At 65.0% G+C, this 45,696-nt stretch carries 47 protein-coding genes and 2 pseudogenes; 35 read left to right on the top strand and 14 right to left on the bottom strand.

Annotated features, from left to right (window positions below; genetic code table 11):
• Positions 1-504: gluconokinase (locus tag JOZ00_RS22530; RefSeq protein ID WP_293348260.1), on the top strand; the 504-nt coding region annotated here is incomplete at its 5' end.
• Here the strand turns inward: JOZ00_RS22530 and JOZ00_RS22525 are convergent.
• Complete coding sequence (locus JOZ00_RS22525) at positions 473-1,495, bottom strand: DoxX family membrane protein (protein ID WP_293348257.1); 1,023 nt, start codon at positions 1,493-1,495, stop codon at positions 473-475. The two genes, JOZ00_RS22530 and JOZ00_RS22525, sit on opposite strands and share 32 nt — an antisense overlap.
• A gap of 84 nt (positions 1,496-1,579) precedes the next feature.
• Here JOZ00_RS22525 and pncA point away from each other — a divergent pair, with 84 nt between their 5' ends.
• Positions 1,580-2,140: a pyrazinamidase PncA gene (gene pncA / locus JOZ00_RS22520; protein ID WP_293348254.1), complete on the top strand. Its 561-nt coding sequence runs from the start codon at positions 1,580-1,582 to the stop codon at positions 2,138-2,140.
• Positions 2,140-2,940: a ketosteroid isomerase family protein gene (locus tag JOZ00_RS22515; protein WP_293348251.1), complete on the top strand. Its 801-nt coding sequence runs from the start codon at positions 2,140-2,142 to the stop codon at positions 2,938-2,940. The genes pncA and JOZ00_RS22515 overlap by 1 nt, the downstream gene beginning before the upstream one ends.
• Before the next feature lie 12 nt (positions 2,941-2,952).
• Here JOZ00_RS22515 and JOZ00_RS22510 read toward each other — a convergent pair whose 3' ends face one another.
• Positions 2,953-3,303 (bottom strand): DoxX family protein, encoded by a 351-nt coding sequence (locus JOZ00_RS22510; protein ID WP_293348248.1) that lies wholly within the window; start codon positions 3,301-3,303, stop codon positions 2,953-2,955.
• Between the two features lie 168 nt (positions 3,304-3,471).
• Here JOZ00_RS22510 and JOZ00_RS22505 point away from each other — a divergent pair, with 168 nt between their 5' ends.
• The 6 genes from JOZ00_RS22505 to JOZ00_RS22480 are packed head-to-tail and all read left to right on the top strand — an operon-like array spanning position 3,472 to position 9,507.
• Positions 3,472-4,383: a sigma-70 family RNA polymerase sigma factor gene (locus JOZ00_RS22505; protein WP_293348245.1), complete on the top strand. Its 912-nt coding sequence runs from the start codon at positions 3,472-3,474 to the stop codon at positions 4,381-4,383.
• Complete coding sequence (locus JOZ00_RS22500) at positions 4,373-5,695, top strand: sugar ABC transporter substrate-binding protein (protein WP_293348242.1); 1,323 nt, start codon at positions 4,373-4,375, stop codon at positions 5,693-5,695. Before JOZ00_RS22505 ends, JOZ00_RS22500 begins: the two co-directional genes overlap by 11 nt.
• On the top strand, positions 5,692-6,642 hold the full coding sequence (locus JOZ00_RS22495) for a sugar ABC transporter permease (protein WP_293348239.1): 951 nt from the start codon (positions 5,692-5,694) through the stop codon (positions 6,640-6,642). Before JOZ00_RS22500 ends, JOZ00_RS22495 begins: the two co-directional genes overlap by 4 nt.
• On the top strand, positions 6,629-7,471 hold the full coding sequence (locus tag JOZ00_RS22490) for a carbohydrate ABC transporter permease (protein ID WP_293348236.1): 843 nt from the start codon (positions 6,629-6,631) through the stop codon (positions 7,469-7,471). Before JOZ00_RS22495 ends, JOZ00_RS22490 begins: the two co-directional genes overlap by 14 nt.
• Before the next feature lie 3 nt (positions 7,472-7,474).
• Positions 7,475-8,545 carry a sn-glycerol-3-phosphate ABC transporter ATP-binding protein UgpC gene (gene ugpC / locus JOZ00_RS22485; RefSeq protein ID WP_293348233.1) on the top strand — a complete coding sequence of 357 codons (1,071 nt, stop codon included), beginning with the start codon at positions 7,475-7,477 and terminating at the stop codon, positions 8,543-8,545.
• Positions 8,542-9,507, top strand: coding sequence for a patatin-like phospholipase family protein (locus JOZ00_RS22480; RefSeq protein WP_293348230.1), 966 nt, complete (start codon positions 8,542-8,544; stop codon positions 9,505-9,507). Before ugpC ends, JOZ00_RS22480 begins: the two co-directional genes overlap by 4 nt.
• Before the next feature lie 6 nt (positions 9,508-9,513).
• On the opposite strand, the gene JOZ00_RS22475 is transcribed toward JOZ00_RS22480, so the two are convergent.
• Positions 9,514-9,789, bottom strand: coding sequence for a DUF3349 domain-containing protein (locus JOZ00_RS22475; protein ID WP_293348227.1), 276 nt, complete (start codon positions 9,787-9,789; stop codon positions 9,514-9,516).
• 254 nt (positions 9,790-10,043) lie between these two features.
• On the opposite strand from JOZ00_RS22475, the gene JOZ00_RS22470 reads away from it, so the two are divergent.
• The 12 genes from JOZ00_RS22470 (at position 10,044) to JOZ00_RS22415 (ending at position 22,529) form a co-directional block, all read left to right on the top strand.
• Positions 10,044-10,742 carry a rhomboid family intramembrane serine protease gene (locus tag JOZ00_RS22470; RefSeq protein ID WP_293348224.1) on the top strand — a complete coding sequence of 233 codons (699 nt, stop codon included), beginning with the start codon at positions 10,044-10,046 and terminating at the stop codon, positions 10,740-10,742.
• A complete protein-coding gene (gene glgX, locus JOZ00_RS22465; protein ID WP_293348221.1) occupies positions 10,739-12,829 on the top strand; it encodes a glycogen debranching protein GlgX in 2,091 nt (696 codons plus the stop codon). Before JOZ00_RS22470 ends, glgX begins: the two co-directional genes overlap by 4 nt.
• A gap of 79 nt (positions 12,830-12,908) precedes the next feature.
• Positions 12,909-13,742 carry a DUF3097 domain-containing protein gene (locus JOZ00_RS22460; RefSeq protein ID WP_293348218.1) on the top strand — a complete coding sequence of 278 codons (834 nt, stop codon included), beginning with the start codon at positions 12,909-12,911 and terminating at the stop codon, positions 13,740-13,742.
• Positions 13,743-13,821: 79 nt separating this feature from the next.
• On the top strand, positions 13,822-15,423 hold the full coding sequence (gene efeU / locus JOZ00_RS22455; protein WP_293348215.1) for an iron uptake transporter permease EfeU: 1,602 nt from the start codon (positions 13,822-13,824) through the stop codon (positions 15,421-15,423).
• 37 nt (positions 15,424-15,460) lie between these two features.
• Entirely contained in the window at positions 15,461-16,636 is a 1,176-nt protein-coding gene (gene efeO, locus JOZ00_RS22450; protein ID WP_293348269.1) for an iron uptake system protein EfeO, read from the top strand.
• 2 nt (positions 16,637-16,638) lie between these two features.
• A complete protein-coding gene (gene efeB / locus JOZ00_RS22445; protein ID WP_293348212.1) occupies positions 16,639-17,949 on the top strand; it encodes an iron uptake transporter deferrochelatase/peroxidase subunit in 1,311 nt (436 codons plus the stop codon).
• A gap of 166 nt (positions 17,950-18,115) precedes the next feature.
• On the top strand, positions 18,116-18,640 hold the full coding sequence (locus JOZ00_RS22440) for an OsmC family protein (protein WP_293348209.1): 525 nt from the start codon (positions 18,116-18,118) through the stop codon (positions 18,638-18,640).
• Positions 18,641-18,659: 19 nt separating this feature from the next.
• Positions 18,660-19,733 (top strand): acyl-CoA dehydrogenase family protein, encoded by a 1,074-nt coding sequence (locus tag JOZ00_RS22435; protein WP_293348206.1) that lies wholly within the window; start codon positions 18,660-18,662, stop codon positions 19,731-19,733.
• 10 nt (positions 19,734-19,743) lie between these two features.
• The gene (locus JOZ00_RS22430) at positions 19,744-20,367 is read left to right on the top strand and encodes an RNA polymerase sigma factor (RefSeq protein ID WP_293348202.1); all 624 of its coding nucleotides are present in this window, start codon (positions 19,744-19,746) and stop codon (positions 20,365-20,367) included.
• The gene (locus JOZ00_RS22425; RefSeq protein ID WP_293348199.1) at positions 20,364-20,633 is read left to right on the top strand and encodes a hypothetical protein; all 270 of its coding nucleotides are present in this window, start codon (positions 20,364-20,366) and stop codon (positions 20,631-20,633) included. The genes JOZ00_RS22430 and JOZ00_RS22425 overlap by 4 nt, the downstream gene beginning before the upstream one ends.
• Complete coding sequence (locus JOZ00_RS22420; protein ID WP_293348196.1) at positions 20,630-21,541, top strand: formate/nitrite transporter family protein; 912 nt, start codon at positions 20,630-20,632, stop codon at positions 21,539-21,541. The genes JOZ00_RS22425 and JOZ00_RS22420 overlap by 4 nt, the downstream gene beginning before the upstream one ends.
• Positions 21,542-21,647: 106 nt before the next feature.
• Complete coding sequence (locus tag JOZ00_RS22415; RefSeq protein ID WP_293348193.1) at positions 21,648-22,529, top strand: universal stress protein; 882 nt, start codon at positions 21,648-21,650, stop codon at positions 22,527-22,529.
• Between the two features lie 5 nt (positions 22,530-22,534).
• Here JOZ00_RS22415 and JOZ00_RS22410 read toward each other — a convergent pair whose 3' ends face one another.
• The 3 genes from JOZ00_RS22410 to JOZ00_RS22400 are packed head-to-tail and all read right to left on the bottom strand — an operon-like array spanning position 22,535 to position 26,117.
• Complete coding sequence (locus tag JOZ00_RS22410) at positions 22,535-24,055, bottom strand: bifunctional 3-(3-hydroxy-phenyl)propionate/3-hydroxycinnamic acid hydroxylase (RefSeq protein WP_293348190.1); 1,521 nt, start codon at positions 24,053-24,055, stop codon at positions 22,535-22,537.
• A complete protein-coding gene (locus tag JOZ00_RS22405; protein WP_293348187.1) occupies positions 24,052-24,990 on the bottom strand; it encodes a fumarylacetoacetate hydrolase family protein in 939 nt (312 codons plus the stop codon). Before JOZ00_RS22405 ends, JOZ00_RS22410 begins: the two co-directional genes overlap by 4 nt.
• Complete coding sequence (locus tag JOZ00_RS22400; protein WP_293348184.1) at positions 24,987-26,117, bottom strand: VOC family protein; 1,131 nt, start codon at positions 26,115-26,117, stop codon at positions 24,987-24,989. Before JOZ00_RS22400 ends, JOZ00_RS22405 begins: the two co-directional genes overlap by 4 nt.
• A 97-nt stretch (positions 26,118-26,214) precedes the next feature.
• On the opposite strand from JOZ00_RS22400, the gene JOZ00_RS22395 reads away from it, so the two are divergent.
• On the top strand, positions 26,215-26,871 hold the full coding sequence (locus JOZ00_RS22395) for a TetR/AcrR family transcriptional regulator (RefSeq protein ID WP_293348181.1): 657 nt from the start codon (positions 26,215-26,217) through the stop codon (positions 26,869-26,871).
• 124 nt (positions 26,872-26,995) lie between these two features.
• Here the strand turns inward: JOZ00_RS22395 and JOZ00_RS22390 are convergent, their stop codons facing one another.
• The gene (locus tag JOZ00_RS22390) at positions 26,996-27,847 is read right to left on the bottom strand and encodes a pyridoxamine 5'-phosphate oxidase family protein (RefSeq protein WP_293348178.1); all 852 of its coding nucleotides are present in this window, start codon (positions 27,845-27,847) and stop codon (positions 26,996-26,998) included.
• Between the two features lie 239 nt (positions 27,848-28,086).
• Between JOZ00_RS22390 and JOZ00_RS22385 the strand changes: the two genes are divergently transcribed.
• Positions 28,087-29,688 (top strand): hypothetical protein, encoded by a 1,602-nt coding sequence (locus tag JOZ00_RS22385; protein WP_293348266.1) that lies wholly within the window; start codon positions 28,087-28,089, stop codon positions 29,686-29,688.
• On the opposite strand, the gene JOZ00_RS22380 is transcribed toward JOZ00_RS22385, so the two are convergent.
• Complete coding sequence (locus tag JOZ00_RS22380; RefSeq protein WP_293348175.1) at positions 29,685-31,019, bottom strand: acyltransferase; 1,335 nt, start codon at positions 31,017-31,019, stop codon at positions 29,685-29,687. The genes JOZ00_RS22385 and JOZ00_RS22380 overlap by 4 nt on opposite strands.
• Positions 31,020-31,087: 68 nt before the next feature.
• On the opposite strand from JOZ00_RS22380, the gene JOZ00_RS22375 reads away from it, so the two are divergent.
• On the top strand, positions 31,088-32,059 hold the full coding sequence (locus JOZ00_RS22375; protein ID WP_293348172.1) for an aldo/keto reductase: 972 nt from the start codon (positions 31,088-31,090) through the stop codon (positions 32,057-32,059).
• Positions 32,059-33,039 (top strand): NAD-dependent epimerase/dehydratase family protein, encoded by a 981-nt coding sequence (locus tag JOZ00_RS22370; protein WP_293348263.1) that lies wholly within the window; start codon positions 32,059-32,061, stop codon positions 33,037-33,039. The genes JOZ00_RS22375 and JOZ00_RS22370 overlap by 1 nt, the downstream gene beginning before the upstream one ends.
• Here JOZ00_RS22370 and JOZ00_RS22365 read toward each other — a convergent pair.
• Positions 33,036-34,148: an NAD(P)-dependent oxidoreductase gene (locus JOZ00_RS22365; RefSeq protein WP_293348169.1), complete on the bottom strand. Its 1,113-nt coding sequence runs from the start codon at positions 34,146-34,148 to the stop codon at positions 33,036-33,038. The genes JOZ00_RS22370 and JOZ00_RS22365 overlap by 4 nt on opposite strands.
• Positions 34,149-34,155: 7 nt before the next feature.
• Positions 34,156-34,686: a nuclear transport factor 2 family protein gene (locus JOZ00_RS22360; protein WP_293348166.1), complete on the bottom strand. Its 531-nt coding sequence runs from the start codon at positions 34,684-34,686 to the stop codon at positions 34,156-34,158.
• A 106-nt stretch (positions 34,687-34,792) separates the two neighbouring features.
• Between JOZ00_RS22360 and JOZ00_RS22355 the strand changes: the two genes are divergently transcribed.
• The 3 genes from JOZ00_RS22355 to JOZ00_RS22345 all read left to right on the top strand — a co-directional run bounded on the left by JOZ00_RS22355 (position 34,793) and on the right by JOZ00_RS22345 (position 37,391).
• A complete protein-coding gene (locus JOZ00_RS22355) occupies positions 34,793-35,164 on the top strand; it encodes a DUF1801 domain-containing protein (RefSeq protein ID WP_293348163.1) in 372 nt (123 codons plus the stop codon).
• Between the two features lie 104 nt (positions 35,165-35,268).
• A complete protein-coding gene (locus JOZ00_RS22350) occupies positions 35,269-36,507 on the top strand; it encodes an acyl-CoA dehydrogenase family protein (protein ID WP_293348160.1) in 1,239 nt (412 codons plus the stop codon).
• A gap of 14 nt (positions 36,508-36,521) precedes the next feature.
• Positions 36,522-37,391 (top strand): hypothetical protein, encoded by an 870-nt coding sequence (locus JOZ00_RS22345; RefSeq protein WP_293348157.1) that lies wholly within the window; start codon positions 36,522-36,524, stop codon positions 37,389-37,391.
• A 50-nt stretch (positions 37,392-37,441) separates the two neighbouring features.
• On the opposite strand, the gene JOZ00_RS22340 is transcribed toward JOZ00_RS22345, so the two are convergent.
• On the bottom strand, positions 37,442-37,717 hold the full coding sequence (locus JOZ00_RS22340; protein ID WP_293348154.1) for a DUF4235 domain-containing protein: 276 nt from the start codon (positions 37,715-37,717) through the stop codon (positions 37,442-37,444).
• A gap of 197 nt (positions 37,718-37,914) precedes the next feature.
• On the opposite strand from JOZ00_RS22340, the gene JOZ00_RS22335 reads away from it, so the two are divergent.
• Entirely contained in the window at positions 37,915-38,376 is a 462-nt protein-coding gene (locus JOZ00_RS22335; protein WP_293348151.1) for an SRPBCC family protein, read from the top strand.
• Positions 38,377-38,451: 75 nt separating this feature from the next.
• Positions 38,452-39,732 (top strand): alpha/beta hydrolase-fold protein, encoded by a 1,281-nt coding sequence (locus JOZ00_RS22330; protein ID WP_293348148.1) that lies wholly within the window; start codon positions 38,452-38,454, stop codon positions 39,730-39,732.
• Between the two features lie 585 nt (positions 39,733-40,317).
• Here the strand turns inward: JOZ00_RS22330 and JOZ00_RS22325 are convergent.
• Positions 40,318-40,548 carry a hypothetical protein gene (locus JOZ00_RS22325; RefSeq protein WP_293348146.1) on the bottom strand — a complete coding sequence of 77 codons (231 nt, stop codon included), beginning with the start codon at positions 40,546-40,548 and terminating at the stop codon, positions 40,318-40,320.
• Positions 40,545-41,288 (bottom strand): hypothetical protein, encoded by a 744-nt coding sequence (locus tag JOZ00_RS22320; protein WP_293348143.1) that lies wholly within the window; start codon positions 41,286-41,288, stop codon positions 40,545-40,547. Before JOZ00_RS22320 ends, JOZ00_RS22325 begins: the two co-directional genes overlap by 4 nt.
• A gap of 222 nt (positions 41,289-41,510) precedes the next feature.
• Here JOZ00_RS22320 and JOZ00_RS22315 point away from each other — a divergent pair, with 222 nt between their 5' ends.
• From JOZ00_RS22315 to JOZ00_RS22295, 5 genes and pseudogenes are all read left to right on the top strand, one after another.
• Positions 41,511-42,221 (top strand): cutinase family protein, encoded by a 711-nt coding sequence (locus JOZ00_RS22315; RefSeq protein ID WP_293348140.1) that lies wholly within the window; start codon positions 41,511-41,513, stop codon positions 42,219-42,221.
• A 50-nt stretch (positions 42,222-42,271) separates the two neighbouring features.
• Positions 42,272-42,724 (top strand): FHA domain-containing protein, encoded by a 453-nt coding sequence (locus JOZ00_RS22310; protein ID WP_366022389.1) that lies wholly within the window; start codon positions 42,272-42,274, stop codon positions 42,722-42,724.
• Between the two features lie 212 nt (positions 42,725-42,936).
• On the top strand, positions 42,937-43,077 hold the full coding sequence (locus tag JOZ00_RS22305; protein ID WP_293348137.1) for a hypothetical protein: 141 nt from the start codon (positions 42,937-42,939) through the stop codon (positions 43,075-43,077).
• Positions 43,078-43,097: 20 nt separating this feature from the next.
• Positions 43,098-43,355, top strand: a pseudogene (locus JOZ00_RS22300) (nuclear transport factor 2 family protein); the annotation flags it as partial.
• Between the two features lie 69 nt (positions 43,356-43,424).
• Positions 43,425-44,206, top strand: a pseudogene (locus tag JOZ00_RS22295) (SDR family oxidoreductase).
• Here JOZ00_RS22295 and JOZ00_RS22290 read toward each other — a convergent pair.
• The coding region (locus JOZ00_RS22290; RefSeq protein WP_293348134.1) for an MMPL family transporter at positions 44,199-45,696 on the bottom strand (1,498 nt) is incomplete at its 5' end. The pseudogene JOZ00_RS22295 and the gene JOZ00_RS22290 overlap by 8 nt on opposite strands.

Genomic DNA, 45,696 nt, shown 5'->3' with positions numbered 1-45,696 from the left:
CCCGTGGTGGTGATGTGCGTCTCGGGGTCGGGCAAGTCGACCGTCGGGGCGGCGCTAGCGCGGCGCTTGCGGGTCCCGTTCGTGGACGCCGACAGCCTGCATCCGCCCGCCAACATCGCCAAAATGGCGGCACGCGAACCGCTTACCGATGACGATCGCTATCCCTGGCTGGAGAAGGTCGGTGAGTGGCTGGCCGCCCATGTCGACGGGGGAGTGGCGAGTTGTTCTGCGCTCAAGCGGAAATATCGCGACAGGTTGCGCGCACTCTGCCCCCGCGTGGAATTCCTGCACCTTGCCGGCTCGCCGGAACTCATCGGGAGCCGAGTCGCCGCCAGGACCGGACACTTCATGCCTGCCGAATTGCTGCGTTCACAATTCGACGCGCTGGAACCGCTCGGTGCCGATGAGGCCGGTATGACCGTCGACGTGGACCAAGGCGTCGACGCGATCGTCGACGCCTTCGTGGCGCGCTCTACCAGCCGACCTTGCGGCGGCCCGCCTTGACCTGATCCTCGGCGCGAGACCGCGCGGTGTCTGCCAGATCGCTGCCTCGCTCGCGGGCGATGTCGGCGAGTTTCTCACTGCGCTTGCGCGCCTTCTTGGCCAGCTTCTCGCTGCGCTTGCGGGCCTTCTTGGCCAGCGGTTCGGCCCAGTCGGCGGCGTCGTCGGCCAGCTCTTCGCTGCGCTTGCGTGCCTTCTCGGCGAGATATGCGGCCCGGTCGGCCGCTTCGTCGGCGAATTTTTCGCCGCGTTTGCGTGCCTCCTTGGCGAGCGGCTTGCTTCTGTCGGCAGCGGTGCTTGCGAATTCGCGACCCCGCTCGAGGGCGGCTTCCGCGTACGGCGCACTGCGTTCGGCTGCGGTGCTGGCGAATTCGCGACCCCGCTCGAGGGCGGCCTCGGCGTATGGCGCGCCGCGTTCGGCTGCGGTACTGGCCAACTCGCGGCCGCGCTCGGCACCGACTTGCAGGCCGTGCACGATCCGCTCGCCGAGCTCCGAGAAATCAGAGTCATCGGATCCCGGTAGCGCCGACGACACCCGATCCGAGAGCCGCTCGGCGGCGTGCCGGCCACGCCAGCCCAGCGAGGGTTTGCCCGCTGTGTCTGCGGACGCGATCAGCAACCCGCCTAGCAGGCTGAGGTCGGTGAGAAACTGTTGGCGTTTGTGCGCCTTCGCTTGCGGGTCGGTCTCGCTCCAGAACGCGTGCGCACCGAGGTTGGCCGGCAACACCGTGACCGCGAGCGCCGCGGAAGCGAAACGGGGCAGCTTGCCCGCGGCGAGCAGCAGCCCGCCACCAATTTGAACGGCAGCGTTGATTTGCGCGAATGTCTCGGGATCGCTCGGAATGTTGCTACTTACCGAATCGGGTAATGATTGCAAACCGTCTACCGCAGGGGCCGCGGCCTGCGCGGCCGACTTTGGATTGAGCAGCGAATTGACTCCCTGGCCGATGAACGCCACTGACAGCAACGGCCGCGCTATTCTCCGGATCACCATGGCCGGTGTATTACCCGGCTGCAAGTCGAGCAAACCGTCCCGCGGATATCCCCTGCTAGAACCCGCACGGATAGGGTGGAGCGCGTGGCAGCGTTGATCATCGTCGACGTGCAAAACGATTTCTGCGAGGGCGGCTCCGTGCCGGTGCCCGGGGGCGCCGCTTTGGCGCTTGCCGTCAACGATTATCTGGCGAGTGAGCCTGGCTATCAGCACATCGTGGCGACCCAGGACTTCCACATCGATCCGGGCGCCCATTTCTCCGACCGGCCGGATTTTTCGACGTCCTGGCCGCCACATTGCGTCGCGGGGACCGAGGGCGCCGAATTTCAATCCGGCCTCAACGCCGACCGGATCGACGCGGTTTTTCGCAAGGGCGCCTACGACGCCGGTTACAGCGGTTTCGAGGGTGTCGACGAGAACGGGACGACGCTGCTTGCGTGGTTGCGGCAGCGGGGGATCGACGAGGTCGACGTCGTCGGCATCGCCACCGAGCACTGCGTCCGGCGCACCGCCGAGGACGCGGCCCGGACCGGCCTGGCCACCAGAGTGCTGGTGGATTTGACCGCGTCGGTGGGTGGCGGGTCGGCCACGGAGGCGCTCGCTCAGATGCAATCCGCCGGCGTCGAGCTGATCGGGGGTTCGTGATGGTTGTGCCGCTGGATCGGGAACACCTGCTGGCCGTCGTCGAGCGGTCGCCGCAGGCGGCGGGCGCCCACGATCGCAGCGGGTGGGTGTCGCTGTTCACCGCCGACGGCCGCATCGAGGATCCGGTCGGCTCGCGGCCGCATGTCGGGCATGAGCAGATCGGCCGGTTCTACGACACTTTCATCGGTCCGCGCGACATCAAATTCCACCGGGACCTCGACATCGTCTTCGGCACGGTCGTGCTGCGCGACCTCGAGCTCGAGGTCGCTATGGGCTCCACCGTCACGATGTACATCCCGGCCTTCTTGCGCTATGACCTGCGAGAAGCCAACGGCGACTGGCACATTGGCGAGCTGCGCGCCTACTGGGAACTTCCGGCGATGATGCTGCAGTTCCTGGGGACCGGGCCGGGTGCGGTCTCGCCCGCGCTCGCGTTGTCGAAGGGGTTGTTCGCGAATCAGGGTCTGAGCGGGACCGCGGGTTTCATGGCGGGATTCCGGCGGGTGGGTACGCGACACAAGAAGCTGGTCGAGTCCATTCTCGATGCCGTCGCGCACCGTGATCGCCACGCCGCTTCGCGGGTGTTATCAGCAACGGCTGCAATAACTTTGGGTGATCACGAACCCCTCGATCTCGCCGAACTCGTCGAACAGCTGGACGGGGCGAGCCCGACGAAGCTGAACAGCGCGGGCTCCACCGTCGCGGTCTCGCTCAACTCGGGTCACGGGCGCGGCATCCTGTTCGCCGACGTGGCCTGGCGCGGGAACGCCATCAAGGCGATCAGGTACTTTCCCGCCTGATCGCCTGCCCGTTCAGCGGACGATCATCAACGCCAGCGACGCCGCCGACAGGCACAGAAAGGCTCCGGGAAACGCGATGTTGTACAGGACCCGGGCCCGCAGGTGCGTGACGACGGCGCCGACGAAGAACAGCACCAGACCGGCGGCGGCCGCGATCCCCAAGGCCGGTAGGCCCAAGAGACCGACCACCAATCCGCCGGCTCCGGCCAGCTTCACGGCCCCGAGCGCCGGTAACCACGAACGCGGCACCCCGACCTGGGCTGAATTCGCCAACACGAAGTCGGCGGGGACGAGATCGGCAACGGCGATCGCCGCCGTGATGGTCGCGGTGAACAGCGTGATCACAACATATGCGGTGTTCATAGCGATCAAACCGTTGTCGCGCAGCTATTTCCGCAGCGGCGAGTCGGTTGGTTGCGGCGGACGCGGCGGAGCACAATCGTTAGGGTCATGGTGCTGGTCTCCTTCGCAGCAGAGAGTTTGATGGACGCGGTCATCTTCTTGACGACTCCCATGCGGAAAAGGTGACCCATGACTGCGACCAAGGATCTCCTAGATCTCGCCCAGCGCTTCGATGCGGATCGGCGACACCTGCGGTCGGTCGCGTTCCAGCTGCTGGGCTCGGTGGCCGACGCTGACGACGCAGTGCAGTCCGCCTGGTTGAAGGCCAGCCGCGCGGATTCCTCCGTCATTGAAGAGGTTGACAACCTCACCGGTTGGTTCACGACGATCACCGCACGCGAGGCGCTCGACCAACTTCGGGTGCGCAAGCGGCGTGCCGAGCGGCCCCTCGACCAGGCCGCCGAGTTCGGTGTCTCGCCGCCGGCCGACGAGGATGCGCTGCTGGCGGAGTCGGTGAGTGGCGCGCTGCTCGTCGTGCTTGATCGGCTCTCTCCGGCGCAGCGCGTCGCCTTCGTGCTGCACGACGCTTTCGCCATGCCGTTCGACGAGATCGCCGGTCTGCTCAACCGGACGCCGGACGCCGCGAAGAAGCTCGCAAGCCGGGCCCGTTTGCGCCTGCACTCCGACCCGGTCGGCGAACCGCGACGCACCGAGGAACACCTGCGGGTTGTCACCGCGTTCCTGGCGGCCTCGCGTGGTGGTGACATCGCGACCTTGCTCGAACTGCTGGCTCCCGAGGTGGTGCGCCGGGTCGATCGGGCGCTGGTTCCCGACGACGTGCCCACCGAGGTGCGCGGCGCCGGCGAGGTCGCGCAGGAGACTCGCCGATTCGCGCGGCGGGCGGCGACCGGCGTCGTCATGCTCATCGACGGGGCACCGGGGATCGTTCTCGCGCCCCGCGGACGCGCGCAGGTCCTGCTGGTGATCGGCCTCGGGGCCGACGATCGCATCCACACCATCGACATCACCGGCGACGCGGATCGCATCCGTCGGACCACGCTGACGCTGCCGGTTCGAGACCGGGAGCACCATGCTCGATAAGCCGTTCGGGCGGCGAAGTCTGCTGCGAGGCGCCGGCGCGCTCACCGCGGCGTCGCTGGCGCCGTGGACGGGCGGCTGCGCCCCGGACGACGAAGACGCGCTGACTTTCTTCTTCGCGGCAAATCCGGATGAGCGTGACGCGCGGCTACGCATCGTCGAGGAATTCCAGCGGCGCCATCCCGACATCAAAGTCCGCACCCTGCTGTCGGCGGGTAGCGCCATGCAGCAGTTGGCGACGTTCTGCGCCGGCGGCAAGTGCCCGGACGTGCTGATGGCCTGGGAGTTGACCTATGCCGAACTGGCCGACCGCGGGGTGCTGCTCGATCTCAACAGCCTGCTGGCGGGGGACAAGGCGTTCGCCCAGCAACTCAAATCGGAGAGCATCGCGCCGCTGTTCGACACCTTCACGTTCAACGGAGGCCAGTACGCGCTACCGGAGCAGTGGTCCGGAAACTACTTGTTCTACAACAAGCGGCTTTTCGCCGACGCCGGGGTGCCACTGCCGCCCAAGACGTGGGACCGGCCATGGAGTTTCACCGAATTCCGCGACACCGCCAGCGCTCTCACCAATCGGAACGCCGGGCGAGTAACCCAGTGGGGTTTCGTCAACATGTGGTTTTCGTACTACTCGGCCGGGTTGTTCGCCATGAACAATGGGGTGCCGTGGGCCACGCCGCTGAAGGATCCGACGCACTTCAACTTCGACCAAGACGGCTTCATCGAGGCGGTGCAGTTCTACGCCGACCTGGCCAACAAGTACAGGGTCGCGCCCAACGCCTCCGAGGTGCAGTCGATGTCCACGCCCGATCTGTTCGCTTCGGGTAAGGCGGCGATCGCGATGGGTGGCCACTGGCGATATCAGACGTTCCTTCGCGCCGACGACCTGGAATTCGATGTCACCTCGTTGCCGGTGGGGCCACGACGGCAGGGCCAGCCCGCCCACTCCAACATCGGTACCACCGGGCTGGCCGTCTCATCGAGCAGTCCACGCAAGGAAAAGGCATGGGAATTCGTCAAATTCGCGACCGGTCCCGTCGGACAGGCGTTGATCGCTGAATCCAGCTTGTTCGTGCCGGTGCTGCGGTCCGCGCTGAATTCGGCCGGGTTCGCCGACGCTCACCGAAGGGTCGACAACCTGGCTGTCCTCACGCAAGGACCGGCGTATTCGGAAGGGCTGCCGGTCACCCCGGCGTGGGAAAAGGTTGTCGCCTTGATGGACCGCAACTTCGGCCCCGTGCTGCGCGGATCCCGGCCGGCGAGATCGCTGACCGGTCTGTCGTCCGCCCTCGACGAGGTGCTGCGCACCCCATGACGTCGATCGATTCCCGAACCGCACGCGGCCCCCGACGTTCGACGGGTTCCGGTCCGTCGCGGCGCCGCGCCTGGGCCGGTCGCCTTTTCGTCGCACCCAACCTGGCGGCGGTCGCGGTGTTCATGCTGTTTCCGCTCGGATTCTCGCTCTACATGAGCTTTCAGCGATGGGACGTGTTCAGGCCGCCAAAGTTCGTGGGCCTGAAGAATTTCGAAGAGCTGTTCACCTCCGACCCGCTCTTCCTCATCGCCATCCGCAACACGATGATCTTCACCGTGGGGACCGTCGTGCCGACCGTCCTCGTCAGCCTCGTCGTGGCCGCCGTGCTGAACCGGAAGGTCCGGGGCATCGGCGTGTTCCGCACCATCGTCTTTCTGCCGCTGGCCATCTCGTCGGTGGTCATGGCGGTCGTGTGGCAGTTCGTCTTCAACACCGACAACGGGTTGCTCAACATCATGCTCGGCTGGGTCGGGCTCGGCCCGGTCCCATGGTTGGTCGAACCCAGGTGGGCCATGGTCTCGCTGTGCATCGTCAGCGTGTGGCGGAGCGTCCCCTTCGCCACCGTGATCTTGCTGGCGGCGATGCAGGGGGTTCCGGGGACCGTTTACGAGGCGGCCAGAATCGACGGCGCGGGGGAGATCCGGCAGTTCGCGTTCATCACGGTTCCGTTGATCCGCGGATCGATATCGTTCGTGGGGGTCATCTCGATCATTCACGCGTTTCAGGCATTTGACATGGTCTACGTCCTCAACGGCGCGAACGGCGGCCCGGAGACCGCCACCTATGTCCTGGGCATCATGCTGTTCCAGCACGCGTTCTCCTTCCTGGAGTTCGGCTACGCGTCCGCGCTGGCATGGGTGATGTTCGCCATCCTGCTGGTGCTGACCGTGTTGCAGTTGCGGCTCACCCGGCAACGGTCCTGGGAGACTTCTCGTGGCCTCAGTTGAGAGTCTGTTCAAAACCACTGTCTTTCGCAGTGTGCTCGTCTACACCGCGCTGATCGGCATCGCCTGGTGCTGGCTCTTCCCGATCGCTTGGGCGGTGTCGGGCTCTCTGAAGAGGGAAGGCGAGATTACCGAGCCCAAGCTGTTTCCGGCCCATCCGCGGTGGTTGAACTACACCGAAGTGTTCTCCCTGATGCCGTTCTGGCGCATGTTCTTCAACACCGTGCTGTACGCCGGATGCGTCACGGCGGGGCAGGTCTTCTTCTGCTCACTGGCCGGATATGCGTTCGCACGACTGCAGTTTCGCGGCCGCGACACGTTGTTCGTGTTGTACCTGGGCACCCTGATGGTGCCGCTGACCGTGACGGTGATCCCGCAGTTCATCCTGATGCGCACGGTGGGTTGGGTCGACACCCCGTGGGCGATGATCGTGCCGGGCCTGTTCGGCAGCGCCTTCGGCACCTACCTCATGCGGCAGTTCTTCAGCACACTCCCGAACGACCTCGAGGAGGCGGCGATCCTCGACGGTTGTTCGCCATGGCAGATCTACTGGCGAATCCTGCTGCCACATGCCCGGCCCGCGGTGATGGTGCTCGCGGTGCTCACTTGGGTCAACGTCTGGAACGACTTCCTGTGGCCGTTGCTGATGCTGCAGCGCAGCAGCCTGGCCACGCTCACGCTCGGCCTGGTCCGGCTGCGCGGCGAATACGTCGCGCGCTGGCCGATTATCATGGCGACTTCGATGCTCATCATGCTGCCACTCGTCATCATTTACGCGATCGCACAGCGATCGTTCGTCCGGGGTATCGCCGTCACGGGACTCAACGGGTAGCGCATGGCTTCGGTGACTTTCGAGCAAGCGACGCGGCGCTATCCGGGCGCGGACCGACCCGCCCTGGACAGCCTCGATTTGGATGTCGGTGACGGCGAGTTCGTCGTGCTGGTCGGACCGTCGGGGTGCGGCAAGACGACGTCGTTGCGGATGGTGGCCGGGTTGGAGACGGTGGACTCCGGGTGCATCCGGATCGGTGAGCGAAACGTCACCAACGTCGATCCCAAGGACCGCGACATCGCGATGGTGTTCCAGAACTATGCGCTATACCCACATATGACGGTGGCCCAGAACATGGGCTTCGCCCTGAAGATCGCCAAGACGCCGAAGGCCGAGATCCGCGACCGGGTGCTGGACGCAGCGAGATTGCTTGATCTGCAACCGTATTTGGACCGCAAACCCAAAGACCTCTCCGGTGGGCAACGCCAACGGGTGGCGATGGGGCGGGCCATCGTGCGTCGCCCACAGGTATTCCTGATGGACGAACCGCTGTCCAACCTGGACGCTAAATTGCGGGTCCAAACCCGTAACCAGATCGCCGCGCTGCAACGACGGCTCGGCACCACCACCGTGTACGTGACTCATGACCAGGTCGAGGCCATGACCATGGGGGACCGTGTCGCTGTGCTGCGCGACGGTGTGCTGCAACAGTTTGCGGCTCCACGTGAGCTGTACCGCAACCCGGTCAACGTCTTCGTGGCGGGGTTCATCGGATCGCCTGCGATGAACCTGTTCACCCTGCCGATCTTCGATTCCGCTGTGTCGCTGGGTGATTGGCCCATCGCGCTGCCGCGCGAATTCGCCGACTCCGCAAGCGAGGTCGTGATCGGGGTGCGTCCTGAGCACTTCGAGCTCGGCGGCCTCGGCGTCGAGATGGAAGTCGACGTCGTCGAGGAGTTGGGGGCGGACGCCTACCTTTACGGCCGAATCACCGGCTCCGGCAAGGTGATCGACCAGCCCATCGTCGCGCGGGCCGACGGACGCCACCCGCCGGAGAAGGGCAGCCGGGTGCGCCTGCATCCCGAACCCGGACACCTGCACTTCTTCAGCACGGACGGACACCGGGTCTCATGAACGCAAATCGTGTCGACCTGGTGTGCGAAGGCGGCGGCGTCCGGGGCATCGGGCTGGTCGGTGCGGTCGACGCGCTGACCGCCGCCGGCTACCGGTTTCCGCGTGTCGCGGGTACCAGCGCGGGCGCGATCGTCGCGTCGCTGGTCGCAGCGCTGCAGGCCGCGGGTGAACCGCTGAGCCGGCTCGCAGAGGTGATGCGCACCATCGACTATCAGAAATTCCTCGACCGCAGCCTGATCGGGCGGGTGCCGCTGATCGGTGGCGGTCTGTCGTTGCTGGTGTCGGATGGGGTGTACCGCGGGGCCTATCTCGAACAGTTGCTCGCCGGTCTCCTCGGTGACCTGGGCGTGCGAACTTTCGGTGACTTGCGCACCGGCGAACAGCCCGAGCAATTCGCGTGGTCACTCGTCGTGACCGCGAGCGATCTGTCCAGGCGCCGACTGGTGCGCATCCCGTGGGACCTCGATTCGTACGGTATCGATCCGGATGAGTTTCCGGTGGCGCGTGCGGTGCACGCGTCGTCGGCGATTCCCTATGTGTTCGAACCCGTTCGGGTGGGCGGAGCCACCTGGGTCGATGGGGGGTTGCTGTCCGACTTCCCGGTGGAGCTGTTCGACAGGACCGATGCCCAGTCGCGATGGCCGACATTCGGGATACGGCTGTCGGCTCGCCCGGGTATCCCGCCCACCCATCCGGTGCACGGCCCGGTTTCGTTGGGACTCGCGGCGATTGAGACGCTGGTGAGCAATCAGGACAACGCCTACATCGACGATCCGTGCACCGTTAAGCGCACGATCTTCGTGCCCGCCGACGGGGTCAGCCCGATCGACTTCAACATCACCGTCGCGCAGCGCGAGGCGCTGTATCAACGGGGACTGCAAGCAGGCCAACAGTTCCTGCAGACCTGGAATTATGCGGATTACCTCAAGGCCTGCGGTGGACCAGTGCAGGGCACGCCCTGACGCGGGTTATCCGCGGGCGCAGCGCATCACATTCAGGCGATGCATTACCCGCTCGACGTCGGCCGGCGACGGCATTTCGTTGGTGACTCGGGTGATCTCCACCCCGATGTCAATGGAGCTGATGGGCCAGAGCCTGCGCTTCATGAGTTTGGTTGCGATGGCAGTGATCTCATCGTTACAAAGCCGTCGGCGCGATAAGGCGACCACCGGCGTGTGACCGGTCGCCGGATAGCCGGCCCGCACGAAAGCCACGATGCTCGACACCCAAAGGGTCAAGTCCATAATCCACCTCGCTGACCGCCGCATCCTAAGGATTGACGGCAGTTTCCACCATGTCTGGCAACGTACCACCGGCGATGTCATCAGCCCGGTAAGGCAACGCAGTTACTGGCGACTTATTTGTGCAACATTCGGGCTATGAACCGTCACAGGGTCGGGTCGCAGATGGTGTTGTCCGGAACAATGACGAGCGAGCTTGCAGGCGCGACGATTGTCTTGCCAAGACGCGCGTCTACAGCCAAAGGGAGCTCGCCCGGATGATCCCTTACTCGGACGGTATTCCGGCCCGGCGGTTCCCCGTCGTCAACTCCACGCTCATCGCGGTCAACTTCGCGGTGTTTGTGTTCTATGAATTGCTGAACGGGGAGGCGGCGGTCGACCGAGCGTCGTTTTATCCGTGCAACGTCGACAATGCCTGTCACATAGGCGTCCCGTGGGGGATCGGCTGGATCACGGCGATGTTCCTGCATGGAGGTTGGGACCACATCCTCGGCAACATGCTGTTCTTGGTGATCTTCGGTAAGAACGTCGAGGACGCCTTCGGACGGCTCGGTTACCTGGGCTTGTATTTCGCCGGCGGATTCGTCGCAACGATGACGCAGACCGCGATGACGCTGCTTTTCGGCTCGGCTTCCGACGCACAGGTGCCGACTCTCGGCGCCAGCGGCGCGATCGCCGCCGTGCTCGGCGCGTACCTGGTGCTCTATCCCGGCTCGCGCATCAGCACGCTCGTGGGGTGGTTCCCGATCCGAATACCGGCCTGGGTATTCCTGGGTGGCTGGTTTCTCTACCAGTTCTTTGAGAGCAACTACTCGCTTGTCCAATCGAAGGCCGGTGGCAGCGGTGTCGCGTTCTTCGCCCACGTCGGCGGGTTCGTCTTCGGTTTCCTCGTCGCGAGAGTGTTTGTCGGCACCGACCGAATCGCAGCACGGCAACCCGAGGGGACTGGACGATGACACCGAAAATCGTGCCCGGCCGCCCAGACCCGCTTGGCGCCACGCCCGACGGCCGGGGCACTAACTTTGCGGTCGTCTCCGGTGGTGACGAGGTGAGGCTGTGCCTGTTCGACGCCGACGGAGCCGAGACCCAGCTGGTGATGCCCGACCGCGACGGCGACGTCTGGCACGGGTTCGTGTCGGGGGTGGCCCCCGGACAGGCCTATGGATTTCGGGTCAGCGGTCCCTTCGATCCGGGACGCGGGCTGCGCTACAACCCCGCCAAGTTGCTGCTGGACCCCTACGCCCGGGCGATCACGGGCGATGTGCGATTCGGCCCCGAAGTCGTCGGTCATTCGCTGGAAAACCCCTCGGCGCCAAGCCCTCTGGACTCGGCGCAACATGTTCCGCGGAGCCTGGTGCCTGAGGCTCTACCGCCTGTCACCACACCCAAACCGCGGCATGCGTTCGCCGACACCATCCTTTACGAGGTTCACGTTCGCGGATTCACAGCAACCCATCCCGGCGTTCCCGAAGAACTGCGCGGTACCTATGCGGGTCTCGCTCACGAGGCGGCTCTGCAACACCTGACTGACCTTGGCGTGACTGCCGTCGAACTGCTGCCCGTCCACCGCGGTGTGCCCGAGCAATTCCTCCTCGACCGGGGCCTGACCAACTACTGGGGATACAACACGATCGGATTCTTTGCGCCGCAGGCGAACTACTCCGCGGCGGCGCGAGCGGGTCACTCAGGCGCAGAGGTCGCGGAATTCCGCGTAATGGTCGATGCCCTCCACAGTGCCGGTTTGGAAGTGATCCTCGACGTGGTGTTCAACCATACGGCCGAGGGCGGAGCGGGCGGGCCGACGTTGTCCTTCCGCGGGCTCTACAACTCGGCCTACTACCGCCTCGTTCCGGCTGATCCGGGCAGTTACTACGACACGACAGGCACTGGCAATTCGTTGAACACCGACAATCCCACGACGCTGAGGTTGATCATGGATTCCCTCCGCTATTGGTTGTCGCAGATGGGCGTCGACGGCTTTCGTTTCGACCTGGCCGCCACCCTCGGCCGACAGGACGGTGCCTTCGACCCGGTTTCCGCCTTCTTCGACGTCGTCGCCCAAGACCCGGTTATTTCGCAGGCAAAGTTGATCGCCGAACCGTGGGATGTCGGTCAGATGGACAGCTACCAGGTCGGCCGGTTTCCCCCGCTCTGGAGCGAATGGAACGGACGCTTCCGCGACACCCTGCGCGATTGGTGGCGCAGCCAGGATGGGCGCCTTGCGGAATTTGCGTCGCGGTTGTGTGGGTCGTCGGATATCTACGGCGATCGTGCGGAGGGTCGGCGCCCGAGCGCATCGATCAACTTCGTCACCGTCCACGATGGATTCACGCTGAGGGACCTCGTCTCCTACGACCAAAAGCACAACGAGGCGAACGGCGAAAACAACCGCGACGGCACCGACGACAACCGGTCATGGAACTGCGGAGCGGAGGGGCCGACCGATGATCACGATGTGCAGGCCCTTCGAGCGCGACAGGAACGCGCGTTCCTGCTGACGCTGTTGCTTTCGGGTGGCGTCCCGATGCTGCTGGGTGGTGACGAGTTGGGTCGCACCCAGCGGGGCAACAACAACGCCTACTGTCAGGACAACGACATCACGTGGTTTGACTGGTCGGGGGCCGACGATGCGCTTATCGGGTTCACCACCGATCTCATCGCGCTGCGCCGCCGTCATCCGGTCTTCCGCCGGCGTCGCTTCCTCAGCGGGGCCTCCGCCGCGGACTTGCGCTGGTTCACCCCGTCAGGTGCCGACATGACACCCCAGGACTGGATGGACCCCGCTGCGCGCAGCATCGCGTTGTTCGTTGACGGCTCAACGGATCCCGACGTCACCCCCGACGGCACGCCGTTGGTCGACGATGACTTCATGGTGTTCGTCAACGCTTGGTGGGAGCCGTTGACCTTCGTCGTTCCGGGAGATCTTGCGCTGCGACCCTGGGAGATCGTCTGTGATTCCTTCGACCCTGCGAGGACCGGACGTGCCGGGCAACAGCTACAGGTCGGACCGCGGTCCGCGGTCGTCATGCGATCTGGCCGTTAGCCAGGTGACGCTCAAGCGTATCAATCGTGCCGGGCGCGCCGTTACGGCGTTTGGCCGCAAGGCTTTCTAATATTGCCGCGTGGTGGATCGCTATGGAACCGATGTCCTTGCCGCGGGTCGACGCAAGCCCCGGTCTACCGAACATCCGGCGGAACTGGGCTTGGTGGTCGAGGACGTGCAGACCGGTTACGTGGGCGCGGTGGTCCGGGTCGAATACGGGCGAGTGGATTTGGAGGACCGGCGCGGCCACGTGCGCGGTTTCCCCTTGGGCCCTGGGTATTTGCTCGAAGGCCGTCCCGTAATCCTGACCGCGCCGCGTCGTCCGGCGCCGGCCGCCGCCGCCCGAACGGCGTCCGGCTCTGTCGCGGTGCAAGGTGTCCGGGCCCGTGTGGCCCGTGCGAGCCGCATCTACGTCGAGGGACGCCACGACGCCGAACTCATCGCGCAGGTGTGGGGCGAGGACCTGCGGATCGAGGGCGTGGTCGTCGAGCAACTCGGTGGCGTCGACGACTTGGTGGACATCGTGGCGGAGTTCGCGCCGAGCCCGGGTCGCCGGCTCGGTGTACTGGTCGATCACCTTGTCTCGGGCTCGAAGGAGGCGCGGATCGCCGACGCCGTGCGCCGCGGCCCGGGCGGGACGGACACGTTGGTCGTCGGGCATCCCTACGTCGACATCTGGCAGGCGGTGAAGCCGCAGCGGCTTGGTCTGGCTGCTTGGCCGGAGGTGCCGCGGCAGGTGGAGTGGAAGCACGGTGTGTGTGACGCGCTCGGCTTCCCGCACGCCGATCAGGCCGATATCGCCAGGGCTTGGCGGCGGATCCGGTCGCGGGTGCGCGACTGGAATGACCTGGAGCCCGCGCTGATCAGCCGGGTCGAGGAGCTCATAGACTTCGTGACCCAACCGGCCTCGTGACCGAACGGATAGGGCCGAATTTAACTTAGGTTAGGCTAAGCAGAAGGTCCCGGTCCGCGGGACCGGAAAATCGGGACACATGCAGGGCGTATTCGGCGTATTTATCAGCACTTTCCTCATCGGCCTACGGGAAGGTCTCGAGGCGGCGCTCATCGTGAGCATCGTCGGTGCATTCCTCAAACGGAACGGCCAGTCGATACGCCCAATGTTCGCCGGGGTCGCCCTCGCCGTGCTGATCAGCGTGGCCGTGGGGGTCGGCCTGGATCTCTTCGCGACGAGTCTGCCGCAGGCCCAGCAAGAGATGATGGAGACGGTCATCAACGCCGTCGCGGTGGTGTTCGTGACCTCGATGATCATCTGGATGAACGGCAACGCCGCACAGCTCAAAGGTGAGCTCGAGCGCGAGGCCCGGCAGGCGATCAACCGGGGCGGAGCGCTCGCTCTGGTGGGCATGGCTTTTCTCGCCGTTCTCAAAGAGGGCTTCGAGACGTCGGTGTTCCTGCTGGCGGCCGCCGAGACGTCCCACGGCAGCCGGTGGTTCGCGGCGCTGGGCGGCGCGGCGGGGATCGCGGTGTCGGTCGCGCCGGGCGCCGGCCTGTACTTCGGCGGTCTGAAAATCAACCTCGGCCGGTTTTTCCGGGTGACCGGGGTGTTCCTGGTGCTGATCGCCGCCGGGCTCGTGCTGGGCGCGCTGCGCACCGCACACGAGGCGGGTTGGGTGAGCATCGGACAGCAGCGGGTGCTCGATCTGTCGTCGGCGATACCCGGTAACTCGGTGCTGGGCGCGGTGATCACCGGGGTGTTCGGCATCCCCGCCGATCCTCGGCTCGTCGAGGTGCTGGGCTGGCTTCTTTATGCGGTACCGGTGCTCGTTGTCTTCCTGTGGCCCGCCCGGCTCGCCGCGGAGCCACGAATCCGGAGTCGGCTGCTGACGGCCACCGCGATGTCGCTGCTCGTCGCCGCGGCCGTACTGTTCGTCGCGGTGCCCGCGGGTCCATCCTCGGATGCCGACCGGACCCGGACCGTGACCGATCGGGCCGGCCACACGGCCGCGGTGTCGATGACGATCGGGCCGCATGGACGCGAGCTGACAATCACCCCGCAGGGCGGCGCGGCCGGCAACAGCGTCACGCTTGTCCCGGCGGGCGACCAAACGGTGGACGGCTTACCGGTACAGGTGTGGCAGGCTGACGAGGCTACCGGGGCCGACGGTGCGCCCGCAGTCACGCTGGATCAGTTGCTGGGTATGACGGGGGGCCGGCTGCCGGTCGGCCTCGCGATTGGCCGCACTCCTGGGCCGTTTACGGGGCAATGGGCGACAACGACCGCGTATACCGTGCTCGCGCAAGGCGATTTCGTGGTAAGCGCGAAAGCGACGAGCAACCGCACGGCGATACTGACCGGCGGCGGCCTGACCGGAGCCAAGACAGTCAGTCTTGGCGGGCAACCGACGGACTGGTCCACGTCCAGTGCCGAAGACCAGCAGGCCGCGGCGCGGATCGCCGCGAGCTATCGCAATCACGCGGAAGTGCAGCTGTGGAAAGTCTGGCTTCCGTTGGTGCTTGGCGGTTTCGCCGTGCTTTGCATGCTCGGCGCTATAGCCTCAACGCGGCGTCCCCGCCGGGGAGAACAAGAAAGGAAACCGAGTGACAGCGAATCGTACCGCACGCCGGTCCATTGAGATCTGGTCGGCTGCAACGGCTTTGGTCGCGATCGCGGTGCTCTCTGCGACCGCGTGCAGTCACTCGAGCGGCAACTCGGGCAAGGCGGACTCTCCAAGACCCGGCGGCACCAACGCGGTCAAGGTCACCATGGCCAACAACAGTGGCCAGGACGGCTGCGCGTTGGATTCCGCCAGCGTGCCCGCCGGGCCGGTGACCTTCACGGTGGCCAACACGAATGCGCCGGGCATCAGCGAAGTCGAATTGCTCAGAGACCAGCGGATCGTCGGCGAAAAGGAAAATCTCGCGCCGGGCTTGGACCCGGTGTCGTTCACCGTCACCCTGGACGGCGGCGCCTATCAGCTGTATTGCCCCGGCGCGAGCAACGAATACCAGACCCTGACGGTGACCGGCCAGGCCCCGGCGACACCGACGGGCACGGTGGCAAGCATCCTCAGCCAGGGCACCAAGGACTACGCGGCCTACATCGTCAATCAGACCGGCCAGCTCAACGACGGGGTGAAGGCGCTCGACGCCGCCGTGCAGTCCGGCAACGTCGACGCCGCGAAAGCCGCCTACGCCAAAGCCCGGCTCTTCTGGGAACGTTCGGAGTCGACCGTCGAGGGCTTCGTATTGCCGGGCTTCGCGGTCGGCGACAACGCCGGCAGCCTCGATTACCTGATCGACATGCGTGAGTCGACGCCCGTCGACGCCAAGGTCGGCTGGAAGGGCTTCCACGCGATCGAACGCGACCTGTGGCAGGGCGGCGCAATCACTCCGGGCACCAAGGCGTTCAGCACCGAATTGGTCAGCAACGTCGGCAAATTGAACACAATCGTGGCGACCCTGCAGTACAAGCCCGAGGACTTGGCCAACGGTGCCAGCGACCTGATCGAAGAGGTGCAGAACACGAAGATCACCGGCGAGGAAGAAGCCTTCAGCCACATCGACCTGGTCGACTTCTCGGGCAATGTCGAAGGCGCGCAGCAGGCTTACGCGTCGCTACGGCCCGGGCTGGAAAAGATCGACGGCAACCTGGTCAACCAGATCGATCAGCAGTTCAAGACGGTGCTCGCCACACTGGACGGGTACCGCGACCCGTCGGCGTTGGGCGGCTACCGGACGTACACCCCCGAGCTGCGGGCCAGCGACGCGCCGAAGTTGACCGCGGTCATCCAGCCGCTCCATCAGAGCCTGTCGACGGTGGCCCAGAAGGTTGTTTCGGCGCACTGACTATGACGGACGACATGACTGAGCCCTCTGACGAGACGACCCAAGACAACAGCGGTGCCACCCCGGCGGTGACGCGCCGACGCATGCTCGGCGGCGCCATGCTGGCGGGGATCACCGGCACCGCTGTCGGTGCGGTCGGCGGTGGGTTCACCGGCTATGCGGCCGCGGCCGAGCAGCGCGGCGATGACGACGACACCGTCGATCTGCGCCGGAGCTATCCCTTCTACGGCCAGGGCCACCAGGGTGGAATCGCCACGCTCCCACAGCGTTACGCCACCTTCATGTCCTTCTCCCTGGCTTCCGGCGCCGGCCGCGCCCAGCTACAGACGTTGTTGGCCCGGTGGTCGGCCGCGGCCGCGATCCTGCAGCAGGGCAAGCCCGTCGGCACCGTGCAACCGCAGGTCGACGTGCAGCCGCCGACCGACACGGGTGAGGCCTACGGGCTGAGCCCCGCGAGTCTCACCGTCACCATCGGGTTGGGGCCCTCGCTGTTCGGTGATCGTTTCGGGTTGGCGGCGAAGCGTCCCGCCGCATTCACCGATCTGCCGCCGCTCAACGGGGACAACCTGGATCCGCGCCTGCGCGGAGGTGACCTGTCCGTGCAGGCCTGCGCCGACGATCCCCAGGTGTGCTACCACGCCGTGCGTAACCTGGCCCGACTCGGCCGCAACATCGTCTTTCCGTACTGGGCGGTGCTGGGGTTCGGCCGGGCCTCGGCCGGGCCCGGCCAGCACACACCGCGAAACCTGTTGGGGTTCAAGGACGGTACCCGCAACATCAGCACCGATGCGGAGTATGACCGGTTCGTATGGGTCGACAAGAGCGACCAGCCCTGGATGAACGGTGGCACCTACCAAGTCGTCCGCAAGATCCGGATGCTCTTGGAGACATGGGATGTCGACCGGATCGGCAATCAGCAGAGGATCTTCGGCCGCAGCAAGGAAGAAGGGGCGCCGCTGAGCGGCAAGGCCGAGTTCGATACCCCGGACTTCGCCGCCAAGGACGCCGACGGCAGCCCGCTGATCGATCCGAAGTCCCACGTCGGCCTGGCCGCCCGAGAAAACAACGACGGCATCATGATCCGTCGCCGGTCCTACAACTACACCGACGGTCTCGACGCCAACGGCCAACTCAACGCCGGTCTGCTGTTCGTCTCGTATCAAAAAGATCCGCAAGATTTTATTCGCCTGCAGAACCGCCTCGGGGCCAACGACCTGCTCAACGAATACATCCGCCACATCGGCTCAGCAATCTTCGCGGTGCCGCCCGCGCCCGCCGAAGGCCACTACATCGGGCAGAGCCTGTTCGGCTGAGCAAACCTCGCTGATGCGCGGCCGCCGCCGGCGGCCGCGATGTTTCGTGCGTGTCATGTTTCGTGTCGTCGCAGTAAATCAATCCCGCATGCCGTCACGCATCGGGCGCTGCCGAGCACTAAATCCGTGAAGACCCAGAATTTCCCCAGAAACGAAAAGGACACGCATGACAGACGCGCTCGTCATCGACGCTCAAGGCCTGGACCGCCTCTCGTGTAACGCCAAGGCCAACCCGGACACCGGCAGGAAGACATTGAAGGCCAAGACCGTGTGCGAGACGGGGTTCCGCAACATGACCTATGTTCGAGACCTGGCGCCCATGCTGGTGGGCGAGCCGCCCGCACTGCTGGGGGACGACTCCGCACCCAATCCCTCCGAGACCGCCCTGGCCGCGCTGGGCTCGTGTGTGTCGGTGGGGTTGCTGGCGAACGCCACGCACCGGGGCGTGACCCTGACCAAGATCGAGGTCGAAATGGAAGGCGACATCGACATCTCCGCGGTGTGGGGAGTGGGCGACACCCCGGAGGGCAAACGATTGGGCTTCAGCGCGGTCCGCTGCACGGTGACCCTGGCCGGCGACGCCGACGACGCGACCCTCAAGGAGATCCACGACAACGCGATCGCGTGGTCACCCGTGGTGAACACGTTCCGCAACCCGGTGAGCGTCGACTCCACTCTGTTCACCGAATGAAAATGACGGGAATCCCACTGTGGCAACAGCATTGACGAAGGATCCTGCGGCTGGTTTGCTGGACGCCGCGCTGTTGGAGGACGTCCGCACCCACGCCGCGGCGCTGGACCGCGGTGAGCACCAGTCCCGGCGCAGCTTCCGGGCGCTGGGCGCGGCCGGGCTGCTGGGGGTCGGCGCCCCGTGCAACGCCGACGGCGCGCTGCCCGACATGGCCGACGTGATCCGGCTGATCTCGGGCGCGTGCATGAGCACCGGTTTCTCGTTGTGGGCCCACCGCATGGCAGTCGAGTACTTACTCACGGCGGCAACGCCTTTCAGCGTCGCCGCGGTCCAGCCGTTGCTCGCCGGGACGACGCTGGGTGTCACCGGCATGGCTTCGGCGTTCAAGGAGGCGGCCGGCTGCGGCAGCCTGGAGCTGACGGCCACAACGGTCGCCGGCGGCTATCAAGTCGCCGGCCCGATCCGCTGGGCCAGCAACCTGTACCCCGACTCGACCATGGTGACCGCGGTACGCACCGATACCGGCGAGAAGTTGATCGTGGCCTTGCCCTTGGATTCGCCCGGGGTGGCCCTGGGTGAGCATTTCGAACTGCTGGCGATGGGCAGCACCGCCTCGTCGTATCTGAACCTGCAAGATGCCTACGTCCCCGCCGAGCAAGTCCTGTCGCACGACTTCGGCGGATTTCTGCAAGCCGTACGCCCGACATTCCTTGTCCTGCAGTCGGCTATGTGCCTGGGACTCACCAGGACAGCCGTCGAGCAGGCCGGCCACGGGCTCAGCGGGGTCAACTCGGTTTTCAGCGCGGACGTCGACAGCGTCGCAGAGCGGCTCGCGGGCGCCGAGGCGACGTTGGCGCAACTGGCCGCGGCCGTGGGAGGGTCGCAGTCACCCACGAAGAAGGAGTTGCTCTCCCTGCGGCTTGTGGCAGCCGAATTGTCCAGCGCAAGTGCGGATTTGGAGATCCGAACGGCGGGCGGCAAGGGATACGCGAGCAGGACATCGGCTAGCCGTCGTTACCGGGAGGCGGCGTTCATTCCCGTCCAGTCCCCATCCGAAGGCCAACTGCGCTGGGAACTGGCCGCATGCGCCTGAGCGTGGGTCCATGGTGACTCCGGTGGCGGTGCCACCGGAGGGCGCCGAATCGCAGCGACTGGTCGGCGGGGTGCCGCTGGCCAGCCTGGTGCACGACTTCCACCGACCGATGGTGAATTTCGCTCGCACCATGGTGAATTCGTCGGCGGTGGCCGAGGAGGCCGTGCAGGAAGCCTGGGTGCAGGTGCTGCAGTCGTCGGATTCCTTCGAGGGCAGGTCCGGCGTGGGCACCTGGTTATTCGGGATCGTGAAGAACACCGCTTCGCGGCACCGGCGCCGCGAATCCCGGATTCGCGACCACGAGGTGCTGGCAGATGCCGAAGCCATCGACCCGCTGTCGGGTCGCATGCACCAGGCCGGCCATCCCGACGCGGGCCATTGGAGCGTTCCGCCGTCGCGACGTTTCCTGCCTGAGGACCACACCGTGGCCAGCGAGCTCGTCGGATATGTCCGCGCGGCACTGGATTCATTGCCTGAACGGCAACGTCAGCTCGTCATCCTGCGTGACATCGTCGGCACGACCGCCGAGGAGGCCGCCGAGCTCCTCGAACTGTCCGCCGAGGCGCAGCGCGCCCTGTTGTACCGCGCCCGAGGAAATCTTCGAAACGAATTGGAAAAGCGGTATCAACGATGACCGTCTACGACCACACCGTGCCCGCTATCGACTGCGTCGATTTCGTCCGCCTCGTCGACGATCTTGTCGACTCCGACCCGCTGCAGTGGGGCGCGATCGTCGCCAAGCACCTCGACGAGTGCCCGCCGTGCCTGATCTACCTGCAACAAATGCTGGACCTCAAGATCCTGTTGAGCCACGTCTTTGACGGGGAGAAGCTCACCGACGAGCACGTCGCCGGGGTCGTCAACGCGATCACTACCTTCAGGAAAGGCGAACACCGATGACGATCAATGCGCACGCGCCGCAACTGGATAGCGTCGTGCCGGAGCCTGGCCCCGTCTCCGGCCTGCCCGGCGACGTCATCACGATCGGCACCGCCGATGATCCGTTCGAGCCGCTCAGCGTGGGCGTCATGGTCGACCGAGTGGCCGCCATGGCTGTGGAGAAGGCCGCACACCCTTGGGCATTTCTGATGCGCTCCCTGGTCGGCGGCGCCATGGTGGCGTTCGGCTCATTGCTGGCACTGGTGGTGAGCACCGGGGTCAAAACGCCCGGCGTCGCTAGCCTGCTGATGGGCTTGGCGTTCGGCATGTCCTTCGTTTTGATCCTGGTGTCCGGCATGTCGCTCATCACCGCCGACATGGCCGCCGGTTTTCTCGCCGTGCTCAAACGCACGATGAGCGTGGGCAGCTACGCATTCCTGGTGACCGTCGGCCTGATCGGCAACATCATGGGCGCGTTGGTGTTCGTCACCGTCTGCAGCGCCGCCGGCGGCCCATATCTGGGGGCCTTTGCCGAGCGCGCGGCAACCGTCGGCGCTCAGAAGGCCGGTCAGCCGCTGTGGACCGCATTGCTGCTGGCTGTCGTCTGCACGTGGTTTTTGCAGACTTCGATGTGCATGTTCTTCAAGGCCCGCAGCGATGTCGCCCGGATGGCGTTCGCGTTCTACGGCCCGTTCGCGTTCGTCATCGGTGGCACCCAACACGTGATCGCGAACGTCGGCTTTCTCGGATTCCCGTTGCTGCTCAACCTCTTCCACTCCGCCCCATGCGGCGCGATCGGCTGGGGCTTCGGCGAACATGGCCTGCTCACCAACATCGGTGTCACCACCGTCGGCAACCTGATCGGTGGCACCCTGTTCGTGGCGTTGCCGTTCTGGATCATCGCCCAACTACAGCGGCGCCAGATCTAGCCACCGGAAACCGTCGAAAGCCTTCCGGCCCGGTAGCTGAGGACCAAAGCCCCGCGACCGCGATCCCACCCTCTTATAGCGTTGCTGGCGAAAGAGGGAGAACAACATGTCAGAACACGATGAACAACTCGGCATTGTCGTCGCGGTCGACGGCTCACCGCAATCAAGCGTCGCCGCATCCTGGGCGGCCCGCAACGCGGTGTTGAGGAACGTCCCACTGACCGTGGTCCATGCGGTGGCGACACCCACGACTACCTGGCCGCCGGTCCCATATCCCGACTCGCTCGTGACCGCGCTGGAGGACGAGGGCAAAAAGGCAATCATGCATGCGGTCAAAATCGCCGAAGAGGCGATGCAGGGAGACCGAAAGGTGCCCATCAAAAGGCAATTGGTGTATTCGACCCCGGCACTGGCGTTGATCGACATGTCCGACGATGCGGAGCTGATCGTGGTGGGCACCGCGGGACGGGGCTTGCTGGCACGAGGCGTGCTCGGCTCGGTGAGTTCCACCGTGGTGCGTCACGCGAACTGCCCCGTCGCCGTCATCCACGACGAGGACCTGCCGGACCCGCAGGCGCCCGTCCTGGTCGGTATCGACGGTTCCCCGGTTTCGGAATCGGCCACCGAGATCGCCTTCGACGAAGCATCCCGTCGCGGCGTCGATTTGGTAGCCCTGCACGCGTGGAGCGACATCGCGGTGAGTGATTTTCACGAGCATGACTGGTCTGCCCTGGAAGGCGAAGCGCAACGAAGCCTCGCCGAAAGCCTGGCGGGGTGGCAGGAACGCTATCCCGACGTGACCGTTCACCGGGAGGTCGTCCGCGACCACCCGGCGCGACAACTCGCCGAAAGGTCGGAATCCGCACAACTCGTGGTGGTGGGCAGTCACGGCCGCGGTGGGCTGACGGGCATGCTGCTGGGTTCGGTCAGCAACACGGTCCTGCATTCCGTCCGGATACCGGTAATCGTCGCCCGGCCGGCAGGGTGATTGCGTCAGCTTTCCCGCAGGGTGGCGAATGTCCACGCGCACAACGCCGTGAGGTCACGTCCGGCGCGTGCCACCGTTCGGTCGGGCCGCACGAGCGCGACGGTGGCGCGGCCCCGGCGTAGCCATGCCGCGAGCACGGTACCGGGCTCGGCCACCAGCACTGTGACGCCGCGGTGCCGCAGCGATGCTTCGTCGGCGGCGTCGGGCCAGCGGGTGGTGATCAACGCGAAACCCGTACCGAGGACGTCGTCGAGGCGGTTGCCCTCGGGCAGCGGCATATTCGGGCACAGTCTGCCGGTGAGCCGACTGCCGGATTTGGTCACCAACGCCGAGCGGCGTAGCGGGGGCGTCGTTGAGTCGACGACCCTGTCACGCAGACCGGGGAGGAACCGCAGCCTGGGCAGCACGACCCGGCGCACGGCGTTGCCGACGTTGCCGCCGCCTGTCATCGCCCAGCCGACACCGAGGGCGAGCCGAATCATCTGCTGGGCGTGCGGTTTACGTTCCTGTTCGTAACTGTCGAGAACGTCGGCTGCGAGCGTGCCGTCGTGGACCCCGGCGATTTTCCACGCGAGGTTGGCCGCATCCCGAATTCCCGCGCCCATGCCCTGACCGACGAACGGCGGAGTGAGGTGCGCAGCGTCACCGAGGATGAAGATGTTCCCGCGGCGCCAACGGTCGGCGATCTGTGCGCGGAACGTGTACTCGGTAACGCGCAGCAGCGTCAGGTCGGTGATCGCCACCTCGTCGGTCCAAGGTGCGATCAGCGGCTGCAACGCGCCCAAGGTGTCGAACTCGTCGGCGGTTTCGCCGGCCAGTAGCTGGAATTCCCACCGATAGCGGGCCGGTCCGATGCGCATGAACGTTCCCGCGCGGACCGGGTCGCAGACCTGATGTACGCCGTCCCATTGGCGCAACTCGACGTCACTGGCGACATCGATGACCAGCCAGCGCTGCTGAAAGTTCAAATCTCGCATGGCCGAGTTGATTTGGGCACGCACGACACTGTTGGCCCCGTCGCAGCCCAGCACGTAGTCGGCGTCGACTTCGTGCACCAGGCCGGTGCAACGGTCGGTGAAGGTGACGCGCACGCCCGAGGCGGTGGCCAGCACGCCGGTGACCTCCGCGTCCCCCCGCAATTGTGCGCTCGGGTGACGTTTGAGGTTCGCCCGCAGCACCGATTCCAACTCCGGTTGGTCGAACATGTTGGCCTGCGGGTAGCCGCTTGCACTGGTCGAGGGATCACGCTTGAACTCGGCAAGCACCCGGAATCGCTTGTCCAGCAACCGCAAGCCCAAGGTCGGCCGCGAAATGGCCGCGAACTCATCGGCGATGCCGAGCCGTGCGATGACGCGGTAGATCTCGTCGTCCAGGTGCACGGCGCGTGGCTGCGGATACACGCCGGCCCAGCGGTCGACTATCAGGCAGGCCAGCCCGTGCTGGGCCAAGAGGGTGGCCGCGGTGATGCCGGTCGGTCCGGCGCCCACGATGACGACGGGGACGCGCGGAGAGCTCGGCTCGGTCACTTGAATCGCACTGTATTGCATTGCTTTCCAAGATCGATCGCGCCGTCGTCGGTGGCCACCGACGCCTCGACGACGTCGCCCTGCTGCAGGTAATTTCGATTGCCGGCCTGACGTGAAAAGAACACTTTCCACTTCAGAGTCGGCGGCAACAGGTCCCCGATGATCTGCATCGGCTTGGGCGGGGCGCTCAGCGCGGTGCCGGCCGGGGTGCCGGTAAGAATCAGATCTCCCGGGGCAAGCTCCTGGAACTGGGTGAGGGACTGCAGCGCCGCCAGGGGCCGATAAATCATGTCCGGATCGACCAGCGCGTCTTGCCGCGGGTCGCCGTTGACACTCAGGCGCAACCGCAGTTCACCGAATCGCTTCAGCTCGTCGGCGTTCAGGAGCACGAGTTCCGGGCCGACCGGGGTGAACGTCGGATACGACTTGGCCTCATAGAACTGGGTCTGCGGAAGTTGGATATCACGCGCGGAGACGTCGTTGGTGACCACCAATCCCGCGATGAAGTCGCCGAGGTTCGCGTCGGAAATGCTTGTCCCGATTCCGATTGCGCGCCCGATCACCAGGCCGATCTCGACCTCGTAGTCCAGAAGCCTGACGTGGCCTGGTTTGACGATGTCATCGAACGGGCCGGTGATCGACGCCGACGCCTTGCGGAAGAACGTCAGCGGAATCGTCGCGGGATCCATGCCGGCGTCCTTGACGTGCGACTCGAAGTTCGTCATCTGAGCTATGACCCGGCACGGCCGAGTCACAGGGGAGACCAATGCCAGGCTTTCGAGCGCGACGGTGTCGGTGCTGTTCGCGGCGGCATCGATCGCGGCCCGCTCTCCCAGCAGCGCGGCGGTGGTGGTGGCGGCGGTGTCGATCTTCGCGGCGCCGTCGGCGTTTTTGAGCCACCACGCGTCGGCGGTACGCAGCACGGAAACGGTCATGAGGTGGGTACTTTCAGTAGGCCGATCAGGCGGTTGATGTCGAACTCGTTGCTGGTGCGCAGGGCGGTGGCCATCGAAACCAGTTCGTGGCGAGCCGATTTGAGGTCTGTGCCGAGAAAGTCTCGACTCGCCGGTGGGCCCCACTGGGCCAACCCGGAGGCGGTGAACGGCGCCCACCCCGGTTCGAGAGTGTTGTCGAACAGGTCGCCGTCGGTGAAGTGCTCGAACAGGTAGCCATCGGGATCGCGCCAATAGTCGAAGATCTGGCTGCCCTGGATATGCCTGCCGATTCCCCAGGACCGGAAATAGCCCCGCTCTGTGAGGAATTCACCACCCGCGGCAAGGGCGTCGAGATCGCTGACCTGATAGGCGGAATGGACGTAGCGATTGGCCGGGCCCAGAGCCAGGGCCAGGGTATGGTGGTCGGCCGGTGTCGACCCGCGATCGCAACGGATGAAACTCATGGCCGGGCCTCGATCGCGCTGGCCCGGGAAGTACAGGAAATCGCTGACGATCATCCCCAGGTTGTCCAGGTACCAGTTCAGCGTCTCGAGATAGCGGGTCGACTGCACGACCAGATGGCCCAGGCGCTGCACCCGAGCCGGAACGCGCGCAGGACGCTGGCCGGCGTTGGTGCGGCGCACGTCGTGGCCCGAATTGAAGGTATGCGGTTGCTGGCCGGGGAGTTCCGGAAGTTCGTGCATACCCGAGACCACCCGCACCGGCATGCCGCTCGGGTCGGCCAATCCGACCGACAGGCCGCCGATCGTTTCCGGCAGCGGCTCCACCGGCGCGCCGAGGTGATCGGCCAAGCGCAGCACATCGATTTCGTCACAGGCGCGAAACGCGACGCCGGCGAACCTCTTTCGCGGCCCGCGTCGCAGGACCACGCATGGGCTGCCGGCCTGGGTGCCGCGCAGCTGCAGCTCAGCCGGGCTGTGCTGCGCCGTGTGAAATCCGAACGCCCGCGCAAAAGACTCCGCGACGGTCAGATCCGGCCGCTCGAATTCCAGCCATGCGATGTCAACGACCTTGACTACCGGGTTCCGGGATCGCCCCGGGTGCTCACCGGAAAGCGCACATTTGCGGTTGTCCGCGTCCAAGCGGGTGCTCTGCGTCGAATTCATGGCCGTCTCCCAACTAACTGACGAAATCGTCACATGCGAGATAACAGTCAGTCAAGTGTCCTGACGGAATCCTCAAAACTGATGCATACTGCTAAACATGAGCGCCATGCCCGACGCAGAGCCGACCAACCGCCTGGCTCGGCGCAAACAGCGCACCAGGACGGCGCTGGTCAAAGCGGCGCAGCGGTTGATCGCCGAAGGAAAGGTCAACGTGTCGGTCCTGGAGATCACCCAGGCCGCCGACGTCGGTATGGGCTCCTTCTACAACCACTTCGACAGCAAGGATGAGTTGTTCGAGGCCGCGGTCGCCGACGTGCTCGACGCCCACGGGGCGATGCTGGACCGGCTCACCGCATCCATCAAAGACCCCGCGGAAACGTTCGCGACCAGCTTCCGGTTGACCGGTCGCCTGTTTCGCCGGCGCCCGCAGGAGAGCCGCATCTTGCTGGCCAGCGGGATGGCGCTGTTGTCGTCGAAACGCGGCCTGGCGCCGCGTGCATTGCGCGATATCAAGGCAGGCATCGAAGCCGGGAGGTTCCAAGGCTTCGTCGGCGACGACCCGGAACTCGCCCTCGCGATGGCCGGCGGCGCGTTGCTGGGGCTGGGAAACCTATTGCGGGACAATCCCGATCGCGACGACGCGGTTGCGGCCGACGTAGTCACGGAGAACGTTTTGCGGCTGTTCGGGCTCGGCGCGGCCGAGGCCCGCGCGGTGTGCGAACTCCCGTTGCCCGATGAGTCAGGCGACGCGTGAGAGTACTGCGTCCGGCGTGCGCCCCCAGCCGCGAAGCCAACATGAGAAAGCGATAACTGTGGTGTTCGCCACACCCTGCGCCAGGCGGCGGCCGCCCTGCCCGCAAACACCGGGCCGGTAAGCCCTACTTGGTGAGCGCCACGACGGCCTCGACCGAGAAGGCGACGCTGCGGCCCACGCCGCCGTCATCACCGGCCGCGCCCGGAGCGGTCCACCGGACCTGAGCGGTTCCCGACAGGTGCAAGGAAGCACCGGTGACGAAATCGACGAACAGCAAAGCCGCCTCGTCGTCCACCGCCAGGTTGCCCAAACTGTTGAACATGTTGTTGCCCGGGAAGTCCGGCCAGCACAGGCTGCCGGGGGAGTCGACCCGGACAAACCCGGTCGGACCTCCCCGGTGTGACGCGTCGCTGCCTCGGGAGGGATGGGTCGTGCCCAGAAAGAAGGTGTCGGCCGCCGCGATCATTGCCTGGTCGGACGGGTGCAGAAACTCTGCGCGTCTCGCGCGAATCAAAGGAGAAGCGGCAAACCCGCCGGCATCGACCGCGCGGCGGTGAATGTACTGGGGACAGTTTCCGTATGACTGATCAACGCGGAGGGTCAGGCCCGCATCGTCGGCACTGAGAAGTTTGCCGTTGATCCGCACCCGGCGGCGGGTGGCAAAGTCGATCGCGATCAGGCCGATCTGTTGCTCAATTGGCATGTGGTGCAGCGGATCACCGTCACGCGGCGTGCTCGACACACTCAGCATGTCGTCGCGTCCGCGCAGAAAACCGGGCTCTCCGGCGACGGGCGAAATCCAAAGGAGCCCGTCGCGGTCGCGTCCGGTGAGGGCGACAAATCGCTGCGACGCGAGAAACCTTGTGGCGCCTTGCGATAGCCGGGGCGAATCGAGCATCACCTCCAACCGCTTCGCGTCCGCCTCCACACCGGCTCGGCGCTGGGTGGCGATTTCTCCCTCGTGAAAGCCCGTCACGGCCGTCTCAGACGTCCTTCCTGGCAGCACAATCAACGTTTGCAACAACGCCGCCGCGGCAAACCTTCCTGGCCGTCTCGTCGTTGGACCATGCGGCGTGCAGACGAATCCGACGTCACTTACTTGAAACCCGCGTCGGATATGGTCTGCCGGTAGCTGTGCGTTGGGGGGGCGAAATGACGCAGGAAACCGAGCGGGAAATCGAAAGTCAATCGGCGGCCGCCGTCGACGTGGACACCATGACGGCCACGAAGGAGACGCTCGAGGACTACACGCTGCGCTTCGCGCCGCGCAGCTATCGACGATGGTCCACTGCGGTAGTCGGCATCTCGGCTCTGGGCGGCATCGCATATCTCGCCGACTTCGCGATCGGCGCCAACATCGGTATCTCCTACGGCACCGGCAATGCGCTGTGCGGGATCGGCATCTTCGCCGCCGTGATCTTTCTGAGCGGGTTGCCGTTGGCCTATTACGCGGCGCGCTACAACATCGATCTGGACTTGATCACGCGCGGCAGCGGGTTCGGCTACTACGGCTCGGTGGTCACCAACGTCATCTTCGCGACGTTCACGTTCATCTTCTTCGCGCTCGAAGGCTCGATCATGGCGCAGGGCCTCAAACTCGGGCTGCACGTGCCGTTGTGGGCCGGATACGCCTGCTCGACGCTGATCATCTTCCCGCTGGTGATCTACGGCATGAAAGTGCTTTCGCAGCTGCAACTTTGGACCACCCCGCTGTGGTTGGTCCTGATGGTCCTGCCGTTCATCTATCTCGTGGTGAGCCACCCCGACTCGGTTCGCCAGTTCTTCGCCTACGCGGGCCAGGCCAAGAACGGCGGGGTGAACATCGGCTCCAGCCTGTTGGCGGCCGGCGTCTGTCTGTCGTTGATCGCGCAGATCGCCGAACAGATCGACTATCTGCGATTCATGCCTCCGCGGACGCCGGCGAACGTCCGCAGCTGGTGGGCTTGGATGCTGCTGGCCGGGCCAGGTTGGGTCATCTTCGGGGCGATCAAGCAAGCCATCGGCCTGTTCCTGGCCGTGTACCTGATATCCAGTGTTGCGGGGTCCACCCCGGTCGCCGATCAGCCCGTGCACCAGTTCTTGTTGATCTACCGCAACTTCATGCCGGGCTGGCTGGCGCTGACACTGGCCGTCGTCTTGGTGGTGCTCAGCCAGATCAAGATCAACGTGACCAACGCATACTCGGGCTCGCTCGCGTGGACCAACTCGTTCACCCGCGTCACGAAGCGCTACCCCGGGCGCGTCGTTTTCCTCGGGGTCAACCTCGCCATCGCGTTGATCCTGATGGAAGCCGACATGTTCGACTTCCTGAACACCATCCTCGCGTTCTACGCGAACTGCGGCATGGCGTGGGTGGTGTCCGTGGCCTCGGACATCGTCTTCAACAAATACCTGTTGAAGTTGTCGCCCGAGAAGCCGGAGTTCCGCCGGGGAATGCTGTACGCGATCAACCCCGTCGGGTTCGGCTCGATGCTGCTGGCGGCGGGGCTGTCGATTGCCGCCTTCTTCGGCGGGCTCGGTGCCGAACTGAAGCCCTACTCGCCTCTGGTGGCGATCGTAATTGCGCTGGTGATGCCGCCGATCCTGGCCGTCGCGACGCAGGGCAGGTACTACCTACGGCGCACCGACGACGGCATCGACCTGCCCCTGTACGACGAATACGGCAATCCGTCAGCCGCGCAATTGAAATGCCATGTCTGCCATCACGACTACGAGCGGCCCGACGTGCTGGCGTGCCAGACCCACAACGCGTACGTCTGCTCGTTGTGCCTGTCCACCGACAAGCTGGCCGACCACGTACTTCCCGCACACGGCTAGGCGGTTTCGTACCTCTGCGGACTCGCATCGCGACTTGCTGCCCGGGCCTTCGGGCGAAGCGCCACCAGCAGCACTCCGGCGGCGAAAACCACTGCGATCAACCATGGAAAGCGGCCATCGGGGGCGAAGCCCTCGGCGGCTAGCGCGGACAGCGCGTAGGCCGCCATCGCGGCGCCGGTCAGCATGACCGGTTCGCCCCAGCGCTGCGCGAGTGGAATACCGACCAGCGGCAGGGGAGCCGCGAAAACCCGCCGCCCCCACCACAACAACGCCATCTCGATGGCCGTCACAATGTTAAGAACGGCCACCCATTCCAGCCGGGCCAGCCACCACGCGGCCGTCCCCACCGGGGGTTGCGGCAGCAGACCGGCGGGGTAGCCGACGATCGCGACGATGACGACAGGGATCATGTGCCACAGGTAAAGGGCCATGATGTTCTGGTTGCCGATGGACAGCACCCGCTCGACACGGATGGCGCGTAACCCGCGGTTGAGCGCGGGCTCGAGCGCCATGACAATCCCGGTTTGTGCGCCCGCAAACGCCAACAGTGCCACTGTGGGCGGCGTCGTGTTGTCGATCGTCTGACCGGGCACGCCGATCATGCTGATCGGATAGACCTTCAGCCAGATCAACAGCGCGAGCAGTACTGCGGACACGGCGGCCAGCAACGCGGGTCTACGGCCCGCCAACGACCCTTCGCGCCAAGCGATTCCAAGTTGGTAGAGGGCTCCCCAGGCCAATAGATAACTCACCCAGTCGACGTACTGCGCGTGTCCGACGCGCCTGATGACGTCCATCGCCACAACTGCCAGGGCGAGTGCCGCCGGCACCAGGAGACCCCAACGCCGTTGTGCGGCAATCGCAATCGGTGTCAACGACACCACAACCAGGTATACGGCCAAAAACCACAGATGCATGGCCACGGCCCACCCGGCGTACTCGAGCACCGAACCGGCGATCCCGCAGGCGCCCAGGACAACCACCACCACCGACACCAGCACGGCGTACACCGCCGTCGGACCGAGCACGCGGGCCAGCCGATGCTGCAGCCAGGCCTGGCGCGAGACCCCGCCGGTGTCTCGCCGGTGCGTCCAGGACACCGCGCCGGCGTAGCCGGCCACCAGAAAGAACGTCGGAACCGCCTGGAACGGCCACGTCAGCCACTGGGTCCAGGGCAGCTCGACGAGCGGGTTCTGCCGCCCGAACTGCCCATCGCGGTAGGTGACCGATCCGGCCAACCAGTGCCCCAGCACGATGAGCACCACACCCGATACTCGGTAGTAATCGACCGCCAGATTTCGGGCAGGTCGTGTGGTGTTTGCGGTGTCCATCAAATCGGGGAAAGCTCAACGCGGTACACAGCGCCACGGTACCGCCCCGACCAAACAGGAGACAGGCGATGAAACAGGCTCAACTCGGCGAGCTGCACGTTGGACGTCTTGGACTCGGTGCGATGGGCATGTCGGTGGCCTATGCGGTCGGGGGCTTCGACGACGCCGAATCCCTCCGGACGATTCATCGCGCCATAGATCTCGGCGTGACCCTGATCGACACGGCCGAGGTCTACGGGCCTTACGTCAACGAGGAACTCGTCGCCCGCGCCCTACAGGGTCGCCGCGACCAGGTCGTGCTGGCAACCAAATTCGGCCTGATCTCGCACACGGGCCGCGACGGCCTCGACAGCAGTCCGGCCAGCATCCGCGTCGCGGTGGACGGTTCGCTGAAAAGACTGGAAACCGACTACATCGACCTCTACTACCAACACCGACTTGATCGCGGCACCCCGATCGAAGAGACGGTCGGTGCGCTGTCCGAGTTGGTGGCGGCGGGGAAGATCCGCTACATCGGGCTATCCGAAGTCGGCGTCGACACCATCCGGCGCGCGCACGCCGTGCACCCGATCACCGCGGTGCAATCCGAATACTCGCTGTGGACGCGCGACCAGGAAGGCGCGATCGTGCCGGCCCTGCGCGAGCTGGGGATCGGATTCGTCGCCTACTCGCCGCTGGGCCGCGGCTTTCTCACCGGCGCCATCCGCTCCACGCAGGAATTTCCCGACACCGACTACCGCAAGAGCAACCCGCGCTTCTTCGACGAGAACTTCCAGCACAACCTGCGCAGCGCGGACGAGTTGCGCGACATCAGCGCCGACGTTGGCGCCACTCCCGCCCAAGTCGCCTTGGCCTGGCTGCTCGCGAAAGGCCCCGACATCGTGCCGATCCCGGGAACCAAACGTGTGTCGCGCCTCGAGGAGAATGTCGGAGCCGATTCCGTCGAGCTGACCCAAGACCAGCTGGCCAGATTGAACGCCCTGACACCGGCCGTCGGGGGCCACCACGCCGAAGCGCAGATGGCCTGGATCGATCGGTGATCGGAGCGGGCAAGAAGCTGGTGATCGGTGCCAGCGGCTTCCTGGGATCACATGTCACACGGCAGCTCGTCGTTTCGGGCGCCGACGTGCGAGTCATGTTGCGCCACAGCAGTTCTACCGCGGGGATCGACGACCTCGAGGTGGAACGCTGTTATGGCGACGTGTTCGACGATGCGGCTTTGCAGGTTGCGATGGCGGGCTGCGACGTCGTCTACTACTGCGTCGTTGATGCCCGGATGTGGCTGCGTGACCCGGCGCCGCTGTTCCGCACAAACGTCGAGGGCCTGCGGCACGTTCTCGATGCGGCACTGCAAGCCGAACTGAACAAGTTCGTATACACAAGCACCGCAGGATCTTTGGCGATCAGCGACACCGAGGTGGTCACCGAAGACGATCCGCACAACTGGGACCAGGGTGGCCCCTACATCGAGGCGCGGGTGGCCGGGGAGAATTTGCTGCTGTCGTACGCGCGCGACAAGGGCCTGCCCGCCGTTGCGATGTGCATATCCACGACCTACGGGCCGGGTGATTGGGCGCCGACTCCGCACGGTTCCCTGCTCGCGCTCGTCGCCAAAGGGCGCTTTCCGTTTTATTTCGGCTACTCATCCGAAGTGGTCGGCATCGAAGACGCCGCCAAGGCAATGCTTCTCGCGGCTCAGCACGGCCGCGACGGGGAACGCTACATCATCTCCGACAAGTACATGAGCGGCCGGGAGCTGCACGAAATCGCGGCTACCGCCGTGGGTAGGCGGGCACCGCGCATCGGCATCCCGATGTCGGTTCTGCTCGCAGGTGCGCGCGGCAACGATGTGATGGCGCGGCTGCTGGGTCGCGACTTGCCCTTTGCCTACGCGGGAATGCGGATGGCGCAACTGATGTCACCGCTGGACCACGGCAAAGCCGAACGCGAACTCGGGTGGCGGCCCGAGCCCGTTGAAGACTCGATCCGAAAGGCCGCCGTCTTCTTCGCGTCGCGCTAGTCGACGCTGGCCAATGCCGCGCCGCCGTACTTCTTTTCGATCAGCGCCCACGGGTCGGCGTATGGGCCGCGTCCCTCGAGCCGTTGTTGCACGATCAGGACGGCGCGCAGGATGGGACGCAGTATCGGTCCCAACACGCGCAACACGATGCGCCTGCGGCCCTGTGCTTCACCGACCCAGGCCAGGGTCTGAGACCAGTCGTGCTCCTGGAAATCGAGTAGCGCCTGCGCTTCGGCGGTGTCGTACCAGCCCGTGAAACTCCAACCGCGGTCGTCGCTGGGGTCGCCCGGCAGGGTGGCGGACGGGCCGAGCGGGCCTAGGCCGTTGGCGATCATCAGGCCGTCCTGGAGTTCGTGCTGCAGTAGCACGCAGGATTCGTTGCCGCCGATGAGCAGAGCCTTGCCCGCGATGGTCGCCTCCCGGTCAACGCCGTTGGCGAATGCCAGCGCCACGTCGCGGGCGTCCACCGTGTGGATGCGGTTGTCTGTCGGCAACGAGCGCATGATGATCAGGTAGTCGTTGCTGATCTCGGCCTGAGTGTCCGGGGAGATGACACCGGCGAGCCGGTAGAGCGCGTACGGCAGGCCGCTGCCCCGGATGGCCGCCTCGGCCAGCACTTTGTCCTGGCCGTACTGATCGATGGGGTTCACCGGGGTGTCGGGGGTGATCCGCTCCGGGTAGCGGTGCGGATTTCGCGACCCGTACACCGCCGCGCTCGACGCCATGAGGAACAGCGGCGGGTGGGGGAGCGTATCGACGATCTGCGAGGCCGCCGCCAGGAGATTTTCGGTGCCACCCACATTGACTCGTCTGGCCAATCCGGGGTTTCGGTACGACAGCGGTGACACGACGGCGGCGAGGTGGATGATCGCCTCGGGGCGATGGGTCGCGACAAGGTCCTGCACGGCCTCGGGGTCGAGCAGGTCGACGTAGGCCGAAATGAAAGTCCCGGGATAACGCCCGGCGGCCAGTTCCTTCTCAACCGCGACGGTTTTGTCCGTCCGCAGGTCCGTCGCGATGACGGTTCGTCCCCGCTCGAGCAGGATCTGTACGCAGCGCTTTCCGACTTGTCCGAACGCGCCCGTGACCAGGACGGTGTTTACAGTCATGGATGCGTCACTGCGCCATCAGTCGGTCGGCGATCTTGCCGATCGTTTGGCGGATTCGGTTGGAGATGTAGATCGAGATCATCGGGGTGACGATGTCCTCTCGTAGCCGAGTCAGCTTGGAGCTCTTAATAACCCACTGCCCGGCGATGCTCTCATAGGTCTCGTGGTAGTGGCCGTAGCCGACCAGGCTCACCCCGGGCCCGAAGCGGACGACGTCCTGCAGCGCCCACACCCCGCGCGCTGTCGTCGCCGACGTGAGCTCGATCTCGGGCGCGTGTACCTGATGGGCGGTGGCCTGCGTCGGGCGTCCGAGCGCTTTGCGGGTGAAGGCGACGAAGTCGTCGGCGCCGGCGATCACCTTGCCGCCGGCTTCGGAGGTGTCGCTGACGAAGTCATCAGCGAAGATCGTCCGCCACGCATCCCAGTCCTTGGTGTCGAGATACCGGCAGTACCGGGCTTTGAGCTGTTTGATCGACTCGATCGCGAGCAGCGCGGCGACGTCGCTGTCTGCGGCTAACTGGTCCGTGGCCTCTGTCATTGCGGCTGGACTCCCTCCGATCGGCGCTCCCGGGAAGTGTAGGCCAGTCGTTGTCTCGCGCCGCGAACACTTGCGCGCACCAGTGCCGTCGCCGAAGGTATCGAACATGACCAAGGAAATGTCTCCCGCCCAACAGATAGACGCCCGAATCAAGGAACTCGGGGATTGGCGCGGCGAGATGCTCGCCCGGATCAGAAAACTCATCAAGGATGCCGACCCCGATGTCGTCGAGGAATGGAAGTGGAGAGGCGTGCCGGTGTGGTACCACGACGGCATGATCTGCACCGGCGAGACCTATAAGGCCGCCGTCAAGATGACCTTCGCCAAGGGCGCCTCGCTGGACGATCCGTCGGGCTTGTTCAACGCCAGTCTCGACGGCAACACCAGGCGTGCGATCGACTTCCATGAGGGCGACAAGATCGACGAGAAGGCGCTGAAGGCACTCATCCGCGCCGCGGTTCAGCTGAACGCCTCCTAGCCGCCTGTACAGTCGCTCAGCGGTGCTGTACAGTCGCACAGCACGAGGTCGACGCTGGAAAATGGGAGGCCACCGGCAATGACGCCACGACGGACTCGGCGCCGGTGACAGCGCAGCCCGCCGAGACGGTCGCGGAGTTCCGCAGCCGGGCCAGAGCCTGGTTGGCCGAAAACCTGCCGCGGTTGGATTCCGACGACGCGATGCCTCTGCAACGTGACGAAATTCCATCCTGGCACCGTGCCCGCGAGCTGCAAAAGAGGCTGTACGAGGGCGGATTCGCGGGAATCTGCTTTCCGCGCAAATACGGCGGGCTCGGCTTGGGCTACGAATACAAGAAGGCGTTCGACGCCGAGGCGTTGGCCTATGAGACGCCGCTGCTGCTCAACGTCCCGTCCTTCGCCATCTGCTGCGCGACGATCCTCGATATGGGCACCGACGAACAGAAGCGAGCGCACATCGGGGCCGCACTGCGCGGCGAAGAGGTGCTGGTGCAACTGTTGTCCGAGCCCAGCGGGGGATCGGACCTTGCGGGTGTCATCACGCGCGCCGACCGGCGAGACGGACGCTGGATCATCAACGGTGCCAAGACGTGGAGCACCTGGGCATTCGCCGCCGACTACGGCCTGTGTCTGGCTCGAACCGACTGGAACGCACCGAAACACGAAGGCCTGACCATGTTCCTGGTGCCGCTCAAACATCCCGGCGTCACGGTCGGCCGCATCCAGCAGGTCAACGGCTCCATCGAATTCTGTGAGGAGTTCTTCGACGACGTCGACGTGGGTGACGAGGCCGTCGTCGGTGAACCGGGCAAAGGATGGGAAGTCGCGTCGCGCCAGCTCTACCACGAGCGCCGCAGCATGGGTGACGGCTCCGAGTACACCAGCGGGCCGGGAATCACTGAGGCCCAAGATATTTCGGTTGATCTACTGTCCTTGGTCGAGAAGACGAACCAGACCGGTTCGCAGCGGGCCAGGGAGATGGTCGGCCGGGCCCTTGTGCACCGGGCGGTGCACGGCCAACTCAGCGAGCATGTCTTCCACGCCGTGGCCAGCGGGTCCTTGCCGCCCGCCGCGGGCTCGATCATCCGGCTGTCCATGGCCGCGGTGCACGACGTCGAAACAGACACGGCGCTGGCCGTCACGGGACCGGCGGCCGCGGTCGGCGACGACGCGGCGCTGCTCGATATCGGCGTCCGGTATCTGGGCCGGCAGATCGCGAGCATCGGTGGCGGAACAACCGAGATGGCGCGCAACGTGATCGGCGAGCGGGTCTTGAACTTCCCGCGCGAGTACGCCGCCGACCGCGGCGTGCCCTTCAACCAGGTGAGGCACGGCAGAGTCTAGGAAGGCGGCCGAAATTGGGCGACCAACTTCGTGACATCCGAGAGTTGGCCGGAGACTCCGACGCCTATCGGGACGAATTGTTCCGGCGCTGGACCGGTCTGCTCAGCTATCGCTACATCGGACGCAAACACTCGTCGATGGACCTCGGGGAGGCCGACGACACGGTCATCATCCGCCGTGACATGCGCAATGAAGCCGGCGGAATCATGGTGGCGCCGTTGGCGATTTCCTCGCCCGAGGGCTGCCAGACCGACATGGTTGCCGTGCCGAATCCGGTCATCGCGTCGGTGCAGATCGTCGATCCCGGGTACGACGTCAAAAGGGTTGAGATCGTCGAGTCGGGCGTCATGCACCAGGGTCGCACGATGGGGTACGGGCGCTGCAAGATCGTCGACGCCGACAACCCGGACCGGGTGATCGCCTTCAACGAGGGGCAGGGAGCGATCATCGGCAAGCCACCGGAAGGTCTTGGCCGGATGGATGTTTCGGGCACCGAAATCGTGATCGAGGACTCGCCGGAGCTGCCGCCACTGTGGAAGGCCTTCGGCGCCACCCGGCGTGGCGATGGACACTGGATTCTGCCGGAGCTGAGCACCGAACTCGCCTCGCCGGACGCGGCGCTGCACATCGGGCCCCAACACGTCGTCCTCGAGACGGCGGCGATCGACCTGGCGGCCGCGGTCGCCGGAACCCGCAAACTGCAGGTGGTCAGCTGGCATGTCATGTTCATGTCGCGGGGCAAGGTGGGTCCCTTCCGCGTCGAGGGCACCGCGCACGTGGGCGGACGCGGGCGCGTCGGTGTGCGCATGCTGCTGCACGACGAGGGCAACGGGGACAAGGCCGTCACCTCGGCGGCGGCCGTCTTCGACGTCGTGAATTCCTAGACTTTCAATGCCGCGGCGCTTCTACAGGTCGGACTCGCGCTTGCAAGCCGCTACCGCGGTGGCGGCTCGTGAGTGACGGCCTTATAACCGCGGGCGCCAGCGCGGTCTACCGCGGCCTTTACAACTCCGAAGACCAGCCCTTGCAGCCCGGCTCCGATCAGGGCAGCACGGGTAGAACTGCTGAGGTCCTTGGGATCTGGCGGCGCGGGCTGTTGATCGCTGAACCGCTTCCAGAGTTGGCTGAATATCGCGCCAGCCACGATCCCGCCGGTGACACTGGTCGCCACCGACAAAGGCAAATACAGAGCTTTGGACGTCGGGCTCATCGCCACACCTTTTCTTGTTCCGCTTAGTCGCGGTACCAGCATGATGTTGGAATCAATACCCAACAGCTGTCGTGCGTAACCGGGCTCGCGGTGACGTCCATCGATTAATCGCCGTGCCACAAGTGGTCGGCACTGGTAAGGGTTTTCGTCCACCATCTGCGGGTAGTACAGCGGTGACGACGAAATCTAGGAGAGCCATGGGCACCACTACCGCCTCAATCGACGTGAACCAACCGATCGGCATCGTCTACAACCAGTGGACGCAATTCGAGTCCTTCCCGAAGTTCATGGAGGGTGTCGAACAAATCGACCAGCGCGACGACACTCACACCCACTGGCGAATCAAGGTGGGACCGATCACCCGCGAGTTCGATGCCACGATCACCGAACAGCATCCCGAGGAGCGGGTTGCGTGGAAGTCCGACAGTGGCCCCGACCACGCCGGTGTCGTCACGTTCCACCGCCTCGACGACAAAAGCACGAGGGTGACGACGCAGATGGACGTCGACCCGGAGGGTTTCGTCGAGAACGTGGCCGACAAGCTCGGCATCCTGAAAGCCCGGGTACACGGCGATCTGGAGCGGTTCAAAAAGTTCATCGAGAGTCAACCCGGCGAGACCGGCGCCTGGCGCGGCGACGTGGCGCGACCCGATGCCTGACCGGCGCCGCTGATTGCCGGGCCGTCGATGGCGCGCGCCGCGCAGAACGATGGGATGGGCGACCACCTTTCGTTGATGCACGGATGGATCCCGGCCGCCCTCCAGCTCATAACCGTTGCGGCGCTGGCTTATTCAATCGCGTGGCGGGGACGGCACTGGTGGACTTGGCGGGTGCCGCTGGCCCTGGCAGTCGGGGCCGTGACAGTCTGCTTCGCCCACTGGTACTACGGAACGCTCGGGCTTGCCAGTGAGCCTCCACCGTGGCAGATGTGGCTATGGACCGCGCTGGTAGGACATGCCACCGTGCTGGTGATCGTCGCCTGGCGTCGCGCTGGTTGGTGGCGACGCAACGTTTGTGTTTTCGCCGCGTCATTCTGCATGTTGAGCACCGGGCTGACGATCAATTCGTGGTTGGGATACTTCCCGAGCGTTCCGTCGGCGTGGGGTCAGCTGACCAACACCCCGTTGCCGGATCAGTCCGATCTCCGTGCGGTTCGGGAAGCCAAGATCAAAGGCGTTGCACCGCAACGGGGAGCGGTGGTCCCCATCGATACGGGCTCTGCGGTGTCAGGTTTCCGTCACCGCGGCGAATGGGTTTATCTGCCGCCCTCCTGGTTCACCCATGCGCCGTCGCCGCAGCTGCCGGCGCTCCTCATGGTCGGCGGTGAATTCAACACTCCTGCGGACTGGGTTCGCGCCGGTGATGCCGTCGCCACCCTGGATGCATTCGCGGCAGCCCACGCGGGAAACGCGCCCATGGCTGTCTTCGCCGATGCGACAGGCGGATTCACCGTCGATACCGAATGCGTCAACGGTTCCCGTGGCAATGCTGCCGACCACTTGGTGGGCGATGTCATTGCACGAGTCGATGACCTGTTCGGGTTGGTCGGGCAGCCGAAGTGGGGCGTCGTGGGCTTCTCGTCTGGAGGCACGTGCGCGGTCGACCTGGCTGTGATGCATCCCGAGACATTCGACGCTTTCGTCGACATCGGCGGCGATATCACACCCAACGCGGGCACACGAACGCAAACCATCGAGCGGTTGTTCGGTGGGGATGCTGCGGCGTGGGCGCGGTTTGACCCGAGCACGGTCATCGCTCAACATGGCCCATACCCGAACTTGGCTGGGCTATTCGCTGTTCCCGGCGCGGCCGGACGAACCGATCACCGCGCGGTCGGGCACGCCGCCGCCGATTCGCTCTGTCAACTGGGGGCGGCCAACGGTATCGATTGCAAGGTTGTCCAACTTCCCGGCCGACACGACTGGCCGTCGGCGGCCTCGGCGTTCGCAGCGACGCTGCCGTGGCTCGCGGGTCGGCTTCACACGCCTGGCGTCGCCGCCACCGCGATGCCATAGCGAGCCGTTGGTCATCGAACAGCGGGCGCGGAGCGTTTAAAAGAAATTGCGCTGCAAGAATCTCGACGCAGTCAATCGCTAGTGTCGGTGTCGCCGACGCCCATGTCCCTGGGTTTGTGCCGCCGCGCTCGGGCTCCTGGGACGTGTTCGTATGTCGTCGTCGACAGCGGAGGCGGGCGTGATATCGGCGAAAATCTTGTCAGATTGCTGAAATGCGCTCAGCAACAACGCGTGACAGTTGTCGCGGCTGTTTCGATCGAGCGCGTGCAAGTAGTTGCCGGAGGCACGGCGATCAATGTGTGCGGGCACGATGAAGAGCCGGGCATTCTGCATCCACCCCGACTGGGAATCCTCGAGAACCACCGGCATATCACCCGGGAGGCGGGCGAGTATGCGACGTAGTTGATCAACGTCCATCTGTCGCCTCGATCTCACACGGCGGGGCACTCGTACCGAACATGATGAGCGCCAGCGTATGAACCGAGCGCTGAGAACCCGCTGAGGATTCACCGCTACGTCAAGGAAATGCAGTCAGCGTGTCCGAGGCGGTTTCGGAATGCCCGGTGAGCTGCCCTGGCGCGGCTGTCAGCGTCTGAGTTCGGTGCGGCTGCTGGCGCGGACTGCCTTGCGGATGCTGAGCGGTAGTAAAACCATGATCACCGCAGGGACGATCCACCATGCGGGCAGGGCCGTGCTACGCACGGTCCAGGCGGTATCTGCCAGCGCTGCAAGAATACCGAGCGCGATCAGCCCGTCATCGCCGACGATGAACGCATACGAGAATCTGGCGACCCGACGCAGCCGCATGTTGCTCACGGGAGCGCTCCTTCGTGAGTGCGTCTGTCCGGCAGCCGACGCCGGAACACGGCCACTAGGACCGCCGAGTACAACGCCAGTGCGGCAACGATGACGAGCAGCGACTTGTCGCCTCCAGGCCAGTTGCCTCCGGCGCCTTCAACGCTCCAGAACAGCCCGTATGCACTCAGCAGGATGCCGACCACAAATTTGAGTGTGTTCTCCGGAATCAGCGTCAAGGGCTTACGCAAGGCAAACCCACTCAGACTCACCACGGCCACAGTTGCCAAAGCCGTGACCGCCGCCGGCACGATGCGATGCTCGTTGGCGCCGAAAGTCACCACAACGAACACGACTTCGAGTCCCTCGAGCACCACGCCTTGAAAGGCCAGACTGAACCCATACCAATCCGGGATGTTGCGTCGGCGCTGTCGTGTCATGTGCTGCGCCGAGGCCAAAGTGCTTTGGAAGGACAAGCTTTCGTCGTGCAGTGGTTTGTTTCCGGACGCGCGGAGCACCGCCTTACGCAGCCACCGGAGGCCGAAAATCAGAAGGAGCCCGCCGATAACCAGTCGAAGCCCGTCCACGGGGATCGCCGAGACAGCGGGGCCCAGCACGGCCACGATCACTGCCAAGCACAGCACGCCGGCGCAAGCTCCGAGGAGCGCCGAACGCCAGCCTCGCGCGATGCCCGCCGCGAGCACGATGGTCAGCGCCTCGACCGCCTCGACCAAACAGGCCAAGAACACGGAGACAATCAACGCGGAATCGTTCACATCGTCGCCCGCTTCGTCGGGGAACCGGTTTGCCGGCTCTCGGCTCTGTCCGTTGCAATGTTCCACTATCGCTCAATGGCGAGCTAGGGGTTCGGCGGAAGGAATCCGCGAGGCCGCCGCGGCCTGCGCCCCCCGTATTCCGGTCGGCCGGTAACTGCGCGAGAACTCGTCCGTTTCGGCCGACCGAAACTGGGGCATCCGCACGACGTGAGCTTGCTACGAACCACCCGCTTACTGGCCACCGCTTTGGTTACGGCTTGGGCGGCGTTGATCTCCGCACCAGTGCCAGCAGCTTGGGCCGAGCCGTGTTCAGACGTCGAGGTGGTCTTCGCCCGAGGTACGGGCGAGCCACCGGGAGTAGGCGGAATCGGGCAGGCGTTCGTCGACGCCCTCGGGTCACGCGCCGGCGGCAAGTCGGTAGGGGTATATCCGGTGAACTACGACGCCAGCAGCGACTTCAGCGGCGGAATCGCCTTCGCCAGAACGGTCGTCGACGGAATCCGGGACGCCGGAGCTCACGTCGCGTCCACCGCGTCGAACTGTCCCAACACCAGAATCGTGCTCGGCGGCTACTCACAGGGCGCCGCCGTCGCCGGCTTTGTCACCTCGGCCGTCGTGCCGAAGGAAGTGCCGCAGGAGTTCGCGTCCTACGTACCTCAGCCACTGGCGCCGGAGGTGGCTAAGCATGTGGCCGCGGTGGTGCTGTTTGGAACCCCCTCCAACGAATTCTTGCGCGGTGCCGGGGCACCGCCCATCACGATCGGGCCGTTGTACGCGCCCAAGACCATTCAGTTGTGCTCCACCGACGACAACATCTGCAATGGTGCGCCTCCAGGCCCACCCGGCCTCGCTCACACGTTGTATGCGGCAAACGGCATGACCGACCAGGGCGCCGACTTTGCTGCGCGACACCTTTAGCGGTCGTCCGGATCCCGCAATTGATCGAAATTGATTGAACCGCAGTCGACATGGACAAGCACCGCGACGACGATAACTATCCCAGCGAAGCCGCGGGCGAGATCACATCGGCCTTCGACGACGACTTCCTCGAGCCGGCAGATGGAGATTCGGCCGCCTCCGTGGAGACGGAAACCGTCGAAGAATTGCCGCGGGGCACCGCTCTGCTCGTCGTAACGCGCGGCGCTAACGCGGGTTCCCGATTCCTGCTGGATCAGCCGGTCACCTCGGCGGGACGCCATCCCGACAGCGACATCCTGCTCGACGACGTCACCGTGAGCCGACGCCATCTGGAATTTCGACTCGACGAGAACGGCAACTGGACTGTCACGGATGTTGGCAGCCTTAACGGCACCTACGTCAACCGCCAGCCTGTGGACTCACCAGTGGTGCTCGCCAACAACGACGCACTGCAGATCGGCAAATTTCGGCTGGTGTTTTTGACCGGATTACCCGCCCAGTAGGAAAGCAACGCCGACTGGGCGGTACCTTCCGGGCGTTCACCGGAAAGCACGAACGCCGGGACGAATCTCGTTGCACCCGTTCATAGTAGGGACGCGTGAAAATAAAGAACGGTGCCGAGCTTCTCAGTGATGTTCAGTCGTGATTGCCGTAGATGGCGGCAGCCATGGAAAGGCGCCGCTGGGGGTATTACCCCGTAGACAAGGAGGTTGCGATGAGCATGCAGTCAGACACCGCCGACGACGAACCAAAGGGCGGGCGCCCCGGCCCAGAGGACCACGGTCGCGAAGGCGGCATGGCCACTCGCGAGAATGCGCCCGAACTGACCGAACCCGAGCGCCCTGACAAACAATAGTGCCCACCGAGTTGCCCGCGCTCGTCGTCGACGATCACTGCGTCGTCACCGAAGGCCTGCTCAAGCAGATCTACCCGGGTCCCGAGGCGACCAAGATCGACATCCCCGTCGATGACGTCGACGGCGACTACCTGGTGGTGTTCCGGCAGCTGCTGCTGTGGCCGATCGATGAGAACGGGTTGATCGAAGGCGAGGATTCCTACAACCCCGGCGCGGTCAGCGTGACCAAGCTGTCGCGCGACGACCTGCCGCAGGCGTATATCGACCTCGTGGGCTGACGGTCTAACCCATGGCCATACATGCCCAGCTGTCTGTATGGTGCTAACGACCCAACGACAGGAGACATGGTGGCAGAACGGTTGGCCGGAAAGGTCGCGCTCATCAGCGGGGGAGCGCGGGGATGGGCGCCTCGCACGTGCGGACGCTGGTGGCCGAGGGGGCCAAGGTGGTGTTGGGCGACATCCTCGACGACGAGGGCAAGGCGGTGGCAGCAGAAGTCGGTGACGACGCGCGCTACCTTCATCTGGACGTCACGAAACCCGAGGATTGGGACGCGGCGGTGGCGACCGCGATCAGTGAATTCGGCGGGGTCGACGTGCTGGTCAACAACGCGGGAATCATCAACATCGGCACCCTCGAGGACTACGAACTGTCGGAGTGGCAGCGCATCCTCGACATCAACCTGACGGGGGTGTTCCTCGGCATCCGCGCCGTCGTGAAACCCATGAAGGAAGCCAGACGCGGCTCGATCATCAACATCTCATCGATCGAGGGGATCGCCGGCACCATCGCCTGCCACGGTTACACCGCCAGCAAGTTCGCCGTCCGTGGGCTGACCAAATCGGCCGCACTCGAGTTGGGGCCCAGCGGAATCCGAGTGAACTCCATTCATCCCGGGCTCATCAAGACACCGATGACGGAGTGGGTTCCCGACGACCTCTTCCAGACCGCCCTCGGCCGCGCCGCCGACCCGAGGGAAGTGTCCAGCCTGGTGGTCTACCTGGCCAGCGACGAGTCGAGTTACTCGACCGGATCCGAGTTCATCGTCGACGGCGGCACCACCGCCGGCCTCGGGCACAAGGACTTCTCGGCGGTCGACGTCGGCGAGCAGCCGGAGTGGGTTACCTAGCGGCAGTTACGGATTCGGGTTCCTCGGCCTGCGCCTTGCTCGGGCTGGGCCACGGCGAGGGAACCGGGCGTTGCCGGACGCGCTGCGGCCACCAGAACCACTTGCCCAACAGCGCGGCGATGGACGGCGTCATCAGCGACCTGACGATGATCGTGTCAAAGAGCAGACCAAGACCGATGGTCGTGCCGACCTGACCGATGACGGTCAGCTCGCTGACAGCCATCGTCATCATCGTAAAGGCGAACACGAGTCCGGCCGAGGTGACGACCGAACCGGTGCCGCCCATCGCCCGGATGATGCCGGTGTTCAAGCCGGCATGAATCTCCTCTTTGAACCGTGCCACCAATAGCAGGTTGTAGTCGGCGCCCACGGCCAGCAGGATGATGACCGACATCGCCAAGACCATCCAGTGCAGTTCGATGCCGATCAGGTGTTGCCAGATCAGCACCGACAGCCCGAAGGACGCACCCAGCGAGAGCAGAACAGTTCCCACGATGACCGCCGATGCGACCACACCCCGCGTGATGATCAACATGATGATGAAAATCAGGCAGAGAGAAGATATTCCCGCGATCAGCAGGTCGTAGGTGTTGCCGTCGCCGAGGTCTTTGTAGATCGACGCGGTCCCCGCCAGATAGATCTTCGAACCCTCCAGCGGCGTGCCCTTGAGCGCCTCGTAGGCCGCCTTCTTGATTGCGGCGATGTGCGAAATGCCTTCCTGCGACATCGGATCGCCGTCATGGCTGATGATGAAGCGCACCGCGTGTCCGTCGGGCGAGATGAAGTTCTTCATGCCCTTCTTGAACTCGGCGTTGTTGAAGGTCTCCGGCGGCAAGTAGAACGAGTCGTCGTTCTTGGACGCGTCGAACGCCTTGCCCATGGCGTTGGAGTTCTTCTGCGCCTCGTTCTGCTGATCCTGCAGGCCCTTCTGGGTCGAATACATGGTCAGCATCGTCGTTTTCATGGCCTTCATGTTCTCGACCATGCTGGGCATCAGCGCGTTCAACTGAGGCATCACCGTGTCGAGGTGATCCATGATGGGGAGCAGGCTCTCGATGTCATCGGTCATCGTGTCGATGCCGTCGAGGCCGTCGAAGACCGAGCGCAGCGACCAGCACACCGGGATGTCGTAGCAGTGCTTCTCCCAGTAGAGGTAGCTACGCAGCGGTCGGTAGAAGTCCTCGAAATCCGCCATATGGTCGCGTAATTCGTTGATGTCGATGGTCATCGAGTGCATCTTCGCGACCATCTGATGCATGTCGTTGGTCATCTGCTGCGTCAGGCTCTGCATCTTGACCATGCTGTCGATGGTCGTCTGCATCATGTCGGCCTGTTTCAGCATGTCGGCCATCTGATCTTCTTGGTACTTCTGGTTCATCTGCTGGCTGACGCCCTGCATGCTGATCTGGAAGGGGATCGAGGTGTGCTCGATCGGCGTGCCCTGGGGCCGCGTAATGGCTTGCACGCGGGCGATTCCGGGCACCCGGAAG

It is taken from the genome of Mycobacterium sp. (genome assembly GCF_019243155.1).
Lineage (GTDB): Bacteria > Actinomycetota > Actinomycetes > Mycobacteriales > Mycobacteriaceae > Mycobacterium.
The sequence above is the reverse complement of the archived record's forward strand: the minus strand, read 5'-3'. Positions and strand labels throughout refer to the sequence as shown.

Excerpts from the sequence above, each read along its gene's own strand:
- JOZ00_RS22525 (WP_293348257.1), bottom strand. The coding sequence starts at position 1,495 with ATGGTGATCCGGAGAATAGCGCGGCCGTTGCTGTCAGTGGCGTTCATC.
- JOZ00_RS22515 (WP_293348251.1), top strand. The coding sequence starts at position 2,140 with ATGGTTGTGCCGCTGGATCGGGAACACCTGCTGGCCGTCGTCGAGCGG.
- JOZ00_RS22510 (WP_293348248.1), bottom strand. The coding sequence starts at position 3,303 with ATGAACACCGCATATGTTGTGATCACGCTGTTCACCGCGACCATCACG.
- JOZ00_RS22505 (WP_293348245.1), top strand. The coding sequence starts at position 3,472 with ATGACTGCGACCAAGGATCTCCTAGATCTCGCCCAGCGCTTCGATGCG.
- JOZ00_RS22500 (WP_293348242.1), top strand. The coding sequence starts at position 4,373 with ATGCTCGATAAGCCGTTCGGGCGGCGAAGTCTGCTGCGAGGCGCCGGC.
- JOZ00_RS22495 (WP_293348239.1), top strand. The coding sequence starts at position 5,692 with ATGACGTCGATCGATTCCCGAACCGCACGCGGCCCCCGACGTTCGACG.
- ugpC (WP_293348233.1), top strand. The coding sequence starts at position 7,475 with ATGGCTTCGGTGACTTTCGAGCAAGCGACGCGGCGCTATCCGGGCGCG.
- JOZ00_RS22480 (WP_293348230.1), top strand. The coding sequence starts at position 8,542 with ATGAACGCAAATCGTGTCGACCTGGTGTGCGAAGGCGGCGGCGTCCGG.
- JOZ00_RS22475 (WP_293348227.1), bottom strand. The coding sequence starts at position 9,789 with ATGGACTTGACCCTTTGGGTGTCGAGCATCGTGGCTTTCGTGCGGGCC.
- JOZ00_RS22470 (WP_293348224.1), top strand. The coding sequence starts at position 10,044 with ATGATCCCTTACTCGGACGGTATTCCGGCCCGGCGGTTCCCCGTCGTC.
- glgX (WP_293348221.1), top strand. The coding sequence starts at position 10,739 with ATGACACCGAAAATCGTGCCCGGCCGCCCAGACCCGCTTGGCGCCACG.
- efeU (WP_293348215.1), top strand. The coding sequence starts at position 13,822 with ATGCAGGGCGTATTCGGCGTATTTATCAGCACTTTCCTCATCGGCCTA.
- efeB (WP_293348212.1), top strand. The coding sequence starts at position 16,639 with ATGACGGACGACATGACTGAGCCCTCTGACGAGACGACCCAAGACAAC.
- JOZ00_RS22440 (WP_293348209.1), top strand. The coding sequence starts at position 18,116 with ATGACAGACGCGCTCGTCATCGACGCTCAAGGCCTGGACCGCCTCTCG.
- JOZ00_RS22430 (WP_293348202.1), top strand. The coding sequence starts at position 19,744 with ATGGTGACTCCGGTGGCGGTGCCACCGGAGGGCGCCGAATCGCAGCGA.
- JOZ00_RS22425 (WP_293348199.1), top strand. The coding sequence starts at position 20,364 with ATGACCGTCTACGACCACACCGTGCCCGCTATCGACTGCGTCGATTTC.
- JOZ00_RS22420 (WP_293348196.1), top strand. The coding sequence starts at position 20,630 with ATGACGATCAATGCGCACGCGCCGCAACTGGATAGCGTCGTGCCGGAG.
- JOZ00_RS22415 (WP_293348193.1), top strand. The coding sequence starts at position 21,648 with ATGTCAGAACACGATGAACAACTCGGCATTGTCGTCGCGGTCGACGGC.
- JOZ00_RS22405 (WP_293348187.1), bottom strand. The coding sequence starts at position 24,990 with ATGACCGTTTCCGTGCTGCGTACCGCCGACGCGTGGTGGCTCAAAAAC.
- JOZ00_RS22400 (WP_293348184.1), bottom strand. The coding sequence starts at position 26,117 with ATGAATTCGACGCAGAGCACCCGCTTGGACGCGGACAACCGCAAATGT.
- JOZ00_RS22395 (WP_293348181.1), top strand. The coding sequence starts at position 26,215 with ATGAGCGCCATGCCCGACGCAGAGCCGACCAACCGCCTGGCTCGGCGC.
- JOZ00_RS22385 (WP_293348266.1), top strand. The coding sequence starts at position 28,087 with ATGACGGCCACGAAGGAGACGCTCGAGGACTACACGCTGCGCTTCGCG.
- JOZ00_RS22380 (WP_293348175.1), bottom strand. The coding sequence starts at position 31,019 with ATGGACACCGCAAACACCACACGACCTGCCCGAAATCTGGCGGTCGAT.
- JOZ00_RS22375 (WP_293348172.1), top strand. The coding sequence starts at position 31,088 with ATGAAACAGGCTCAACTCGGCGAGCTGCACGTTGGACGTCTTGGACTC.
- JOZ00_RS22365 (WP_293348169.1), bottom strand. The coding sequence starts at position 34,148 with ATGACTGTAAACACCGTCCTGGTCACGGGCGCGTTCGGACAAGTCGGA.
- JOZ00_RS22360 (WP_293348166.1), bottom strand. The coding sequence starts at position 34,686 with ATGACAGAGGCCACGGACCAGTTAGCCGCAGACAGCGACGTCGCCGCG.
- JOZ00_RS22355 (WP_293348163.1), top strand. The coding sequence starts at position 34,793 with ATGACCAAGGAAATGTCTCCCGCCCAACAGATAGACGCCCGAATCAAG.
- JOZ00_RS22340 (WP_293348154.1), bottom strand. The coding sequence starts at position 37,717 with ATGAGCCCGACGTCCAAAGCTCTGTATTTGCCTTTGTCGGTGGCGACC.
- JOZ00_RS22335 (WP_293348151.1), top strand. The coding sequence starts at position 37,915 with ATGGGCACCACTACCGCCTCAATCGACGTGAACCAACCGATCGGCATC.
- JOZ00_RS22330 (WP_293348148.1), top strand. The coding sequence starts at position 38,452 with ATGCACGGATGGATCCCGGCCGCCCTCCAGCTCATAACCGTTGCGGCG.
- JOZ00_RS22310 (WP_366022389.1), top strand. The coding sequence starts at position 42,272 with ATGGACAAGCACCGCGACGACGATAACTATCCCAGCGAAGCCGCGGGC.
- JOZ00_RS22305 (WP_293348137.1), top strand. The coding sequence starts at position 42,937 with ATGAGCATGCAGTCAGACACCGCCGACGACGAACCAAAGGGCGGGCGC.